The 56,154-nt window shown below is 63.5% G+C and carries 51 protein-coding genes and 4 riboswitches; of the genes, 22 read left to right on the top strand and 29 right to left on the bottom strand.

Going from position 1 to position 56,154, the window contains the following annotated elements; all coding sequences use genetic code 11:
- Positions 1-21 precede the first annotated feature (21 nt).
- From BA190_RS26210 to metE, 6 genes are all read right to left on the bottom strand, one after another.
- Positions 22-324 carry a hypothetical protein gene (locus tag BA190_RS26210; protein WP_068294817.1) on the bottom strand — a complete coding sequence of 101 codons (303 nt, stop codon included), beginning with the start codon at positions 322-324 and terminating at the stop codon, positions 22-24.
- A 1-nt stretch (position 325) separates the two neighbouring features.
- Entirely contained in the window at positions 326-1,414 is a 1,089-nt protein-coding gene (locus tag BA190_RS26215; protein ID WP_068294820.1) for a hybrid-cluster NAD(P)-dependent oxidoreductase, read from the bottom strand.
- Between the two features lie 229 nt (positions 1,415-1,643).
- Entirely contained in the window at positions 1,644-2,888 is a 1,245-nt protein-coding gene (locus BA190_RS26220) for an aromatic ring-hydroxylating dioxygenase subunit alpha (RefSeq protein ID WP_068294823.1), read from the bottom strand.
- 116 nt (positions 2,889-3,004) lie between these two features.
- A riboswitch (cobalamin riboswitch) is annotated at positions 3,005-3,210 on the bottom strand.
- Between the two features lie 381 nt (positions 3,211-3,591).
- Positions 3,592-4,707, bottom strand: coding sequence for a ribonucleotide-diphosphate reductase subunit beta (locus BA190_RS26225; RefSeq protein WP_068295015.1), 1,116 nt, complete (start codon positions 4,705-4,707; stop codon positions 3,592-3,594).
- A 25-nt stretch (positions 4,708-4,732) separates the two neighbouring features.
- The gene (locus BA190_RS26230) at positions 4,733-7,645 is read right to left on the bottom strand and encodes a ribonucleoside-diphosphate reductase subunit alpha (protein ID WP_068294826.1); all 2,913 of its coding nucleotides are present in this window, start codon (positions 7,643-7,645) and stop codon (positions 4,733-4,735) included.
- Positions 7,646-7,752: 107 nt separating this feature from the next.
- Positions 7,753-7,972: riboswitch (cobalamin riboswitch) on the bottom strand.
- 102 nt (positions 7,973-8,074) lie between these two features.
- The gene (gene metE, locus BA190_RS26235; protein WP_068294829.1) at positions 8,075-10,444 is read right to left on the bottom strand and encodes a 5-methyltetrahydropteroyltriglutamate--homocysteine S-methyltransferase; all 2,370 of its coding nucleotides are present in this window, start codon (positions 10,442-10,444) and stop codon (positions 8,075-8,077) included.
- A gap of 262 nt (positions 10,445-10,706) precedes the next feature.
- Positions 10,707-10,904: riboswitch (cobalamin riboswitch) on the bottom strand.
- A gap of 90 nt (positions 10,905-10,994) precedes the next feature.
- A riboswitch (cobalamin riboswitch) is annotated at positions 10,995-11,188 on the top strand.
- 112 nt (positions 11,189-11,300) lie between these two features.
- Here metE and BA190_RS26240 point away from each other — a divergent pair.
- From BA190_RS26240 to BA190_RS26250, 3 genes are all read left to right on the top strand, one after another.
- Complete coding sequence (locus tag BA190_RS26240) at positions 11,301-13,223, top strand: TonB-dependent siderophore receptor (protein WP_068294832.1); 1,923 nt, start codon at positions 11,301-11,303, stop codon at positions 13,221-13,223.
- Between the two features lie 269 nt (positions 13,224-13,492).
- Complete coding sequence (locus BA190_RS26245) at positions 13,493-15,130, top strand: fumarate hydratase (RefSeq protein WP_068294835.1); 1,638 nt, start codon at positions 13,493-13,495, stop codon at positions 15,128-15,130.
- A 363-nt stretch (positions 15,131-15,493) separates the two neighbouring features.
- Complete coding sequence (locus tag BA190_RS26250) at positions 15,494-16,669, top strand: porin (RefSeq protein WP_068294838.1); 1,176 nt, start codon at positions 15,494-15,496, stop codon at positions 16,667-16,669.
- Positions 16,670-16,739: 70 nt separating this feature from the next.
- Here the strand turns inward: BA190_RS26250 and BA190_RS26255 are convergent, their stop codons facing one another.
- A complete protein-coding gene (locus tag BA190_RS26255; protein ID WP_068294841.1) occupies positions 16,740-17,657 on the bottom strand; it encodes an NAD(P)-dependent oxidoreductase in 918 nt (305 codons plus the stop codon).
- Between the two features lie 316 nt (positions 17,658-17,973).
- Here BA190_RS26255 and recA point away from each other — a divergent pair, with 316 nt between their 5' ends.
- The 4 genes from recA (at position 17,974) to BA190_RS26275 (ending at position 23,038) form a co-directional block, all read left to right on the top strand.
- A complete protein-coding gene (recA, locus tag BA190_RS26260; protein ID WP_068294844.1) occupies positions 17,974-19,047 on the top strand; it encodes a recombinase RecA in 1,074 nt (357 codons plus the stop codon).
- A gap of 317 nt (positions 19,048-19,364) precedes the next feature.
- On the top strand, positions 19,365-22,016 hold the full coding sequence (alaS, locus tag BA190_RS26265) for an alanine--tRNA ligase (protein ID WP_068294847.1): 2,652 nt from the start codon (positions 19,365-19,367) through the stop codon (positions 22,014-22,016).
- Between the two features lie 4 nt (positions 22,017-22,020).
- On the top strand, positions 22,021-22,209 hold the full coding sequence (locus BA190_RS26270) for a hypothetical protein (RefSeq protein ID WP_068294850.1): 189 nt from the start codon (positions 22,021-22,023) through the stop codon (positions 22,207-22,209).
- 37 nt (positions 22,210-22,246) lie between these two features.
- Positions 22,247-23,038, top strand: a complete 792-nt coding sequence (locus tag BA190_RS26275; protein WP_068294853.1) for an arginine deiminase family protein — start codon at positions 22,247-22,249, stop codon at positions 23,036-23,038.
- A 140-nt stretch (positions 23,039-23,178) separates the two neighbouring features.
- On the opposite strand, the gene BA190_RS26280 is transcribed toward BA190_RS26275, so the two are convergent.
- The 4 genes from BA190_RS26280 to BA190_RS26295 all read right to left on the bottom strand — a co-directional run bounded on the left by BA190_RS26280 (position 23,179) and on the right by BA190_RS26295 (position 26,418).
- Positions 23,179-23,907 (bottom strand): ABC transporter permease subunit, encoded by a 729-nt coding sequence (locus tag BA190_RS26280; protein WP_068294857.1) that lies wholly within the window; start codon positions 23,905-23,907, stop codon positions 23,179-23,181.
- A 2-nt stretch (positions 23,908-23,909) separates the two neighbouring features.
- The gene (locus BA190_RS26285) at positions 23,910-24,590 is read right to left on the bottom strand and encodes an ABC transporter permease (RefSeq protein WP_181161172.1); all 681 of its coding nucleotides are present in this window, start codon (positions 24,588-24,590) and stop codon (positions 23,910-23,912) included.
- A 121-nt stretch (positions 24,591-24,711) separates the two neighbouring features.
- Entirely contained in the window at positions 24,712-25,488 is a 777-nt protein-coding gene (locus BA190_RS26290; protein ID WP_082980050.1) for a transporter substrate-binding domain-containing protein, read from the bottom strand.
- A gap of 129 nt (positions 25,489-25,617) precedes the next feature.
- Positions 25,618-26,418 (bottom strand): ABC transporter ATP-binding protein, encoded by an 801-nt coding sequence (locus BA190_RS26295; protein WP_068294866.1) that lies wholly within the window; start codon positions 26,416-26,418, stop codon positions 25,618-25,620.
- A gap of 151 nt (positions 26,419-26,569) precedes the next feature.
- On the opposite strand from BA190_RS26295, the gene BA190_RS26300 reads away from it, so the two are divergent.
- The gene (locus tag BA190_RS26300; RefSeq protein WP_068294868.1) at positions 26,570-27,268 is read left to right on the top strand and encodes a phosphatidylserine decarboxylase; all 699 of its coding nucleotides are present in this window, start codon (positions 26,570-26,572) and stop codon (positions 27,266-27,268) included.
- A gap of 2 nt (positions 27,269-27,270) precedes the next feature.
- Positions 27,271-28,095: a CDP-diacylglycerol--serine O-phosphatidyltransferase gene (gene pssA, locus BA190_RS26305; protein ID WP_068294871.1), complete on the top strand. Its 825-nt coding sequence runs from the start codon at positions 27,271-27,273 to the stop codon at positions 28,093-28,095.
- 117 nt (positions 28,096-28,212) lie between these two features.
- On the opposite strand, the gene tyrS is transcribed toward pssA, so the two are convergent.
- Complete coding sequence (gene tyrS, locus BA190_RS26310; RefSeq protein ID WP_068294883.1) at positions 28,213-29,454, bottom strand: tyrosine--tRNA ligase; 1,242 nt, start codon at positions 29,452-29,454, stop codon at positions 28,213-28,215.
- A gap of 199 nt (positions 29,455-29,653) precedes the next feature.
- On the opposite strand from tyrS, the gene BA190_RS26315 reads away from it, so the two are divergent.
- Both BA190_RS26315 and mce read left to right on the top strand, forming a co-directional pair.
- Positions 29,654-30,781 carry an anhydro-N-acetylmuramic acid kinase gene (locus tag BA190_RS26315; RefSeq protein WP_245314962.1) on the top strand — a complete coding sequence of 376 codons (1,128 nt, stop codon included), beginning with the start codon at positions 29,654-29,656 and terminating at the stop codon, positions 30,779-30,781.
- Positions 30,778-31,182 carry a methylmalonyl-CoA epimerase gene (gene mce, locus BA190_RS26320; protein WP_068294885.1) on the top strand — a complete coding sequence of 135 codons (405 nt, stop codon included), beginning with the start codon at positions 30,778-30,780 and terminating at the stop codon, positions 31,180-31,182. The genes BA190_RS26315 and mce overlap by 4 nt, the downstream gene beginning before the upstream one ends.
- Before the next feature lie 272 nt (positions 31,183-31,454).
- Here the strand turns inward: mce and BA190_RS26325 are convergent, their stop codons facing one another.
- The 9 genes from BA190_RS26325 to BA190_RS26365 form a co-directional block, all read right to left on the bottom strand.
- The gene (locus BA190_RS26325; RefSeq protein ID WP_068294886.1) at positions 31,455-32,882 is read right to left on the bottom strand and encodes a DEAD/DEAH box helicase; all 1,428 of its coding nucleotides are present in this window, start codon (positions 32,880-32,882) and stop codon (positions 31,455-31,457) included.
- Positions 32,883-33,348: 466 nt separating this feature from the next.
- Positions 33,349-33,918, bottom strand: a complete 570-nt coding sequence (locus BA190_RS26330) for a hypothetical protein (protein ID WP_068294888.1) — start codon at positions 33,916-33,918, stop codon at positions 33,349-33,351.
- 226 nt (positions 33,919-34,144) lie between these two features.
- Positions 34,145-34,558, bottom strand: a complete 414-nt coding sequence (locus BA190_RS26335; protein WP_068294889.1) for an HIT family protein — start codon at positions 34,556-34,558, stop codon at positions 34,145-34,147.
- A 4-nt stretch (positions 34,559-34,562) separates the two neighbouring features.
- Positions 34,563-35,801 carry a GNAT family N-acetyltransferase gene (locus tag BA190_RS26340; protein ID WP_068294891.1) on the bottom strand — a complete coding sequence of 413 codons (1,239 nt, stop codon included), beginning with the start codon at positions 35,799-35,801 and terminating at the stop codon, positions 34,563-34,565.
- Between the two features lie 105 nt (positions 35,802-35,906).
- The gene (locus BA190_RS26345) at positions 35,907-36,374 is read right to left on the bottom strand and encodes a RidA family protein (RefSeq protein ID WP_068294893.1); all 468 of its coding nucleotides are present in this window, start codon (positions 36,372-36,374) and stop codon (positions 35,907-35,909) included.
- A gap of 115 nt (positions 36,375-36,489) precedes the next feature.
- Positions 36,490-37,701 (bottom strand): NADP-dependent isocitrate dehydrogenase, encoded by a 1,212-nt coding sequence (locus BA190_RS26350; protein WP_068294895.1) that lies wholly within the window; start codon positions 37,699-37,701, stop codon positions 36,490-36,492.
- A gap of 113 nt (positions 37,702-37,814) precedes the next feature.
- Complete coding sequence (locus tag BA190_RS26355) at positions 37,815-38,459, bottom strand: glutathione S-transferase family protein (RefSeq protein WP_068294898.1); 645 nt, start codon at positions 38,457-38,459, stop codon at positions 37,815-37,817.
- Between the two features lie 183 nt (positions 38,460-38,642).
- Positions 38,643-40,883, bottom strand: a complete 2,241-nt coding sequence (locus BA190_RS26360; RefSeq protein ID WP_068294901.1) for an NADP-dependent isocitrate dehydrogenase — start codon at positions 40,881-40,883, stop codon at positions 38,643-38,645.
- Positions 40,884-41,208: 325 nt separating this feature from the next.
- Entirely contained in the window at positions 41,209-41,457 is a 249-nt protein-coding gene (locus BA190_RS26365) for a hypothetical protein (protein ID WP_068294903.1), read from the bottom strand.
- 254 nt (positions 41,458-41,711) lie between these two features.
- Between BA190_RS26365 and BA190_RS26370 the strand changes: the two genes are divergently transcribed.
- From BA190_RS26370 to BA190_RS26405, 8 genes are all read left to right on the top strand, one after another.
- Positions 41,712-42,458 carry an RNA methyltransferase gene (locus BA190_RS26370; RefSeq protein WP_068294905.1) on the top strand — a complete coding sequence of 249 codons (747 nt, stop codon included), beginning with the start codon at positions 41,712-41,714 and terminating at the stop codon, positions 42,456-42,458.
- Between the two features lie 73 nt (positions 42,459-42,531).
- A complete protein-coding gene (locus BA190_RS26375; protein ID WP_068294907.1) occupies positions 42,532-43,029 on the top strand; it encodes a CYTH domain-containing protein in 498 nt (165 codons plus the stop codon).
- A gap of 248 nt (positions 43,030-43,277) precedes the next feature.
- On the top strand, positions 43,278-44,099 hold the full coding sequence (murI, locus tag BA190_RS26380) for a glutamate racemase (RefSeq protein ID WP_245314963.1): 822 nt from the start codon (positions 43,278-43,280) through the stop codon (positions 44,097-44,099).
- 154 nt (positions 44,100-44,253) lie between these two features.
- Complete coding sequence (locus BA190_RS26385; RefSeq protein WP_068294909.1) at positions 44,254-44,508, top strand: PsiF family protein; 255 nt, start codon at positions 44,254-44,256, stop codon at positions 44,506-44,508.
- A gap of 28 nt (positions 44,509-44,536) precedes the next feature.
- Positions 44,537-44,782 (top strand): GlsB/YeaQ/YmgE family stress response membrane protein, encoded by a 246-nt coding sequence (locus BA190_RS26390; protein WP_068294911.1) that lies wholly within the window; start codon positions 44,537-44,539, stop codon positions 44,780-44,782.
- Positions 44,783-45,048: 266 nt separating this feature from the next.
- Positions 45,049-45,612: a DUF4337 family protein gene (locus tag BA190_RS26395; RefSeq protein WP_068294912.1), complete on the top strand. Its 564-nt coding sequence runs from the start codon at positions 45,049-45,051 to the stop codon at positions 45,610-45,612.
- Between the two features lie 40 nt (positions 45,613-45,652).
- On the top strand, positions 45,653-46,357 hold the full coding sequence (locus BA190_RS26400; protein WP_068294916.1) for a hypothetical protein: 705 nt from the start codon (positions 45,653-45,655) through the stop codon (positions 46,355-46,357).
- 106 nt (positions 46,358-46,463) lie between these two features.
- Positions 46,464-46,745, top strand: a complete 282-nt coding sequence (locus tag BA190_RS26405) for a hypothetical protein (RefSeq protein WP_156771707.1) — start codon at positions 46,464-46,466, stop codon at positions 46,743-46,745.
- A gap of 42 nt (positions 46,746-46,787) precedes the next feature.
- Here the strand turns inward: BA190_RS26405 and BA190_RS26410 are convergent, their stop codons facing one another.
- Genes BA190_RS26410 through BA190_RS26420 form a run of 3 tightly spaced genes read right to left on the bottom strand, consistent with a single transcriptional unit; the run spans position 46,788 to position 48,886 of the window.
- Positions 46,788-47,492, bottom strand: coding sequence for a DUF930 domain-containing protein (locus BA190_RS26410; protein WP_068294921.1), 705 nt, complete (start codon positions 47,490-47,492; stop codon positions 46,788-46,790).
- A gap of 3 nt (positions 47,493-47,495) precedes the next feature.
- On the bottom strand, positions 47,496-48,512 hold the full coding sequence (locus BA190_RS26415; protein WP_068294922.1) for a serine hydrolase: 1,017 nt from the start codon (positions 48,510-48,512) through the stop codon (positions 47,496-47,498).
- A gap of 11 nt (positions 48,513-48,523) precedes the next feature.
- Positions 48,524-48,886 (bottom strand): hypothetical protein, encoded by a 363-nt coding sequence (locus BA190_RS26420; RefSeq protein ID WP_082980052.1) that lies wholly within the window; start codon positions 48,884-48,886, stop codon positions 48,524-48,526.
- Positions 48,887-49,151: 265 nt separating this feature from the next.
- Between BA190_RS26420 and rpsD the strand changes: the two genes are divergently transcribed.
- Both rpsD and BA190_RS26430 read left to right on the top strand, forming a co-directional pair.
- Positions 49,152-49,769 (top strand): 30S ribosomal protein S4, encoded by a 618-nt coding sequence (gene rpsD, locus BA190_RS26425; RefSeq protein ID WP_068294931.1) that lies wholly within the window; start codon positions 49,152-49,154, stop codon positions 49,767-49,769.
- Positions 49,770-50,065: 296 nt separating this feature from the next.
- A complete protein-coding gene (locus tag BA190_RS26430; RefSeq protein ID WP_068294933.1) occupies positions 50,066-50,704 on the top strand; it encodes a glutathione S-transferase family protein in 639 nt (212 codons plus the stop codon).
- Between the two features lie 12 nt (positions 50,705-50,716).
- Here the strand turns inward: BA190_RS26430 and BA190_RS26435 are convergent, their stop codons facing one another.
- Positions 50,717-51,643 carry a LysR family transcriptional regulator gene (locus BA190_RS26435; protein WP_068294936.1) on the bottom strand — a complete coding sequence of 309 codons (927 nt, stop codon included), beginning with the start codon at positions 51,641-51,643 and terminating at the stop codon, positions 50,717-50,719.
- A 74-nt stretch (positions 51,644-51,717) separates the two neighbouring features.
- Between BA190_RS26435 and BA190_RS26440 the strand changes: the two genes are divergently transcribed.
- Entirely contained in the window at positions 51,718-52,638 is a 921-nt protein-coding gene (locus tag BA190_RS26440; RefSeq protein WP_371260395.1) for a DMT family transporter, read from the top strand.
- 36 nt (positions 52,639-52,674) lie between these two features.
- Here the strand turns inward: BA190_RS26440 and BA190_RS26445 are convergent, their stop codons facing one another.
- The 4 genes from BA190_RS26445 to purL all read right to left on the bottom strand — a co-directional run bounded on the left by BA190_RS26445 (position 52,675) and on the right by purL (position 55,998).
- The gene (locus BA190_RS26445) at positions 52,675-52,980 is read right to left on the bottom strand and encodes a putative quinol monooxygenase (protein WP_068294941.1); all 306 of its coding nucleotides are present in this window, start codon (positions 52,978-52,980) and stop codon (positions 52,675-52,677) included.
- 90 nt (positions 52,981-53,070) lie between these two features.
- Positions 53,071-53,412 (bottom strand): Grx4 family monothiol glutaredoxin, encoded by a 342-nt coding sequence (gene grxD, locus BA190_RS26450; protein WP_068294943.1) that lies wholly within the window; start codon positions 53,410-53,412, stop codon positions 53,071-53,073.
- Positions 53,413-53,516: 104 nt separating this feature from the next.
- Entirely contained in the window at positions 53,517-53,747 is a 231-nt protein-coding gene (locus tag BA190_RS26455) for a BolA family protein (RefSeq protein ID WP_068294946.1), read from the bottom strand.
- Between the two features lie 28 nt (positions 53,748-53,775).
- Positions 53,776-55,998, bottom strand: a complete 2,223-nt coding sequence (gene purL / locus BA190_RS26460; protein ID WP_068294949.1) for a phosphoribosylformylglycinamidine synthase subunit PurL — start codon at positions 55,996-55,998, stop codon at positions 53,776-53,778.
- Between the last annotated feature and the right edge of the window lie 156 nt (positions 55,999-56,154).

Raw genomic sequence — 56,154 nt, forward strand, 5'->3', positions numbered from 1 at the left:
GCGGACGTCTCGTCCGCCTCTTCAGGCATCAATACGCCGCCGCCGACCACGTTGTCGGCCGGCATGGTCCCTGATCTCGTCGAGCAGGGTGCTTAAATGCGGCAGCAGCGGATTGTCCGTGGTCGCGGCCTCGAGCAACAGGACTTTCAGATCGGCCGCTTCCCTGGCGAGGTCAACGCCGTCTTCGCGGCTGAGGATCCAGGCCAGCAGGAGGGTTCTGGCCCGTTCCTCCGGCAAGGCCGGACCGTCGTCCCGTGTAGCTTTCAGGATGGAATGCACGATGGCGGCATCGACATCGACGGTGTTGTGCGTGGCGATCGTCATCTCAAGCCTCGATCTCGATGCGGCCGAGCGGCCTCGTGCAGCAGGCCAGCACGAGGCCGGCCGCGATTTCCTCCTCGCGAATGCCGCCCTGGTGGGTCATCGCGGTCTGCCCCGACAGGCATTGCACCTTGCAGGTGCCGCACAGGCCCATGGTGCAGCCAGTCGGAATGTTGAGGCCGGCGCTGCGGGCGAGCTGAAGAATGGTGTCGCGGCTGGAGGCCGGCACCTCGATGCCGGATTTGGTGAAGGCCACGCTGGCTTCGCCGGCGAGAGCCTCGTCCGTCCCGATTTCCTCTGCCGGCGCTTCGGTCGGCTGGAAGCTTTCCTCATGATAGCGGCGCATGTCGTAGCCATTGGCTTCAAGCATGTCCTTGACCGCAGCCATGAAGGGCGCTGGACCGCAGCAGAACACCTCGCGTTCCCTGAAGTCCGGTGCGATCAGGCGTAGCGCCGGGGCGTTGAGCCGACCCTGGAAACCGGTCCAGGCCTCTTGAGCTTCTGTTTCCTCCACGATCCAGGCGAGGCGCAGGCGCGGCATGCGCCCGGCCATGCGCTCCAGTTCCTGCCGGAAGATGATCTCGCTCGGCCGGCGCGCGCAATTGACGAAGGCGATATCATCAGCACTGCCATGGTCCTCGGCAAAGCGGGTCATCGACATCATCGGGGTGATGCCCGACCCGGCCGAGATGAACAGGTACTTCTCCGCCGGATGGCGGTGAAAAGTGAAGTGTCCGAGCGGGCCATAGGCCTTCAGCCTTGCGCCGGGCTTGAGATTGTCCAGCATCCAGCGCGTGCCGATGCTGGAAGCCTGCGCCTTGGCGGTGACGCTGATCGAGAGCGGGCGCGAGGGGCTCGAGGACAAGGTATAGGTACGCAGCACCGGCCCTGTCTCGGCCGGGATCTCCAGCGTGATGAACTGGCCCGGTTCGTAGCGAAACCAGCCCTGTTCGGCAGCTCGGAAGGTGAAGGTCGCGACATCGCGGCCCTCATGGATGATGGAAACACATTCGAGCGCCTGGCTCTGATCGTTCCAGGGCGGCGTTTCGTCGATATGCCTGAACTTCGCCAGGGTTGCGGAGGACGACGGCATGGTGTCTACCTTTGTATATATCGGTTTCGCAGGCACCCTCTCCGGCTGGGGGAGGCGGGTGTTCCGGATAGAATTCGGATGTGTCTTGGGGAGCGCGACCTTTGTCATTGCCGGGCTTGATCCGGCAATCCAGCTGCGAACCCGATTGCGCCGGTGGCTTCTGGATAGCCGGGTCAAGCCCGGCTATGACAAACTGGAACGCTCCCCACCTGAATGGACTGTAGGGACACTAGGCCACGCTGCGCAGACGGACGCTGTCGCCACCGAGCGCTGCTTCCATGGCGTTGCGATACCACTCGACGAACTGCATCACGCCGCCTTCGTGCTCGGGGGCGTAGGGGCCGGGCGTGTAGACGGGCGAGGAGACGCCGAGTTGGTTCTCCTCGACGATCTGGCGGTCCTGGTCGTTGGTCATCTGCCAGACATGGGTAAGTTCATCGAGGTCGTAGTCGACCCCCTCGACGGCATCCTTGTGCACCAGCCATTTGGTGGTGACCTGTGTTTCCCTCGGCCCGATCGGAAGCACGCGGAAGCTCACGGCGTGGTCGCCCAGCACATGGTTCCAGGTGGTGGGGTAGTGGAAGAGCAGGAGGGCGCCGATATTGCCTTCCTCGATCGTAGGGCTGAGTGGTCGCTGCACGGCCGGCTTGCCGGACATCGTGTAGCTGATGGCATTGCGCAACAGCGGCATGCGCGCCATGCGGAACTGGCCGTCACCGGAAATGCTGAAAGTGCTGGGCAGGCCGGCTTCCTCGCAGCGCCGCCAATGCTGGCCGATGAGCGGATCCTTGTCGGCGCCCTGCACGCCCGTCACCGTCGGGGCCTCGGGGAAGGTACGGCAAAGCTCGGGATGGTTGCCCGCGCAATGATAGCATTCGCGGTTGTTCTCCCAGACCAGCTTCCAATTGCCCTTCTCGACGATGGTGCTCTCGAAGGCCACCTTGGCGTTCTTCAGGCCATGCGGTGCCAGATAGGGCATGGCGCCGGCACGGAAGGTCTCGAAATCCGGCGCCTCCTTGGAGAGGCAGATCCAGATATAGCCGGCCACGCTCTCGCAATGGACCGGCTTGAGCCCATATTGCGTCGCGTCGAAGCCCGGCCCCATGTCGCGGGCGAACAGCAGGCGGCCGTCGAGTTCGTAGGTCCATTGATGATAGGGGCAGACCAGCTTGGCGACGCTGCCGCTTGTCGCTGCGCACAGCCGCGATCCCCGGTGCCGGCAGGAATTGTGAAAGGCGCGGATGGCGCCGTCGCCGGAGCGCAGCACGATCACCGGATAGTCGCCGACCTGGAGGGTGAAATAGCTGCCTGGCTTGCCAAGTTCGCAGTCATGGCCGGCGAACAGCCATTCGCGATACCAGATGTTCTCCATATCGAGCTTGAAGAATTCCGGATCGGTGTAGAATTTGCCCTCGAGCGTGGTGCCCGATTGATGGGTCCGGAGGCGGCCCAGCATGTCCTGATGCGCTGTCATGTCAAAATCCCGCGTGACAACCAATGCATTGACTTGGCAGCGGGATGGGAAAGCGGATCGGGGCTCTGCGCCGATACAAGGGCACAGCCGAACCTCCTTCCGGAACGCCCACCGCGTCCGTCGGTTTTCATCGGGGCTGGTTTCCGGGCTCAGGAGCAGCCTTCCGGCCCGATCGCGACGCCTTCCCAGGTCTTCCCGACCCAGTGGCACGTGCCGCGATCTTCTCCTCTACCGTTGCGGGGGCAGCGCCGGATTTGGACCGGCTTCCCAATTCTCCGGGCCGCCTTGGGAGCGGACCGGCACCTCGAATGAGAATTAGAATACATCGAGTCGGCGCGCCGACTAGAGGCGATGCGACGGATGATGGTGTGTTCAGGACATTGTTATCGAGGGCTTTGGGAGGGCAGGTCGGGAAGGGGATAGCGAATGTCCGTCATTCCCCGCCTGGCGGGGGATGATGGAGCAAGCAGTCCCACTTCATTGGAGGCGTTGGGATCTGAAATCTGGATGGGGCAGTGCAACCCCTCATCCGCCTGCCGGCACCTTCTCCCGCAAGGGGAGAAGGTGATCATTTCGGCAGGCGTAGCGCTACCCGCTCGCCTTCTCCCCTTGCGGGAGAAGGTGCCCCGAAGGGGCGGATGAGGGGTCACGATGCCCCATCCAGCTTTCCCCAGCTCGTTGCTAATACCTTAAACGCCTGCCTTTAATCCCAGCTCAGTGCACCGCCGTTCTGGTATTCGATGACGCGCGTCTCGAAGAAGTTCTTCTCCTTCTTCAAGTCCATCGCCTCGCTCATCCAGGGGAAGGGGTTCTCGATATCAGGGAACACCGGCATGAGGCCGAGCTGGGCGCAGCGCCTGTTGGCGATGAAATGCATATATTGTTCGCAGGACACCGCGTTGAGGCCGAGAAATCCGCGCGGCATGGTGTCCCGGCCATAGGCGGCCTCCAGTTCTGCAGCTTCACGGATCATCTGCTGGAGATCGGCCTGGAAGGTGAGGGTCCATAGGTGCGGGTTCTCGATCTTGATCTGGTTGATCACGTCGATGCCGAAGTTCAGATGGATGCTCTCGTCGCGCAGGATGTACTGATACTGCTCGGCGATCCCCACCATCTTGTTGCGGCGGCCGAGCGAGAGGATCTGGGCAAAGCCGGTGTAGAACCACATGCCCTCGAAGATGACGTAGAAGGCGACGAGATCGCGCAGGAAGGCCTGGTCGGCATCCGGCGTACCGGTCTTGAAATCGGGATCGTCGAGATGCCGGGTGTGCTTGAGGGCCCAAGCCGCCTTGTCGGTGATCGAGGGCACCTCGCGATACATGTTGAAGAGTTCGCCTTCGTCGAGCCCGAGGCTCTCGACGATATATTGGAAGGTATGGGTGTGCACCGCCTCCTCGAAAGCCTGGCGCAGCAGATATTGCCGGCATTCGGGGTTGGTGAGGTGGCGGTAGATCGCCAGCACGATGTTGTTGGCGACCAGGCTCTCGGAGGCGGCGAAGAAACCGAGATTGCGCTTGAGCATGCGCCGCTCGTCCTCGGTCAGGCCGTCACGCGACTTCCACAGCGCGATGTCGGCCTGCATCGACACCTCGGTCGGCATCCAGTGGTTGTTGCAGCCGGCGAGATATTTCTCCCACGCCCATTTGTATTTGAGCGGCAGGAGCTGGTTCACATCGGCGCGGGCATTGATCATCCGCTTCTCGTCGACCGTGACGCGGCCGCCCTTGCGGTCGATCGCGCCAAGGCCGGTCGCATCTGCTGCGCCCTGCGGCAGGGGAAGCTGGGTTGCGGGCGAGGTGGTTTCGGACCAGTCGAGCATCGTCATTGTTCTCTACTCCTTCGGCTCACTGGCAGGCCTCGCAGTCGGGATCGTGGATGGAGCAGGCCTTGCCCCAAGCTTCCGACGCAGGCAGGTCCGGCTGCGTTTCGACCAGGATCGGTGCGGCCGCTTGCGGCACCGTGGCGGAGACGGCATTGAGCTTGCCGTCGGTGCCCTTCAGCGTCGATTTCTCGACATGGGTGGCCGACCGCGAGCGCAGGTAATAGGTCGTCTTCAGGCCGCGCTTCCAGGCCAGGCGGTAGAGCGTATCGAGCTTCTTGCCGGAGGGATTGGCGATATAAAGGTTGAGCGATTGGGCCTGGTCGATCCACTTCTGCCGGCGGGCCGCCGCCTCGATCAGCCAGGCGGTGTCGATCTCGAAGGCAGTGGCGTAGAGAGCCTTGAGATCCTCCGGGATGCGATCGATCTGGCCGAGGGAACCGTCGAAATATTTGAGATCGGAGATCATCACCTCGTCCCACAGGCCGCGCGCCTTGAGGTCGTGGACCAGGGCCGAGGTGACCACCGTGAAATCCCCCGACATGTTCGATTTCACGAACAGGTTCTGATAGGCCGGCTCGATCGACTGCGAAACGCCGCAGATGTTGGAGATTGTCGCCGTCGGCGCGATCGCCATGGTGTTGGAATTGCGCATGCCGACCGCCTTCACGCGCTCGCGCAGAACGTCCCAGGGCAGGGTCGTGCCGGTATCGAATGCCGCGTTGTCGCGCGTCTCGGCCAGCAGGCCGACCGAGTCGATCGGCAGGATGCCCTGCGACCACAGCGAGCCGTCGAAGCTGGGATAGCGCCCGCGTTCGGCTGCCAGATCGACGGAGGCGGAGATGGCGTGGAACGACACCGCTTCCATGCTCTCGTCGGCGAAGCGCACGGCGGCATCGGAGGCATAGGGCAGGCGCAGGCTCTGCAGGGCATCCTGGAAGCCCATGATCCCCAAGCCGACGGGCCGGTGCCTGAGGTTGGAGCGCCGCGCCTCGGGAATGGTGTAGAAATTGATGTCGATGACGTTGTCGAGCATGCGCATCGCCGTCGTCACCGTCGCCTTGAGCTTGTCGAACATCAGCCCGTCGGCATCGACATGGGCGGCGAGGTTGACCGAGCCGAGATTGCACACGGCCACCTCGTCATGGGAGGTATTCAGCGTGATCTCGGTGCACAGGTTCGAGGAATGCACCACGCCGATGTGCCGCTGGGGCGAGCGGATGTTGCAGGGATCCTTGAACGTGATCCAGGGATGCCCGGTCTCGAACAGCATGGTCAGCATCTTGCGCCACAGGTCCAGGGCGCGGACCTGCCTGAAGACCTTGAGCTCGCCGCGCGCCGCGCGCGCCTCGTGCGCCTCATAGGCGGCCTTGAAGGCGGGGCCGTAGAGATCGTGCAGATCCGGCGTTTCGTCGGGTGAGAACAGGGTCCAGGGACCGTCCTGTTCGACACGCTCCATGAACAGGTCAGGCACCCAGTTGGCGGTGTTCATGTCATGGGTGCGGCGGCGATCGTCCCCGGTGTTCTTGCGCAGATCGAGGAACTCCTCGATGTCGACATGCCAGGTCTCCAGATAGGCGCAGACCGCGCCCTTGCGCTTGCCGCCCTGGTTGACGGCGATGGCGGTGTCGTTGGCGACCTTAAGAAAGGGCACCACGCCCTGGCTCTCGCCATTGGTGCCTTTGATATGGGCGCCGAGGCCGCGCACATTGCTCCAGTCATTGCCGAGGCCGCCGGAATATTTGGCGAGCAACGCATTGTCCTTCACCGCCTTGAAAATGCCTTCGAGATCGTCGGACACCGTGGTCAGGAAGCAGGAAGAGAGCTGGGCGCGCAGCGTGCCCGAATTGAACAGGGTGGGCGTCGAGGCCATGAAGTCGAAGGAGGAGAGAAGATCGTAGAACTCGATGGCGCGGCCTTCCCGGTCGATTTCGCGCAGGGCCAGGCCCATGGCCACGCGCATGAAGAAGGCCTGCGGCAGCTCGAAGCGCGTGCCGCGCACATGCAGGAAATAGCGGTCATAGAGCGTCTGCAAGCCGAGATAATCGAACTTGAGGTCGCGCTCGGGCTTGAGGGCGGCGGCAAGGCGGGCGAGGTCGAAGCGTCCAAGCTCCGGGTCGAGCAATTCGTTGGCGATGCCGACGCTGATATAATCGTGGAAATATTCGGCGTAGCGGCTCGCCATCTCGGCCTGCGTCGCCTGTTCGGGATGGCCTCCGACGAAGCTCAGCGCTTCGCGGCGCAGCTTGTCGTTGAGGAGCCGGGCGCTGACCTTGGCGTAATCGGGTTCCGTCTCGATCAGGGTGCGGGCGGCGAGGATCGGCGCAAGCGCCAGTTCGTCCTGGCTGATGCCGTCATAGAGGTTGCGCTGGGTCTCGTTCAGCACGGTTTCGGCATGGGTGTCGGCAAGGCCTGCACAGGCCTCGCGCACCAGGGTGGCAAGGCGCGCCCGGTCGAGGGGCTGCAAAGTGCCATCCGCCGTCTTCATGCGCAGGGCAGGAGTGGCGGCAGCCTGTGCCTCGGCCTTGGCGGCACGCTCCTGGGCCCGCTCTTGGGCGTGCTGTTCGCGATAGAGCACATAGGCGCGCGCCACCTTGTGGTGCTCGCCGCGCATCAGGGCGAGTTCCACCTGATCCTGGATATCCTCGATATGGAAGGTGCGGCCGGCATCGGCACGGCGGGTCAGGCCGGCGACGATCTGGGCCGTGAGCTCGGCGACGATGTCATGCACCCGGCGCGAAGCGGCAGCGCTGTTCCCCTCGACGGCGAGAAAGGCCTTGGTCAGGGCCACTGCGATCTTCGAAGCATCGAAAGGCGTGACGCTGCCATTGCGGCGAATGACCTGGTAGCCGGGTTCGGATGCCGGGGACGCCTTGTCGGCGCCGGTACCTGGAAAAGGCTTCCTTGTGGTCGTGGCAGTTTCGAGATCAAGAGACATTCGGCAAACCCCAATATGTTGGAGGCTTGGGCCGAGGAGCGCATTCCGCGCCGACGCAGGATGACGCGCCGCGAGCAAGGCGATCCGTCGGGGCACCCCGCCCGAGGAAACGATACGCATCCACAGGCAGGTCTCCTGGCTCGCGGGTCGTCGCGGACTGCCTGCCTTCCCGGGGAGGGCGGGGTAAACCCACCTCTCGGCCAGTGGCCAATCGACAGCCGCTCTCAGCTTACAGTTGCGGGGGCAGCCCCGGCTTTGCCCTAAGGGCTACCGGATTCCCTCTTAGCGCCGGAGGCGAATCCGGCGACCTGTGAATACCGTATCTAGTATGCTTTGGTGTCTATGTGTCAATAGATGGTGTGTGTCGCCCTTTTATTCAATGGGGACAGAGTATGCCGGGGCACAAATTTCGTGCCCCGGCATCCTTTTTCAGGCGGATGTCGCCGCCCGCGCCGGGGTGGTCTCCTCACGAAGTTGACGGGCGGCAACAACCATGTTGGCGAGAGCCGGCCGGACTTCCGCCCAGCTGCGGGTCTTCAGGCCGCAATCGGGATTGACCCAGAGCTGGTCGCCGGCGATCCGTTCCTGCGCCTTGGTGAGGAGGTCGCGCATTTCAGCCACGCCGGGGCAGCGGGGAGAGTGGATGTCGTAGACGCCGGGGCCGATCTCGTTGGGATAGCGATAGGCCCGGAACGCATCGAGCAGCTCCATTCTGGACCGGGCAGTCTCGATCGAGATCACATCCGCATCCAGGCCGCCGACGGCATGGATGATGTCGTTGAACTCCGAGTAGCACATATGGGTGTGGATCTGGGTGGCATCGTCGACGCCCGAGGAGGTAAGACGAAAACACGCGACCGCCCAGGCAAGATAGGCCTCCTTTTCGGCGTGCCTGAGGGGCAGCCCTTCGCGAATGGCCGGCTCGTCGATCTGGATGATGCGAATGCCGGCCTGTTCGAGATCCCCGACCTCGTCGCGCAAGGCGAGAGCGATCTGCCGGCAGACCTGTTCGCGCTCAATGTCGTCCCGCACGAAGGACCATTGCAGCATGGTGACCGGCCCGGTGAGCATGCCCTTGACGGGACGCCTGGTGAGGGACTGGGCAAAGCGCGCCCAATCCACCGTCATGGGTCGGGGACGCGAGACGTCGCCATAGATGATCGGCGGGCGCACGCAGCGCGAGCCGTAGCTCTGCACCCAGCCGTGCCCGGTGAAGGCGTAGCCGGCCAGTTGCTCGCCGAAATACTGCACCATGTCGTTGCGTTCGAATTCGCCGTGCACGAGGACGTCGAGGCCGATCTCTTCCTGCCAGGCGATGGCCTGCGCCGTCTCCTGGCGCAGGAAGCCGTGATAATCGGCATCACCGATCCGGCCCTTTGCATGGTCCGCGCGTGCTTTGCGCACGGCGTCGGTCTGGGGGAAGGAACCGATCGTGGTGGTGGGAAATGACGGCAGGCCAAGCCATTCCTGGGCGCGACGGCGTAGCGGGTAGGGATGCTGGCGTTCGTGCATGGCCGGTGTGATCGCGGCCATGCGATCGGCGACGGCCGGATTGTGTATACGATCGGATACACGGCGGGCGCCAGCGGCCGCGTCCGAGCTGCCAAGCGCTTCGCCGACGGCTTTGCGACCATCGACCAGCGCAGTCGCCAGGGTTTTGAGTTCGCCGATCTTCTGCACCGCAAAGGCGAGCCACTTGCCCAGCTCGGGGTCGAGTTCCGTTTCCAGCGCAAGGTCATAGGGCACGTGCAGCAGGGAGCAGCTGGGAGCCAGCACCACGCGATGCGCGCCGAGAGCCGCGACATCGGGCTCGATCCTGTCGAGAAGGGTGGTCAGGTCGCTGCGCCAGACATTGCGGCCGTCGATCACGCCCAGCGACAACACCTTGTCGGCGGGTGCTTGCTCGACCGCTCGCCCGAGCTGTTCCGGTGCCCTTGCCAGGTCGAGATGCAGGCCGGCTGCCGGAAGGGCGAGTGCCAGATCGAGATTGTCGCCCAGGCCGCCGAAATAGCTCGCCACCATGATCTTGAGATCGGAGACTGTACCGGCCAGGACATCGTAGGTCTGACGCAGCGCCGTGCGTGTCCGCTCGTCGAGATCGAGCACCAGGCAGGGCTCGTCGAGCTGCACCCAGTCGGCACCGGCCGCGGCCAGCCTGCGCAGGATCTCGGCATAGACGGGCAGAAGCCCGGGCAGGAGGGCGAGCGGATCGAAGCCGGTATCCTTGCCCTTGCCGAGCAGCAGATAGGTCACCGGCCCGATGAGGACGGGGTGGGTGTGGAAGCCGAGCGTAGCGGCTTCCGTGAATTCGTCGATGGGCTTGGTCGAGGCGAGCTCGAAGGCCTGGCCGCGGCGAAATTCGGGAACCATGTAATGGTAGTTGGTGTCGAACCATTTGGTCATTTCGAGCGCGGGAATCCCGCCGCCGTGGCCGTCATGGCTGCAGCCCGTATTGCCTCGATCATCGTGGTCGCGACCATCATGGCCGTGGCTGCCGCGCGCCATGGCGAAGTAGGTGGCAAGCGAGACCGGGCCGCCTTCCCAGCCATAGTGGCGGGGAATGGCGCCGACCGTCGCACTCATGTCGAGGACCTGGTCGTAGAGCGAGAAATCATTGGACGGGATATGGGTGACACCGAGCAGGCTCTGCCGGGCCCAGTTGCTGGCGCGCAGCTGGGCGGCCGTCGAGAGCAGGGCGGCTTCGTCCTGCTTTCCGGCCCAGAAAGCCTCCAGGGCCGTCTTGAGTTCGCGGCGCGGACCGATGCGCGGCGTGCCGAGTGTCGAGATTGGAATGGACATGCGTGTCTCCTGCCGGTGACCGATGGGTCCCGGTTTGCGGTGAATGGAAGAGGGGAGCGGAGCATCGGCGTGCCGTTAGGGCACGCCGCAACGCATTCGTCGTCGGGCAGCCGGATTGGCCGCGCCTTCACGCATGACGGCAGTTTGAAGCTTGAACATCGGCAGACCCCATGAAGAACTGGGGGCAAAGGCCGTACGGGAGCGCATGACCTGCCAGGAAGTCTGGCTCTGGTCACGCAACCACCGGGACACCCCGCCCGAGGACGTTTACGTTCGTCGGGGCAGGTCTCCTGGCTCACGGGTCACCGGGCCTGCCCGCCTTCCCACCCGCGAAAAGCAGGCAGTGGCATGATGAGCAAGCTCTCGCCGTCTACAGTTGCGGGGGCAGCGCCGGCATCGCACCGGCTTCCCTCTTAGCTTCCATCACGAGGATGGAAGAACCTCGACCACGCGAGCAGACGCCAAGGCACGCTGAAAGTCAAGGCCGATATAAAGACATGTTTATATAGGTATTACATCTCTGGCGAGTTGACGGCGCGGGCCGATCCGATTACGGCGTCGATGTGACGGTTCCTTTCGAGGATCAAATGGGAACGCGACGAGGGCCGATGCCCGAAGCGCGGCTGCCCCCGCAACTGTGAGCGGTGAGTTCCTGCCAGAACGGCCACTGGATCGCGATCCGGGAAGGCGGCAGGGGACGGCGATCCGCCAGCCAGGAGACCTGCCGTCAGCCGTGGTCACGCGCGACGACATCGGGCGGGGTGTTCCGATGGAAGCCGAACCGTTTGCGCCTCCGAGCATGACGGTGCGGGCCTCCTCGCGGTGATGGCCACTGGACGTCGCGACGAGGTCTGACGTGATCAATCGTTTCCCTGCAGCCGCATTGCCCGGTCTCGGGCTTGTGCTTTTGGCTTCCCTTGCCGCCTTGCCGACCCTTCCAGCCCGGGCACAGCCGGCGGCGGGCGACGAGCCGATCGAACTCGATCCCGTCGTCGTGACGGGCGCCCCGACGCCGGCCAGCCAGCTCGGCAGCACGGTCACGGTCATCACGGCCGAGGAGATCGAGAAGGGGCAGCGCCGCACGGTAAGCGATGTGCTGGCCACCGTGCCCGGCCTCAATCTCGTGCAGGCAGGCGGTCCGGGCAGCCAGACCGCGGTGTTCATGCGCGGTTCCAACGCCAATCACGTCAAGGTGCTGATCGACGGCATCGATGTCGGCGATCCCGGCAATCCCAACGGTGCCTTCGATTTCGGCAAGTTGCTGGCAGGCGATGTGGAGCGGATCGAGGTGCTGCGCGGCCCGCAAAGCGGCCTCTATGGCGCCGATGCCATTGGCGGCGTGATCGCCGTCACCTCCAGGAAGGGATCCGGCACGCCGAAACTGACGGCCATGCTGGAAGGCGGTTCCTTCGGGACCTTCAACCAGCGCATCGGGCTGAGCGGCTCGCACTCGATGTTCAATTATGCCTTCGGCATCGACCATCTCCGTGCCACGGACACGCCGGTGACGCCGATCGACCTGCTGCCGCCCGGCCAGAGAGCCATCGGCAACCTCTATGACAACAAGGTCTATTCGGCCCGGCTCGGCGCTGATTTTACCGACAATCTCAGCGCCAGCCTGATCGCGCGCTATTCCGATTCGAAGCTCCTGTTCACCGGCGATTCCTTCACCGGGCCGAATGCCCTGCACAGTTCGCAGACCGAAGGGCTTTTCCTCACGCGTGGCGAGGTCGTCTGGCACTCGCTCGATGATCGCTATCGGACCGTCCTGGGCATCGACTATCTCAGGGATCGTCGGCGCAGCGTACCTTCTCCGGAAAACATGACGCCGCCATCGACCAGCATCGGCGAGCGCCTGAAGTTCGACCCGCGCCAGGAGGTCGCAATTACCGATGACCACAAGCTCACTCTCGGGCTGGAGCGCGAGAATTATCGCCTGCAGGCCGAAGACCTGACCGCCTCCAGCGGCAATTCGGCGGCGTTCGCCCAGCTCCAGTCCAACTGGTTCGAGAATTTCTACCTGACCTCGAACCTGCGCTACGACCGCAACGACGATTTCGGCGGCCGTCTGACCTGGCGCGTCGCGCCCGCCTATACGATCGCGGCGACCGGGACCTTGCTGCGTGCGAGCTATGGCACCGGCTTCAAGGCGCCGACCCTCAGCCAACTCTATCGCGATTATCCGCCCTTCTTCTATGCCAACCGCAATCTGAAGCCCGAAGAAAGCAGCGGTTACGACGTCGGCTTCGAGCAGCCCCTGTTCGCAGACCGCCTGCGCATCGGTTCTACCTTCTATTACAACCGCATCCGCAATCTGATCGACTACAACGACACCTTCACCACCAATGTGAATGTCGGCCGGGCCACGACCTATGGCAATGAATCCTTCGTCTCGGTCCGGGTGAACGAGCAGATGTCCTTGAGAGGGGACTATACCTTCACCATCGCCCGCAACGACGTCACCGAAACAAGCCTGTTGCGCCGCCCCAGGCACAAGGCAAGCTTGCAGGTCGACTGGTCGCCGACGGAGGCGCTCAACCTGTCGGCCACGGTGCTCTATGTCGGCTCCTGGATCGACGGCAATCGCAGCTTCTCGATCCCGCGCCTGAAGGCTTCCGGCTATGCGACGGTGAATCTGGCTGCCGACTACAAGGTCGACGAGCGTGCGAGCGTGTTCGCCCGCGTCGACAACCTGTTCGACCGTCGCTACGAGACCCCGGTCGGTTTCCAGCAGCCGGGGCTTGGCGTCTATGGCGGCGTCCGCCTGAGCGCATTCTAGGGCCAATGCGGTCGACTTCAGCGTATTCAAGCTCGCTCGACCTTTGTCATTGCCGGGCTCGACCCGGCAATCCAGCTCCTTGCCTGTTTGCGCGTGACTCCTGGATAGCCGGGACAAGCCCGGCTATGACAAATCGGAGCATGCCCCTTTCTGTGGACTGGAACAATTCCAATTGATCATAGGCAGCGGCGAGAAAAGCGACTACATCAGGGCCAAACTGGCGGTGCCCCGGCCCCGCCTCGGTTCGTCCTGATCCGGAGACCCTCTCCATGCCCGATTCCGCCTCCAATGCCCGCTATCCCCATGTTCCCCTGTTTCCCCTGGGAGCGGACGAGACGCCTTATCGCAAGCTGACCAGCGAAGGCGTGCGGGTCGAGAAGCTCGGCGGCAGCGAGATCCTGCAGGTGGATGGCGAGGCATTGCGGCTTCTGGCCGAGCAGGCCTTCATGGACATCAACCATCTCTTGCGCCCCGGCCATCTCCAGCAATTGCGCAACATCCTCGAGGATCCCGAGGCGACGGACAATGACCGCTTCGTCGCCTATGACCTGCTCAAGAACGCGAATATCGCCGCCGGCGGCGTGCTGCCCATGTGCCAGGATACCGGCACCGCCATCGTGATGGCCAAGAAGGGCCGCAAGGTCTGGACGGATGGCGAGGACGAAGGCGCCATCGCCCAGGGCATCCGCGACGCCTATGAGAAGAAGAACCTGCGCTATTCGCAGCTGGCGCCGCTGTCGATGTTCGAGGAGAAGAACACCAAGACCAACCTGCCGGCGCAGATCGACATTTCGGCGGAAGGGGAGGAGGCCTACAAGTTCCTCTTCGTCGCGAAGGGCGGCGGTTCGGCCAACAAGACCTTCCTCTATCAGGCCACGCCCTCCATCCTCTCCAAGGACCGCCTGGTCGCCTTCCTGAAGGAGAAGATCCTCACGCTCGGCACGGCAGCCTGCCCGCCTTACCATCTTGCGGTGGTGATCGGCGGCACCTCCGCCGAACTCACGCTGAAGGCGGTGAAACTCGCCTCGGCTCGCTATCTCGATACCCTTCCGACCGAAGGTTCCGAGCTCGGCCACGCTTTCCGTGACCTCGAACTCGAGAAGGAAGTCCACAAACTCACCCAGTCGCTCGGCGTCGGCGCCCAGTTCGGCGGCAAGTATTTCTGTCATGACGTGCGCGTCATTCGCCTGCCGCGGCATGGCGCCAGCCTGCCGATCGGCCTCGGCGTGTCCTGCTCGGCCGACCGCCAGGCCATGGGCAAGATCACCCGGGACGGCGTCTTCCTGGAGGAACTCGAGCACAATCCGGCGCGCTTCCTGCCCGAGATCGACGAGAGCAAGCTCGGCGGAGCGGTGGTGAAGATCGATCTCAACCAGCCGATGTCTAATATCCTGGAGACCCTGTCGCGCCATCCGGTGAAGACGCGTGTGTCGCTGACGGGGCCCATCATCGTGGCGCGTGACCTCGCCCATTCCAAGCTGCGCGAACGTCTGGAAGCGGGGGGAGGGCTGCCCGACTACCTCAAGAACCACCCGGTCTATTACGCCGGCCCGGCCAAGACGCCGGCCGGCTATGCCTCCGGCTCGTTCGGCCCAACCACGGCGGGCCGGATGGACAGCTATGTCGACCAGTTCCAGGCGGCGGGCGGCTCGATGGTGATGCTGGCCAAGGGCAACCGTTCCGCCCAGGTCCGCGAGGCCTGCGCCAAGCATGGCGGCTTCTATCTCGGCTCGATCGGCGGCCCCGCCGCACGCCTCGCCCAGGACTGCATCAAGAAGGTCGAGGTATTGGAATATCCAGAACTCGGCATGGAGGCGGTGTGGCGCATCGAGGTCGAGGACTTCCCGGCCTTCATCGTCATCGACGACAAGGGCAATGACTTCTTCAAGGAACTCAACCTGGGCTGAGTTCACGCGCCTGCTTTTTCGGCGAGGCCTCTTCCTGAAAAGGGAGAGGCCTTTTTCATGCACGTTTCGCGTGCTGTTGCGAATTCGCAACTGTCATGGACAAAGCCCTTTTGTGTCAGAACGGTGACTCACCTTAACATTGTGTAATGTCTCGCCTGGGAGGAAAGCTTCGATATCGCGGTGCACAACGACTGCGCCTCTTCGGTATGCCCAATATTGCTTTGCCGGCTTGCCGAAGAGAGAGGCCCTCTTGAAGGGGTCGACTTATGAGATCGGGGTATTTCTATGTCTATTCGTGCAATTTTACTCGGCGCTGGCGCCGGATTTCTTGGCATTTCGGCCGCATCTGCTACAGACTTGCCGATGAGCAAGGGCGAGGCCGTCGAATATGTGAAGGTATGTACGGCGTTCGGTCCGGGCTTTTTCTATATTCCGGGCACCGACACCTGCCTGAAGATCAGCGGCCAGATCCGGGCCGACTATTGGTTTGCGCAGGCGCCCAGCAATGCAACGGGCAAGCGCAACATCAGCCAGACGCAGTTTCGGACCAACGCCCGCATCCGCTTCGATGCGCGCACTCAGACCGACTGGGGCATGCTGCGCTCCTTCTTCGAACTCCAGGCCGAGTCGAATGCGGGGGCGGCCACGCATGACACCTTCCAGGTGCGCCAGGCCTATCTGCAGTTCGGCGGCCTGACGGCCGGTTATGCCTGGTCGCCCTATGCCTTCTACGACCCCAATTATCAGGCCGAGTTCTTCGCGCCCTATTTCGGCGAGCAGGGCCGGCGCAACCTGATCAGCTATACGGCGCAGTTCGACAAGGCTTACGCCACCCTATCGATCGAAGACGGCCGTGATCATCGCGCCAATGCCTCGGTCTACGGAAACAATGTCGTGGTCAATGGCGTCACGGTTGCTGGTGGCGTCGGCGGTGCCCAGATGCCTGATATCGTCGGCGTCGTCGGCTATGACGACAACAAGAACGGCTGGGGCCGTTTCCAGGTGATGGGCGCCCTTCATCAGAACCGCAGCGCAACGGCCGGCTATAGTACGAAGTACGGTTATTCGATCGGTGTTGGCGGCAACGTCAACCTGCCGGTTCTCGAGGGGGCCTACATCGCGGCCGAGGCCAGCTACGCGGACGGCGCCGTAAAATATCTCGGCGTCGGTGGTTCCCAGCCGAATGGCTCGTCCACCCTGGGCTTCGGCGGCGTGGACGCCTACATAACCAACGGCACGATCCATGATCTCGACAGCGCCAAGGGCTTCGCCGTGCAGGGCGAGGCCGGTCTCAACGTGACCAAGAACCTGCAGGCCATTCTGTTCGGCGGCTATCTGCACTTCGACGCACCGCGCATCGCCTCCAACATCACCGACAATTTCAACTACTATGTCGTTGGCGGCCAGGTGAACTACACCGTCGTCAAGGGCTTCATTGCGGGCGCCGAAGTCTGGTACCAGAACAAGGATCCGGAAGGGCTGAACAGCAAGACGGTCGACGCCGTCGGTGCCGGCGTGCGTCTGCGCCGCACCTTCTGATCCGGCCTATACAGGTGGAAACAAGAACGCCGCGCCCGCAAGGGCGCGGCGTTCTGCCTGTGATATCCGGTCAGTTCTGGTTGGCCGGGACGAGATCGGTGCCGTTCAGGCGGCCGATATAGTCGGTGAGCATCGGCACATAGCGCTCGGCGCCGCCGGCGGCCATCGCCACCCCGAACGAGTTCTTCACCGCATTGCCGATCGGATTGACCAGCCCGGCGGCGTCCGCCATCGCCTCCAGATAGGTCAGGTCCTTGAAGGCATTGGCGATGGTGAATTTGTGCGCATTCTCGTCGCCCTCCAGGACCCAGCGTGAGAAGGTCTGGTAGAAGCCGCAATCCATGCGCCCGCCGCGAATGACGCTGTCGAAGCGCTTGGGCGTGATGCCGACCTTCTGCGACAAGGCGAGGGCCTCCGCATAGAGGGCGGCATAGCCCAGCGACACGAAGTTGTTGAGCAGCTTCATGCGATGACCATCGCCCGTGCCGCCGATATGCACGATGCGTCCGGCCCAGGTTGAAATCACCGGCTTGAGGCGCTCGAACAGGGCGTCGCTGGCGCCGATCATGGTGTCGAGCGTGCCTTCCCAGGCCTCCTTTGGCGTGCGGCCGAGCGGAGCATCGGCGTAGTCGATGCCGGCCTCGGCGAGTTCGGCGGCAAGCGCCAGGGTGGAGTTGGGGTCGGAAGTCGAGCAGTCGACGACGACGGAACCAGGCTTCAGGCCGGCCTTCAGCCCGTCAGGGCCCCGTATCAGCGCTTCGACCTGCCGCGAACCGGTGACGCACAGGAAGACGATGCTGGAAGCCGCGCCGACCTCGCGCGGTGTCTTGGCCTCCTTGGCCCCGCGCGCCACCAGATCCTCGACGGGCGCGCGGTTGCGATGCCCCATCACCGTCAGTGCGTAGCCCTTCTCCACGATGTTCTTGGCCATGCCATGGCCCATATAGCCGACTCCGATGAAGCCGACGCTCTCCTGCCTATTCGTCATTGCAATCGTCCCGTTTCCTGTCCCGCATGTCCGGAGCGGGTTGCCGGCGCATCCTGCCGGCAGGGAGTGTGGACGGGGAGGGCCGTGGGGCGCAAGCCTGAACGGCGCAATGGTATGATGATTTATCGCAAGCTCGCCCGGTGATCAGCCTTTGTTAAATAAGAGATTTGAGAACAAAAATAGAACTTGCGTTAACGAGAACAAAATGGGTACATAGCGCCACGGGGCTTCGAATTGCGACAAGATTGCAGCCCGGTGTTGGAAAATGATTGGTCCGGATGACGAATCCGTTCGTGCTTGATAGGGAAACGGGCATATGAGTCAGACGCAGCTGCGCTTGGTCGAAGGAAGCTCCATGGACAAGACGAAGGCGCTCGACGCCGCCCTATCACAGATCGAACGCTCCTTCGGCAAGGGCTCGATCATGCGGCTCGGCAAGGGCACCAAGACGATGGAGGTCGAGGCGATCTCCACCGGTTCTCTCGGTCTCGACATCGCCCTCGGTGTCGGCGGCCTGCCCAAGGGGCGGGTCATCGAGATCTACGGGCCGGAATCCTCCGGCAAGACCACGCTGGCGCTGCACTCCGTCGCCGAAGCCCAGAAGCGGGGCGGTGTCTGCGCCTTCATCGATGCCGAGCATGCGCTCGATCCGGTCTATGCCCGCAAGCTTGGCGTCAATCTCGACGAGTTGCTGATCTCGCAGCCCGACACCGGCGAGCAGGCGCTGGAAATCTGCGACACGCTGGTGCGCTCGGGTGCGATCGACGTGATCGTGATCGACTCCGTGGCGGCGCTGACGCCCAAGGCCGAAATCGAAGGCGAGATGGGCGATGTGCAGCCCGGTCTGCAGGCCCGCCTGATGAGCCAGGCTTTGCGCAAGCTGACGGCCTCGATCGGGCGTTCCAACTCGATGGTGATCTTCATCAACCAGATCCGCATGAAGATCGGCGTGATGTATGGCAGCCCGGAAACCACCACGGGCGGTAACGCCCTGAAATTCTACGCCTCCGTCCGCCTCGATATCCGCCGTATCGGCGCGATCAAGGACAGGGAAGAGGTGGTCGGCAACCAGACCCGCGTGAAGGTGGTCAAGAACAAGGTGGCGCCCCCCTTCAAGCAGATCGAATTCGACATCATGTATGGCGAGGGCGTCTCGAAGGTGGGCGAACTGATCGACCTCGGCGTCAAGGCCGGCGTGGTCGAGAAGTCCGGTGCCTGGTTCAGCTATGAGAGCCAGCGCCTCGGCCAGGGGCGCGAGAACGCCAAGCAGTTCCTCAAGGACAATCCGGACGTTGCCGACAAGATCGAGGGTCAGATTCGCCAGAATGCCGGCCTGATCGCCGAGCGCATCCTCGACAATATCGATCCGGCGGACGCTGGGGACGATTGAGGCTCGTAGCCGCCAGGAGCGGCGAGTGGCGTGCTTGACGAAATAACCCGCCTGTTGGCCCCAACAGGCGGGTTTTTCATGGATGAGCGCCTCGACAGGCCGGAACAGCCTCGCTACAACGCCCCACCACCATGCAAGTTCCTCTTGATCGAGCCATAGGCTCGATCAAGAGGAACTTGCAAGATTTCAAGCACTTGCAGAATATCTCGATATTGCCCATTCGTGGGCAATATCGAGATATTCTGCTTAGGATGCTGGCCAAGCCGACAGGAAGGGACCAGCGAAACAGGCGATTGGGCCAAATAGGCAAATTGGGCATGAGCGGCGTCAACGAGATCCGATCCACCTTCCTCGACTATTTCGTGCGGAACGGCCACGAAGCCGTGGCGTCTTCGCCGTTGGTGCCGCGCAACGATCCGACCCTGATGTTCACCAATGCCGGCATGGTGCAGTTCAAGAACGTCTTCACCGGCATCGAGAAGCGTCCCTATTCGCGGGCCGCGACTTCGCAGAAATGCGTGCGTGCCGGCGGCAAGCACAATGATCTCGACAATGTCGGCTATACGGCCCGGCATCACACCTTCTTCGAGATGCTCGGCAACTTCTCCTTCGGCGACTATTTCAAGGATCGCGCCATCGAGCTCGCCTGGAACCTGATCACCAAGGATTTCGGCCTGCCGGCCTCCAAGCTCCTGGTGACGGTGTTCTCCGAGGATGACGAGGCCCATCGGCTGTGGAAGAAGATCGCCGGCCTGCCGGATGACCGCATCATCCGCATCCCGACCTCGGACAATTTCTGGCGCATGGGCGATACCGGTCCCTGCGGTCCGTGCTCCGAGATCTTCTACGATCATGGCGATCACATCTGGGGGGGCCCGCCTGGTTCGCCGGACGAGGATGGCGACCGCTTCATCGAGATCTGGAACCTCGTCTTCATGCAGTTCGAGGAACTGGTGGGCGGCGAGCGCGTCAACCTGCCTCGGCCCTCGATCGATACCGGCATGGGTCTCGAGCGCATCGCCACCGTGCTGCAGAACAAGCACAACAATTACGACATCGATCTCTTCCAGGCCCTGATCCGTGCCTCGGTCGAGGCGATCGGCGTGCCGGCCGAAGGGCCGGCGCTGGCCAGCCACCGCGTCATCGCCGACCATCTGCGCGCTTCCTCCTTCCTGGTCGCCGACGGTGTGCTGCCCTCGAACGAGGGCAGGGGCTATGTCTTGCGCCGGATCATGCGCCGCGCCATGCGCCATATCTCCCTGCTCGGCGCCAAGGATCCCATCATGTGGAAGCTGGTGCCGGCGCTGGTGCGCGAGATGGGGGCCGCCTATCCCGAACTCGTGCGGGCCGAAGCCCTGATCAGCGAGACGCTGCGCCTCGAGGAGACCAGCTTCCGCCGCACGCTGGAGCGCGGCCTGGCCCTGCTCGATGCGGAGACCGTGAAACTCGGTGACGGCCAGGTCTTCTCGGGCGATGTCGCCTTCACCCTCTACGACACCTATGGCTTCCCGCTCGACCTGACCCAGGACGCATTGCGGGCACGCAACATTTCGGTCGATCTCGAAGGCTACCAGGCCGCCATGCAGCAGCAGAAGGCCAAGGCGCGCGCTGCCTGGGCCGGATCGGGCGATGCCGCCACCGAGACGGTCTGGTTCGGCCTGCGTGAGCAGGTCGGCGCCACCGAATTCCTCGGCTATGAGACGGAGACCGCCGAAGGGGTCGCTTTGGCGCTGGTCAAGGACGGCAAGCCGGTCGACCAGCTGGCACAGGGCGACAAGGGCTTCCTTATCCTCAACCAGACGCCATTCTACGGCGAATCCGGCGGCCAGCAGGGCGATACGGGCATCGTGCAGGCCGGTGGCCTGAAGGTGGCGGTGACCGACACCCAGAAGAAGCTCGGCGATCTCTTCGTGCATGCCGTCACCGTCGAGGAGGGCACGCTCAAGGTTCAGGAGCCGCTCGAACTCGTCGTCGATCACACCCGCCGTTCCGCGATCCGGGCCAATCACTCCGCCACGCATCTCCTGCATGAGGCGCTGCGCCTGACGCTGGGCGATCACGTCGCGCAGAAGGGCTCGCTGGTGGCACAGGATCGCCTGCGCTTCGACTTCTCGCATCCCAAACCGATTTCGGACGAGGAGATCAAGGAGATCGAGGACCTTGCCAATGCCGTCGTGCTCGACAACAGCGAGGTGACCACGCATCTGATGAGCGTGGACGACGCCATCGCGTCCGGTGCGCGTGCGCTGTTCGGCGAGAAATATGGCGACGAGGTTCGCGTCGTCTCGATGGGGCAGCGCCAGCCCGGCTCGAACAAGGCCTGGTCGGTGGAATTATGCGGCGGCACCCATGTGCGGCGCACCGGCGACATCGGCCTGATCCGTATCGTCTCCAACGGGGCCGTGGCCGCCGGCGTACGCCGTATCGAGGCGATGACGGCGGATGCGGCCCGCAGACACCTGGTCAACGAGAGCCGCCTCTTGCAGGGATTGGCCGACGTATTGCGCACGCCCGTGCCGGAGGCAGGCGATCGCCTGGCTACGTTGGTCGAGGAGAACCGCAAGCTCGAACGCGAGCTGACCGAGGCGCGCAAGAAGCTCGCCATGGGTAGCGGCGGAGGCGACAGCGAAATCCGCACGGTCGGCAAGACCCGGCTGCTGGCCAAGGCCGTCACCGGCATCGAGCTGAAGGACCTCAAGGCGCTGGCGGACGAGGGCAAGAAGCAGGTGGGTTCCGGTGTCGTCGCCATCGTGGCGACCTCCGAGGACGGCCGTGCCGGCCTCGTCGTGGGCGTGACGGCGGACCTGACCGGCAGCTTCAATGCCGTCGATCTCGTGCGCAAGGGCTCCGAGGCGCTCGGGGGCAAGGGCGGCGGCGGACGGCCCGACATGGCGCAGGCCGGAGGCCCCGACGGATCCAAGGCCCAAGCTGCCCTCGATGCCATCGCCGCGGCGCTGGCCGAGGCTTAAGGCGATGGCCGAGCCCAACACGCCGAACTGGATGAGGCCGCTCTGGGTCCGCCTGCTGCTCTGTGTGCTGCCCGCGGCTTGGGCCGGGGTGGAGCTCTATAACGGCAACCAGTTCTGGGGCCTGATGTTTGCGGCCGTCGCCGCCTATGGGCTGTGGACCCAGGTCATCCAATATCGTCCGCCGGAAGAGTGAAACCGGCGGACTTCAAACCCTTCCGATCGGAGCGAGCATGAGCGCCTTTCCCGTCTATGCTTTCGACAATGCCATCGTGCGCCTGCCGCCGGCGAGCGTGACCCAGGGCCTGCGGGCCGAGGACCGTGGCGCGCCCACCCATGAGGGTGTCTCGACCGAGCATCGTCTCTATATCGAGGCCTTGCAGGCTGCGGGGGTTGCCGTCGAGGTTCTGCCCGCCCTCGAGACTTTCCCGGATTCGCTGTTCGTCGAGGATCCGGCCTTGGTGTTCCCGGAAGGAGCGATCCTGCTGCGGGTCGGCGCCAAGAGCCGTTTCGGCGAGACGGCCGAGATCGCGCCGGTGCTGCGCGCGCGCTTCGGGAAGGTCCTGACGTTGCAGGGCCCCGGTTTCGTCGACGGCGGCGACGTTCTGGTCACGCCCCAGGCGGTGATGATCGGCCTCTCCGACCGCACTACGAGGGAAGGGGCGGAGGAGTTGATCGCTCTGCTGGCCGAACTCGGCCGCAAGGGTGTCGTCGTCACCACGCCTCCGGGCGTCCTGCATTTCAAGTCCGACTGTTCGCTGCTCGACGACACCACCATGCTGTCGACGGCGCGTCTCGCTGCCTCCGGCGTGTTCGAGGGCATGCGGGTGCTACTGACGCCCGAAGGCGAGGAGGCTGCGGCCAACGCGCTCAGGGTGAATGACCGAGTTTTCGTCGGCATCGACTATCCGCGCACGGCCACCCTGCTCGAAGCCGAGGGCTATAGCGTCGTCCGGCTGCCGACGTCGCAGATCGCCAAGATCGATGCAGGCCTGTCCTGCATGTCGCTGCGCTGGCATACCTGAAATCCGACGTTCGCAAGCAGGGACTTGGAGTGTCGATCTCGGGTCGACATCCTCGGATATGCTGCATCTGTCGGCAGGAAGTTGCCGACCTCGCTCCATCAAGTGCCGGAGCCGTGGTCGGCACTGCGTGATGTGCTGTCTCAGTGCGGTTTCACTGTCTTGGCGAAACCGGCTTCCAGGCGCCGGTAGATGGCTTCGATCACCAGCGTGGTGATGAGATAGCCGATCGCGACCACCAGAAGCGGCGTATAGGTGATCGCCTCGCGCGAGCGAATGATGTTGATCTGGCCCAGCAGATCCTGGACGCTGACCAGATAGGCGAGGGCGGTCGACTTCAGGCAGAGCACGGTCTCGCCGGCAAAGGTCGGCATCATCGCCTGCATGGCGCGGGGCAGCCAGATACGGCGCACCAGCGCAAAGCCGCGAAAGCCATAGGCCCGCGCCGCTTCCAGTTCGCCGCGCGGGACCGACAGCAGCGCGCCGCGCACGACTTCGCCGACATAGCCGCCCACGCTCAGCACCAGCGCGAAGATGACGTAATAATAGCCGTCCTTCAGGACCGGCCAGATGAAGGATTGCCGGATGCCGGGGATGGCGGGAAACAGCGAGCCCAGGCCCTGGTAGTAGACGAACATCTGCACCAGCAGGGGCGTGCCGCGGATGACCGACACGAAGCTGGAGGTGATGGCGTAGATCAGCTTGTTCTTGGAAACCCGGCCGAAGCCGACCAGCACCGCCAGGGGAAAACCGAAGAGCAGCGAGAAGAACAATAGCTTCAGCGTGGTGTAAAAGCCGCTGAGGATGGCCGGCCAATATTTGCCGATCCAGCCGAAATTCTCGAAAAACCAGCTTGCCAGATCCGCGGACATGGTCACCCCAGCTTGGGAGTCCAGCGCCGGATGTGACGCTCGAACATTTTGATGAAGATGTTGGAGAATTGCGTCAGCGCGTAATAGATCGCGCCGCAGAGCAGCAGGAAGGGGAAATACATGCGCGTCGAGGCCGCCGCCTGCACGGCCGTGAAGGTGAGCTCGTTATAGCCGACCACGAAAATCAGGGCCGAATCCTTCAGCATGGTCATCCAGAGATTGGTCAGGCCGGCAAAAGCGAAGGGAATCATCAAAGGCAGGATGACGCGCCGGAACAGGCCGAAGCCATGCATGCCATAGGCGCGGGCCGCCTCGATCTGCCCCTTCGGCAAGGCAAGTACGGCCCCGCGCAGGATCTCCGAGGTATAGGCGCCATTGACCACGCCGAGCACGGTGATGGCGGCGAAGAAGCCGCCGATTCCCAGCGTGCCGTAGCCGAGCCAGGCCATCAGGGCATTGAGCCCCTGCTGACCGGCATAATAGAGGATCAGGATGAGCAGCACCTCGGGCACGGCACGGCAGATGGTGGAATAGCCATTGGCGAGCGCAACCAGCCAGCGCGGCCCGCGCAATTTGGCCCAGGCGACCAGGCCGCCGATGACAAGGCCGGTCAGATAACCGCCGACCGAGATTTCGATGGTGATGACCAGGCCCTGGAGCAACGATACGCCCCATCCGGACATCAGGAGATTCCAGAAAGCTTCCACGCCCGACCCCGCAGGAAGAAAAGGCGCCGGCCCGAATTCTCAGGCCGGCTGGAGAAAGCCCGGTTCAGTTCAGCAGGAGCGAACCGGACTGCCTATCTCACTTCGGCGGCGTGCCGACGTCGTACTTGAAGTATTTCTTCTGGATCGTGTCGAATTCGCCATCGGCATAGACCGCCTTGATGCCGGCATCGAGCTTGGCCTTCAGATCGGTATCCTCCTTGCGGAGGCCACCACCGACACCGGCTTCGAACACAGGATCCTTGGGGAACTGCTTCATCTCGCAGCATTGGCCGTCCTTGCCGGCCAGGAAGTCGTCGAGTGCGGCGGCGTCGGCCATCACCAGGTCAAGACGGCCGGCCGCGAGGTCGGCATTGGCGGCGTCTTGCGTGCCATAGCTCTTGATGTCGGCGTCGGGGTAGGTCTTCTGGACATATTGGGCGTGGATGGTGCTGGTCTGCACGCCGATCGACTTGCCCTTCATGCCCTCCGGCGTGAAGTCGAACTTGTCGGCCTTGTTGCCGATGAATTCGGGGGGCGTGTTGTAGTAGCGGATGGTGAAGCCGATTTGGGCGGAGCGCTCCGGCGTGATCGTCATGGAAGCCCAGATCACGTCGATCTTCTTGGCGATCAGGGCGGGGATGATGCCGTCCCAGGCCGTGGCGACGATCTCGCAATCGAGCTTGGCGGCCTTGCAGACGGCCTTGGCCAGATCGACCTCGAAGCCGACCCACTGGCCGGAGGCATCCTTTGAAGCGAAGGGCGGGTAGGGCTCGGCCGCGACGCTGACCTTGATGGTATCGGCCTGGGCCGAGGCGAAGGCCGCGCCGCAAAAGAAAGCGGTCGCCATAAGGAGTTTGGCGCTGAAGTTTTTCATTTTGGTCCCCTGATAGATAGCTGTTTTTTCTGGATTTTCTTGGATTTTCGTACCTGATGCGCGAGTTCTGGTGCCCTCCTGCCCCCCGAACTTTTCCGTCAAGCGGAAACGCTTGCCTCGCAGGCCGCCCTAGTGCTGGCGCGGCGTGACGAATTGACGGCAACGCTCGCTGTTGGGATTGCCGAACACCTTCTGGGGTGGGCCCTCCTCCTCGACATTGCCGTTGTAGAGATACATCACGTGGTTGGCGACATCGCGGGCGAAGGCCATTTCATGGGTCACCAGCAGCATGGTGCGGCCCTCCGCGGCGAGATCGCGGATGACCTTGAGCACCTCGCCGACCAATTCCGGGTCGAGCGCCGAGGTCGGTTCGTCGAACAGCATCACCTTGGGGCGAATGGCAAGGGCGCGAGCGATCGCTGCGCGCTGCTGCTGGCCGCCGGAGAGAAAGGCGGGATAGACGTCCTTCTTGGCGTAGAGGCCGACCTTGTGCAGCAATTGCTCGGCATGGGCGATCGCCTCGGCCTTGCTTTCGCCGAGAACATGCACCGGTGCTTCGATGACGTTTTCGAGCACCGTGCGGTGCGCCCACAGGTTGAAGCTCTGGAACACCATGCCCAGGCGGCTGCGAATGCGCTGGAGCTGCTTCTGATCGGCGACCGACATGGCGCCATGGCCGTCCGGCTTCAGGCGAATCTCCTCGTTCCCGATCAGGATGCGGCCGGAATTGGGAACCTCAAGCAGATTCGTGCAGCGCAGCATAGTGCTCTTGCCCGAGCCCGATGCTCCGATCAGGGCGATCACGTCGCCTTCATGGGCCGTAAGGGAAACGCCTTTGAGGACTTCCAGGAGGCCGAAACTCTTGTGAATATTGTCGAGTTGAACAACGGGTGTCCGGCTCGCTCCCGCTTGTGGGGCGTCCTCTGGCATAAAGCGACCTCATCTGACGTTCGGTTGCCCAGAACTGTATCAGCCATTTCAGTTTGCACAAGGTGCGGGCAGCCACTCTTGTCGATAACGACATGCTCTGGTCTTTATCCGCTGCATGCGATAGGCAGGTCGCGAAACGGGAACCCTGCCTATGTCGCTCGCTGCCTCCATTCGCAAAGTCCTGGTGCCGATCAACCGCGAGGGCTATCCCTTTCTGGGGATCGCGGGCGTAACCACGCTGATTGCGCTGGGATGGATCAAGGTTCTGTTCTGGCCGCTTTTGATCCTCACGGCCTGGGTCGCCTATTTCTTCCGCGATCCCCAGCGGGTGACGCCGGTGCGCGAGGGCCTGGTGGTCTCGCCGGCCGACGGCGTGGTCAGCCAGATCGCCAACGTGCTGCCGCCGCCCGAACTGGGGCTGGCCAGCCAGTCGCTGCTGCGCGTTTCGATCTTCATGAACGTCTTCGATTGCCACGTGAACCGCAGCCCGGTGACGGGGACGATCACCAAGATCGCCTATAAGCCCGGCAAGTTCCTCAATGCCGATCTCGACAAGGCCAGCGAGGACAACGAGCGCAACGGTTTCATCATCGATACCGGAACCAGCCGCTACGGCGTGGTGCAGATCGCCGGACTGGTGGCACGACGTATCGTCTGCTGGACCAATGAGAACGAGCATGTGGCCGTCGGCCAGCGCCTGGGCATGATCCGCTTCGGTTCGCGCGTCGACGTCTATTTGCCGGAAGGGGTACGCCCCCTGGTCGGCATCGGCCAGAAGATGGTGGCCGGCGAGACGATCCTGGCGGACGCCAATGCCGCAATGCCGAATCTGACTCATCGCGTCGGTTGACCATGGACCCGCTCTTCCCGCCTTTTCAGCCTGGAAGTCCGGATCCCGAGGGAACGAGGCGGCGTGCCATTCCGCTGCGCGTGCTGATCCCCAACATGATTACGCTGCTCGCGCTTTGTGCGGGCATGACGGCCATTCGCCTGGCCATCGAGAACAAGCTCGACCTCGCCATCGGCTGCATCGTGGTCGCGGCGCTGCTGGACGGCGTCGACGGACGCGTGGCACGCTATCTCAAGGGCACCTCGAAATTCGGAGCGGAGCTCGATTCGCTTGCCGATTTCGTAAATTTCGGCGTGGTTCCCGGCATCGTTCTCTATTTCTGGGGATTGCATGATCTGCGATCGATTGGGTGGATCGGCTCGCTGGTCTTCGCCATCTGCATGGTGCTGCGCCTCGCCCGCTTCAACGTGACCAGCAGCGATCCCAACCGGCCGGCCTTCCAGGCAAACTTCTTCACCGGCATGCCGGCGCCGGCGGGCGCCTGCACGGTGCTGCTGCCGATCTACCTGGATTTCCTCGGCCTCACCCATGAGCCGAGCCATGCCAAATATGAGCTGGCCTATGTGCTGCTCATCGCCTTCCTGATGATCTCCACCATCCCGACCTTCTCGGGCAAGAAGCTGGGCAATCGCATTCCACGCGAATGGGTGCTGCCGATCTTCGTCGTCGCCGTGGTGGTGGTGATGCTGCTGGCCCTCTATCCCTGGGAGTCGCTGACCTCGCTCACCGTCGGTTATCTGGCGACCATTCCGTTCGGCGTCCTCTACTACCGCAAGCAGGCAAGGGCCTATCAGGCCTCGCTGCAGGTGGAGCGCAAGGGCGAGTAGTTCTTTGGAGCGCGGACAACCTGTCCGCTCTTGCATTCGGCAGATACCATACTGGCCGAAAAGGAAGAGCGGACATCACAGCGGCATGAAGGCATGTCACTGTGAAGTCCGCGCTTCTTACACCGGCCTCGCCAGCACGTGCTTCTTCTTGCCGAGCGACAGCTTGATCACGCCATCGGCGGTGACGTCGGCCGAGGTCAACACCGCCTTGGGATCGCTGACTGAAGCGTCATTCACCCGCAGGCCGCCGCTGGCGATCTGGCGGCGCGCCTCGCTGGTCGACGGCACCAGGCCGGCTTGCACGAAGGCATTGAGCAGGCCCACGCCTTCGGCGAGGCCCGCTAGCTCGAAGCTCGGCAGGTCGCCGGCCAGCGTGCCTTCCTCGAAGGTCTTGCGCGCGGTCTCCTCGGCCGCCTCGGCCTTGTCGCGGCCATGGACGAGGGCGGTCGCCTCGGTGGCCAGGCGCTTCTTGGCCTCGTTGATCTCCGAGCCACCGAGGGCGGCGAGGCGGGCGATCTCGTCGAGCGGCAGCGTGGTAAACAGCTTGAGGAAGCGCTCGACGTCGGCGTCCTCCGTGTTGCGCCAATACTGCCAGTAGTCATAGGCCGAGAGCATGTCTTCGTTGAGCCAGACGGCGCCGGCGGCGGTCTTGCCCATCTTGGCGCCCGAGGCGGTGGTCAGTAGCGGGCAGGTGAGGGCGTAGAGCTGCGGCGTGCCCATGCGGCGGCCGAGATCGATGCCGTTGATGATGTTGCCCCACTGGTCGGAGCCGCCCATCTGCAGCACGCAGTCGTAGCGCCTGGAAAGCTCCACGAAATCATAGGCTTGCAGGATCATGTAGTTGAATTCGATGAAGGAGAGTTCCTGCTCGCGGTCGAGACGTAGCTTCACCGAATCGAAGGACATCATGCGATTGACCGAGAAGTGGCGGCCGATGTCGCGCAGCATTTCGATATAGTTGAGCTTGGTCAGCCAATCGGCATTGTCGACCAGGATGGCGCGCTCGTCGGCATAGTCGATGAACTTGTCATAGACCTTGAGGATGCTGTTCTTGTTCGCCTCGATCTGCTCGAGCGGCAGGATGCGGCGGGTTTCATCACGGCCGGAGGGATCGCCGACGCGCGTGGTGCCGCCGCCCATCAGGGTGATGGGGCGGTGGCCCGTCTTCTGCAGCCAGTGCAGCATCATGATCGGCACGAGATGGCCGATATGCAGCGAACTTGCCGTGAGATCGACGCCGACATAGGCGGTCAGGCGTCCGCCGGCGGCCTTCTCGTCGAGGCCTTCCAGATCCGATACCTGGTGAATGAAGCCGCGCTCGGTGAGGGTGCGCAGGAAATCGGATTTTAACGCGGTCATGGCAAACGCTTTCAAACGGCTTATAGATGTCTAGAGCAAAGCGTGTTTGGACGGAAACGTCCGTTTGCTCTAGCTCTTTGGTTCGACGCGTCTTTGCGATTGCTGGCGTGTCCGCCAGATCACAAGACGCTTTAAGCGCCCTCTAACAGGTTTGGCGGCGCTTTGGTACAGGGACGCCGCGAAATCGGGTGATTTGCGCATGAAGACGATGATGACGGCACTCGGGCTGATGTCCGGGACCTCGATGGACGGTATCGATGCCGCCCTGATCGAGACGGACGGCGAGGGCACCGTCGAGATGGGACCGACAGTCGAGCTCGCCTATAATGAGGAAGAGCGCAGCCTGCTGCGGCAGGCCCTGGCCGATGCGGTGGCGATGAAGCGTCGCAATGAGCGTCCCGGTGCCCTGGTGGCGGCAGAGCGGCTGATCACCCGCAAGCATGCCGACATCGTTTCCGATTTCCTCAAGGCCCATGATCTCAGCCCCGATGATATCGATGTCATCGGCTTCCACGGCCAGACGGTACTGCATCGCCCGCAGGAGAAGCTGACCGTACAACTCGGCGACGGCCAGGCGCTCGCCGACAGCCTCGGCATCCAGACCGTCTACGACATGCGGGCCGCCGACGTTGCCGAGGGCGGGCAGGGCGCGCCGCTGGTGCCGGTCTATCATCAGGCCCTGGTGCAGGCCGCCAAACTTGCCGGTCCCGTCGCCGTGCTCAATCTCGGCGGTGTCGGCAATGTCAGCTACGTTGCAACGGGGCGCGACCCGATCGCTTTCGACACTGGTCCCGCCAATGCGCTGATCGACGATTTGATGATGGAGCGCACCGGCATCGCCCTGGACCAGGATGGCAGGCAGGCCCTGGCCGGCAAGGTCGACGAGACGGTGCTCGGCCAGTTGATGGCGCATCCCTATTTCGGCGAGGCGCCGCCCAAATCGCTCGATCGCAACGCCTTTTCCCGCGAAGCGGTGGCGGGATTGTCCACGCCCGATGCGGTGGCGACCCTGGCCGCCTTCACCGCCCGCAGCGTGGCGGCGGCGCGGCAATGGTTGCCTGCCGAGCCGAAATTGTGGATCGTCTGCGGCGGCGGCGCCCGTAATCCGGCAATCCTCAACTTCCTGCGCACCGAGACCGGTGTGCCCGTTCGTACGGCCGACGAGTTCGGCTGGTCGGCGTCGATGATGGAAGCGCAGGCTTTTGCCTATCTCGCCGTTCGATCCCTGAAGGGGCTGCCCCTGACCTTTCCCTCCAGCACCGGCGTCCGCACGGCGCTCACCGGCGGCATCCTCGCCGTGCCGGGCCAGAAGCGGGCAAGCGCATGATCGGTCGTCTCAATCACGTCGCCATCGCTGTGCGCGATCTCGGTGTAGCCACCGCCGTCTATCGCGATACGCTCGGTGCGCATGTCTCGCAGCCCCAGGCCCTGCCGGAGCACGGTGTCACCGTCGTCTTCATCGAATTGCCCAACACCAAGATCGAGCTCCTGGAACCCCTGGGTGAGGCCTCGCCGATCGCGCGCTTCCTCGAGAAGAACCCGGATGGGGGCATGCACCACATCTGCTACGAGGTCGATGACATCCTCGCCACGCGTGACCAGCTGAAACAAGCGGGCGCGCGCGTCCTGGGGGACGGTGAGCCGAAGATCGGTGCCCACGGCAAGCCGGTGCTGTTCCTGCATCCCAAGGATTTCTCGGGTACGCTGGTCGAACTGGAACAGGTTTGAAGCAATGATGGACCAGGCTTCAGGCCGGCCGTCGTGCTCGAACAGGGGCGCTCTTCCAGGCCGGTCTTCAGCGCCTGACCGAAAAAGTCGATGAAGCTCGCTTTTTGTCATTGCCGGGCTTCGTCCCGGCAATCCAGGGCGGCAATCTCGACAGGTGGCGGTATCTGGGTGCCCGGGACGAAGCCCGGGCATGACAAAGGCAGAGCCTTTCTCTGCTCAGTTTACGATCATTGAACCGGCCTCTTCAGACCGGCACACCATCCAGTCGGAATTCAGCCGTTGCTCTTGCGCCGGATCGGCGTGAGCAGGAAGGACGGCACGTGATCGCCCATGCCGATCACCACTGGACCGTCATCCTCGTCGCGTCGACGCGGCCTGTCCGATTGCGGCCGACGCTGCTCGGAGGTTGGCTGCGGCTCGTGGCGCGGGGCCTTGGGCGATTCGTCGCGTTCGCGCGAAGGCTTGGCCTCGCGGGCCTTGCCATGCTGGCGCGGTTCCTCGGCCTTGCCACCGCGTTCGCGGCGGCCACGCCGCGGCTTGGCGTGGATTTCTTCCTCTTCATCGCCCTCGATCGGCGGCGGATCGCCGGTGAAGGGGATCTTGTTGCCCGTCAGCGTCTCGATGGCTGAGACATGCTTGCCGTCGGCGGAACTGACCAGGGTGAAGGCCCAGCCCGAACGGCCGGCGCGGCCGGTACGGCCGATACGGTGGACATAGTCGTCGGCGTGAACGGGCACGTCGAAATTGAAGACATGGCTGACGTCGGGAATGTCGAGACCGCGGGCGGCGACGTCGGACGCCACCAGGATCGGCATCTCGCCATTGCGGAAGCTGTCGAGCGCGGCCATGCGGGCGCGCTGGTCCATGTCGCCATGCAGCGCGACGGCGCCGAAGCCGTGGCGCACCAGCGAGCGGTGCAGGATGGCCACTTCCGACTTGCGGTTGCAGAAGACGATGGCGTTCTTGAGGTTTTCCGCCGAACGGATCAGGCGGCGCAGGGTCACGCGCTTTTCGGCGGGAGGCGACTTGGTGTGCACCAGGGCCTGGGTAATCGTGGCAGCAGCGGTGGCGGGCCGGGCAACCTCCACCTGGACCGGGTTGTGCAGGAACTGGTCGGTGATGCGCTTGATCTCCGCCGGCATCGTCGCGGTGAAGAACAGGGTCTGCCGGGTGAAGGGCACCAGCTTGCAGATGCGCTCGATGTCGGGAATGAAGCCCATGTCGAGCATGCGGTCGGCCTCGTCGATGACGAGAAGCTCCACGCCGGTGAGCAGCAGCTTGCCGCGCTCGACGTGATCGAGCAGGCGGCCGGGCGTGGCGATCAGCACGTCAACGCCGCGCGTGATCTTGGCGTCCTGGTCGCCGAAGGAGACACCGCCGATCAGAAGCGCGACCGACAGGCCGCTCTTGCTGCCATAGCGGTCGAAATTCTCCTGGACCTGCGCGGCCAATTCGCGGGTCGGTTCCAGGATCAGCGTACGTGGCATGCGGGCGCGGGCGCGCCCCTTTTCCAGCAGCGTCAGCATGGGCAGCGTGAAGGCCGCCGTCTTGCCGGTGCCCGTCTGGGCGATGCCGAGCACGTCGCGGCGCTGCAGCACATGCGGAATGGCCTGGGCCTGGATGGGCGTGGGATTGGCGTAGCCAGCCGCTTCCACGGCGGCGAGGACCTTTGAAGAGAGACCGAGTTCAGCGAAGCTCATTGCGGAAATGTCGAACCAACAGAGGCCGCCCCGATCGGACGGCAGAGGGCGGCTCGCATCGCCGCACGGACGAACAGGGCCCTATCGGGTGGGGCCCGGACGGCGCGACCATAGGGTTAGGCGAGGAAATGTCAATGGTTTTGCCGGACAAAGCCACGGTTTTCGCTCGATTTTCGGAGCTTTTCCGCTGGTTTGCTGCTTGATAGGCGCTTTTGGCGATGATGAGGCGGCAGGATTGCATCCCCGAGCAACCGGGACGACGATCATTCCCTTACGTCATTGCGGCGACGGTGAAGCAAAGGTGCCTTGCGATTTGATGAAGGCATCCGAAATGACAAAATTACGTGAAAACAATGAGTTAGAAAAATAGGCGCTCCGCTGTGAATGCACTTGGCTCGGGCAGAATACGCAAAAACAAAAAGGCGGGCATTGGCCCGCCTTACTTCTGCATGACGATGGGCCAGCCTTATTCGGCCACGGTCTCGGCTTTCTTCTTGGCGGGCTTTACGGGGGGCTTGGCCGGCTTGGCTTCGGCGGTCTTCACCGGGCGCGGCTTGGGCTTCTTGACCACAGGCGCTTCCGTGGCGTCGCCGAAACGCTCGTTGATCTTGCGTGCGATCGGATCGTCGCGCTGGGCTTCCGGATCCATTGGCAGGATGGTCTCGATCGGATCGGCCTGGTCGATCGAACCGGTCTGATCCTGGATGATCGGGAATTGCGGGGCGAGGGTGGGATTGGCCGCCGCCTGCATCGAATTGGCATCGGCGGTGGGCACAGGGGCAGGTGCGGCCGGTGCCGGAGCAAGATTGGCAATGACCGGCGTCGTCACGGGGGCAGGGGCTGCCACCGCTGCGACCTCGGCAGGTGCAGCCGGTGCCGCGTGGATCGAGCGAGCCGTGTCTATGGCGCCGACGAAAGCCACGAAACCGGCGGCAACCAGGGCGCCTTCGCGCTTCAGTTTCCAGTGGTGGCGGGCCCGGTAGGCAGTGTGCCAAAGCCAGCCGACAGTGATATCGACAGCACTTGCGACCAACATGACGAACTCCAACTCAACGCGACCTCAGTGAGAATCACTATTGCGCGTGATGGTGAAGAAAAACTTGCCAAGGCGAATCAAGCGCCAAGAAATTTTGCCGAGGCAAGTTTCGTCTGGTGGTCGAAGCGGGCATTTCCTGAGCTTGCAGGCGTCTTGTCTGCCTCTTCGTCTGCTGTGAACTCGGCAGTTCCAGGATGCGGGCGAGACGCCTGCGATCCCAGTGCGCCTACAGCAGGGCGCGGATCTTGGCTGCGTGCTGGGCAAGGATGGCGTGATCGGCCATGGCGCGCGGGCGGACGGGAACGCCCGTCTTCATGGGCAGGATGTGGAAATGTATATGCGGCACTTCCTGCCCACCAGAGACTTCGGAATGCAGGCGCAGCGTGTGGCCGTCCGCGCCGAACGCCTTGCAGGCGGCGAGCGAAACCTTCTGGGCGATTTGGGCGAGGTAGGCCAGTTCCTCCGGCTCCACGTCGAAGATGTTGCGCGCCGGCTTCTTGGGGATCACCAGACTATGCCCGTCGACGATCGGCATGATGTCGAGGAAGGCGAGGGTGCGATCGTCCTCGTAGAGCGTGTGGTTGGGAATTTCCCCACGCAGCAGCTTGGCGAAGATATTGTCGGGATCATAAGCGGTCATGCCGCTATCCTTTCCTGAAGGGCGTTGCCTCGTCGAGAGCTTCGTGGTGGGCGGCAATTTCGGCGCGCTCATGCGCGAGATAGTCGTCGACCGCCCGGCGAAAACCGGGATCCGCAATATAATGGGCGGAATAGGTTGTCACGGGCCGATAGCCGCGGGCCAGCTTGTGTTCGCCTTGGGCTCCGGCTTCCACGCGCCGGAGGCGGCGCTCGATGGCGAACTCGATGGCCTGATGATAGCACACCTCGAAATGCAGGAAGGGGTGGTCCTCGATGCAGCCCCAGTTCCGGCCGTAGAGTGTGTCGGAGCCGATGAAGTTGATGGCCCCAGCGATGTAGCGGCCCTCGCGCCGCGCCATCACCAGCAGGACATGCTCGGCCATGGTCTCGCCGATGAGGGCATAGAATTTGCGATTGAGGTAGGGACGGCCCCATTTGCGTGAGCCGGTGTCCATGTAGAAGGCGTAGAAGGCGTCCCAGGCCTCCTTCGTGATGGCAGCCCCGGTCAGCCTCTCGATAGTGATGCCGTTCGCGAGCGCATCACGGCGCTCGCGCTTGATGGTCTTGCGCTTGCGGGAGGCAAGGGAAGCCAGAAAGGCCTCGAAATCGTCATAGCCCTCGTTGAGCCAATGAAACTGCTGGTCGGTGCGCTGCAGGAAGCCCTGGCTGCCGAGCCATTGCCAGTCGTCATGGCCGATGAAGGTGGCGTGGATCGAAGAGCCGCGGATGGATGAGAGGGCGGCCTTGGCACCCTTCACCAGGGCCGACGAGACGAGGGCGGCGTCCTCGCCCGGCGCGACCAGGAAGCGTCGGCCCGTCGCCGGCGTGAAGGGGATGCTCACCTGGAGCTTGGGATAGTATTGCCCGCCGGCCCGTTCATAGGCATCGGCCCAGCCCCAGTCGAAGACATATTCGCCCTGGCTGTGGCTCTTGCCATAGGCGGGCATGACGCCGGCGACCCGATCGTCTTCATGGGTGACGAACAGATGGAGGGGCGTCCAACCCGAGCGCCCCCCGACACAGCCGCTCGCTTCGAGAGCGTGCAGGAAATCGTAGGAAATGAAGGGGTTGAAATGCTCGGCCGAGGGATCTGGCGCTGCGGCTTCGTCTTCGGCACCTGGATGACGCCCGGATGGGCAATCCTGGGGCGCGGCGGCGAGGGGATTGGCGCAGCGATCCCAGGCCCGGCGGCCGATGGCCTCGATCGAGGAAGCTGCCTTGATCGTAAAGCCCTGGTCGCTCAAGCCTGCATTCCCTCAACGGATACCTGTCCGGGGAATTTGGGCCTATTCGCGTCGAATGCAAGAGGCGCGGCTCGAGTTGCGTTGCCGCGCCCCGTATGCGCGACCTCAGGCGACTTCGATCAGCGCTTCGACCTCGACGGTGGCGTCGAGGGGAAGAGAGGGCACGCCCACGGTGGAGCGGGCATGGCGCCCCTTGTCGCCGAAGACCTCGACCATCAGGTCGGAGGCGCCGTTCATCACCATCGGATGGGTGGTGAACTCCGGCGCTGCGGCAATGAAGCCGCCGAGGCGGACCACGCGCACCACATTGTCGAGCGAGCCCACGGCAGCCTTGATCTGCGCCAGGATATTGATGGCGCAGTAACGGGCGGCGACACGGGCGTCCTCGACGGTGACCGTGCCGGTGCCGAGCTTGCCGGTGGCGGCCAGCTTGCCTTCATTGTTGAAGCAGAGCTGGCCTGAGATCACGAGGGTGTTACCGGTGCGCACCGTGCCGACATAGTTGGCGACCGGAGCGGCAGGGGTGGGCAGGGTGATGCCGAGTTCGGCAAGGCGGGCGTCGATGGCTGACATGGGAACCTCATTGGGAGCGCGGACTTCCAGTCCGCTCTTGGAAGCGTCGGAGGAGCAAGGAAGAGCGGACATCGCGACATGCAAGCATGTCGTTGAGATGTCCGCGCTCCGGAAATCAGGCCATGGCCTTCTTGAGGTTCTCGTCGATCTTGTCGAGGAAGCCGGTGGTCGACAGCCAGCTCTGGTCGGGACCGACCAGCAAGGCCAGATCCTTGGTCATGAAGCCGGTCTCGACGGTGGAGACACAGACCTTCTCCAGGGTCGCGGCGAACTTGGCCAACTCGGCATTGTCGTCGAGCTTGGCGCGATGGGCGAGGCCGCGCGTCCAGGCGAAGATCGAGGCGATGGAGTTGGTCGAGGTCTCCTTGCCCTTCTGGTGTTCGCGGTAGTGGCGCGTCACCGTGCCGTGGGCAGCTTCGGCTTCCACCGTCTTGCCGTCGGGGCTGAGCAGCACCGAGGTCATCAGGCCGAGCGAGCCGAAGCCCTGGGCCACGATGTCGGACTGCACGTCGCCGTCATAGTTCTTGCAGGCCCAGACATAGCCGCCCGACCATTTCAGTGCCGAAGCGACCATGTCGTCGATCAGGCGGTGCTCATAGGTCAGCTTGCGCTTGTCGAACTCGGCCTTGAACTCATTGGCGAAGACTTCGGCGAAGATGTCCTTGAAGCGCCCATCATAGACCTTGAGAATGGTGTTCTTGGTCGACAGGTAGACCGGGAAGTTACGGGCCAGGCCGTAATTGAACGAGGCGCGCGCAAACTCCCGGATCGATTCGTCGAGATTGTACATGGCCAGCGCCACGCCATCGCCGGGGCTCTTGAAGACTTCCTTCTCGATCACCGAGCCATCCTCGCCGACGAACTTGATCGTCAGCGTGCCCTTGCCGGGGAAGCGGAAATCGGTGGCGCGATACTGGTCGCCGAAGGCATGGCGGCCGACGACGATCGGCTGGGTCCAGCCCGGCACCAGACGGGGCACGTTGCGGCAGATGATGGGCTCGCGGAAGATCACGCCGCCCAGGATGTTGCGGATGGTGCCGTTGGGTGACTTCCACATTTCCTGGAGATTGAATTCCTTCACGCGGGCTTCGTCCGGCGTGATGGTCGCGCATTTTACCGCCACGCCGTGGCGCTTGGTGGCCTCCGCCGCCTCGACGGTGACGCGGTCGCGGGTCTTGTCCCGGTTCTCGATACTGAGGTCGTAATAGTCGAGCTGGAGGTCGAGATAAGGGAAAATCAGCTTGTCCTTGATCTGCTGCCAGATGATCCGGGTCATCTCGTCGCCATCCATATCGACGACCGGATTGGCCACCTTGATCTTCGCCATCGTACAAGCCTCATTTATTGGGAAATATCGGCGGGGCTATAGCACCGTGATCCGGCTGGGGGAAGTTCGGCCGACGATGGCGCCTGCTGTTTTTGCCGGGTGAAACCGGGCAGTTACTGCGGGGCTTGGGCCTGCTTGGCCTCGGCAACCAGCCTGTCATCGATCTCGCGGGCCCGGATGGCGGCGGGACGGCCGGCGATTCGCTGCCAATAGGCGGTGAGAGCCGGGCGCGGCTCGATCGTCTTGAACATCAGGCCCCAGCCGATCTGCGAGCCGAAATAGACGTCGGCAGCCGAGAAGCTGTCTCCCGCGATGAACTCGTTCTGGGAGACGGCATAGTCGAGCGCGTCGATCACGTCGGCATAGCAGCCATAGCCGACCATACGTTTGCGCTCGTCAGGGATCTCGATATTGAGGGCCTTGTTGGTCACCGCGGCCTCGATCGGACCGGCTGCGAAGAACATCCAGCGATAGTAAAGGCCCCGCTGCGGTGAGCCTGGCGGGGGCGCCAGCCCGGCCTGCGGAAAGGCATCGGCGAGATAGGCGCAGACGGCACCGCCCTCGGTGACGACAACACCGCGATGGGCAATGGCCGGAACCTTGCCCATCGGGTTGAGGGCGAGATAGTCGGCCGATTTCATGCTGGTGCCGAAGTCGAGGATCTCGGTGCGATAGGGCTGGCCGGTTTCCTCGAGCATCCAGCGGGCAATACGGCCGCGCGACATCGGATTGGTGTAGAAGACGAGTTCATCGCTCATGGGATTGTCCTGCTGGAAGTGCTGGCAGGAGCATAGCCATGCAACCGGATTTGGCCAGGGCAATACCCCGCCGAACCGGGACCACGACCGTGGAACGCGTGGGGTCGAAGTTGCCGAAGACAGCACAATGCCGGCGCGGCGGGGGCCGTGCCGGCAATGGCTTTCTCCCAGGTTTTCCTCGCCTTATGCCGTGCCTACTTGCGCCAGCACCGCATTGAGCGTGGCGCTCGGCCGCATCACCGCCTCGCATTTCTGCCTGTCGGGCAGATAATAGCCGCCAATATCCGCGGGCTTGCCCTGCACGGTTGCGAGCTCGGCCAGGATCTTGGCCTCGTCGCGCGCCAGCGCCTCGGCCAGCGGCTTGAACTGCCCCTGCAGGGCTGGGTCTTCCGTCTGGGCGGCGAGTTCCTGTGCCCAATACAGGGCCAGGTAGAATTGGCTGCCGCGATTGTCCAATTCGCCGGTGCGGGGCGAGGGGGACTTCTTGTTGTCCAGGAGCTTGCCGGTCGCCGCATCCAGCGTCTTGGCGAGCAGCTTGGCCTTGGCGTTGCCCGTCTTGATGCCGAGATCCTCCAGCGAGACGGCCAGCGCCAGGAACTCGCCCAGCGAATCCCAGCGCAGATGGTTTTCCTCCACCAATTGCTGCACATGCTTGGGCGCCGAACCGCCCGCACCCGTTTCATACATGCCGCCGCCGGCCATGAGGGGCACGATGGACAGCATCTTGGCCGAGGTGCCGAGCTCCATGATGGGGAAGAGGTCGGTGAGATAGTCGCGCAGGATGTTGCCGGTGACGGAAATCGTGTCCAGGCCACGGATCACTCGCTCCAGCGTATAGCGCATGGCGCGTACCTGACTCATGATCTGGATGTCGAGACCGGTGGTGTCGTGCTCGGCGAGGTAGGCCTTCACCTTGGCGATCAACTGTGCCTCGTGCGGGCGATAGGGGTCCAGCCAGAACAGTGCGGGCATGCCGGAATTGCGGGCGCGCGTGACCGCGAGCTTGACCCAGTCGCGCACGGCCATGTCCTTGACCTGGCACATGCGCCAGATGTCGCCCTGCTCGACGGTTTCGCTCAGCAGCACCTCGCCGGTCGCGAGATCTGTGATGTTGGCCACGCCGTCCTCGGGGACCTCGAAGGTCTTGTCGTGCGAGCCATATTCCTCGGCCTGCTGCGCCATCAGGCCGACATTCGGCACGGTGCCCATGGTGCGGGGATCGAAGGCGCCGTGCCATTTGCAGAAATTGATCATCTCCTGGTAGATGCGGGCGAAGGTGCTTTCCGGCATCACGGCCTTGACGTCTTTCAGGCGGCCGTCGGCACCCCACATCTTGCCGCCATTGCGGATCATTGCCGGCATCGAGGCATCCACGATGATGTCGTTGGGCGAGTGGAAATTGGTGATGCCCTTGGCCGAGTCGACCATCGCCAGCTCGGGCCGGTGCTCGTGGCAGGCATGCAGATCGCGCTTGATCTCGTCCTGCATGCTTTGCGGCAAGGTCGCGATCTTGTTGTAGAGGTCGACCATGCCGTTGTTGACGTTGACGCCGAGCTCGTCGAACAGCTTGCCGTGCTTGGCGAAGGCATCGCGGTAGAAGATCTTCACGCAATGGCCGAACACGATGGGGTGCGACACCTTCATCATCGTGGCCTTCACATGGAGCGAGAACATCACCCCGGTCTTGTGCGCGTCCTCGATCTGCTTTTCGTAGAAATCCAGCAGCGCCTTCCTGCTCATGAACATGGAATCGATGATCTCGCCGTCCTGCAGCGAGACCTTGGGCTTGAGCACGATGGTCTTGCCGCTGGTGGTGATCAGCTCCATCTTCACGTCGCGCGCCTTGTCGAGCGTCATCGACTTCTCGCCATGGTAGAAGTCGCCGTCATGCATGTGGGAGACATGCGTGCGTGACGCCTGGCTCCATTCGGCCATGCTGTGCGGGTTCTTGCGTGCATAGTTCTTCACCGCCAGCGGTGCGCGGCGATCCGAATTGCCTTCGCGCAGCACCGGGTTCACGGCGCTCCCGATACATTTGGCATAGCGGGCGCGGATCGACTTCTCCTCGTCCGATTTCGGGTTCTCGGGATAGTCCGGGATCTTGTAGCCCTTGGCCTGCAATTCCCGGATCGCCGCCGTCAACTGCGCCACCGAGGCGCTGATATTGGGCAGCTTGATGATGTTGGTGTCGGGCAGCAGCGTCAACCGGCCGAGCTCCGCCAGATTGTCGGGAACACGTTGCGCGTCGGTCAGGAATTCCGGAAACTCGCCCAGGATGCGGCCGGCAACCGAGATGTCGCTGGTGGCGACCTCAATGCCGGCCGGTGCGGCGAAGGTGCGGACGATAGGCAGGAAGGCGGCCGTTGCCAATGCCGGGGCTTCATCGGTCAGCGTGTAGATGATGGTGGGAGGTGTGGCGCTCATACGCTGGCTTCCTTGGTAGGTCGGAGTCAGGGCAACAAAAGGCGCTCACGCCGACATACGTATCGGCGCTGAGTGCTCCGTGAATTGCAGGACGGGGTGGTCAGGGGGCGTGTCTTTCCGGCAACGGGTGACCTCGATGACTTGGCGCTCGATGACCTCCTGAAACTGCCACCTGCTTCAGGCTTCGGCAACTGAATTATGCCCGCAACGTGGGGCTATGCCACGGCAGCTAAGGCTTGTGATCAGCACAGCAAAACACTCCCGGAGCTGGGCTCACGGGAGTGTCGGTCAATCGTATAAGGAGGATGGGGCAGATCAGCTGCGGTCAGTTGCACACTTCACGGGTGCGATAGATGTAGCTCTGCGCATAATCGTCCCAGACGCGATAGCTCACCGTCCGGCAATCGTAATAGGTCGTGCGGCTATAGGTCTGGGTTACGCGATAGGAATTGGAGTAGGTGGGATAATTGTAGCCGCTCGCATAGCCATTGTCGCAATCATCGGCGAAGGACGAAGCGGTGGCGGCGGTGAAGGCCGTGGCAGCGAAAGCGAGGGTCAGAAAGATCTTGCGCATAATCGTGGTCCTTTAAGCCGGGCTTCGTGCCCTTGTTGATGAAGGCATCCTAGCGACGCAGATCCGGCCCGGCGGTGCGTTCGGGCACATTGGCTCGGCCACCGATCGGCGGCGTGTATCCGCGGGAACATGGACCGTCCTGGTTCGGGGCCTTGCAAAGAAGCTGTTTTTATCCGCCGAATGGTCTATGCAGCCCGGACTTTTCCTGTTTTCGGGCCTTTTTCGTGATGTCTCAGTCGAATGCGAGCACTGCCGTGACGCCCCCCGCCGTGATCCTGGTCCGCCCCCAGCTCGCCGAAAACATCGGCATGTGCGCCCGCGCGATGATGAATTTCGGCCTTAGCGAGATGCGCCTGGTCTCCCCGCGCGACGGCTGGCCGAAGAAAGGCGCACGCCAGGCTTCCTCCGGTGCGTCGGCCGTGCTCGACAATGCCAAGCTGTTCGAGACGACCGAAGAGGCTATTGCCGATCTCAATTACGTCTTCGCCACCACGGCGCGCGAGCGCGGCCAGATGAAGGATATCTTCGCCGCCGACGAAGGTGCCGGCAAGATGCAGGCCCTGGCCGGGGAGGGCGCCCGCAGCGGCATCCTATTCGGGCCCGAGCGCATGGGACTTTCCAACGACGACGTCGCCTTGGCCGATGCCATCATCTCCTTCCCGGTCAGCCCGGCCTTCACCTCGATCAATCTCGCCCAGGCGGTGCTGCTGGTCGGCTATGAATGGTGGAAACTGGTCTCGGGCGGCAAGGCGCCGATCGCGCCCACCCGCATCTCCCCACCGGCGACACGCGAGCACATGCTGGCCTTCTTCGACTATCTGGAAGGGGAACTCGACGCCGTCTCCTTCTTCTATCCGCCGGAAAAGCGTGAGGTGATGGTGCGCAATTTCCGCAACATCTGGCACCGGCTGGCAATGACCGAGCAGGACGTCCAGACCCTGCGCGGTGCGGTAGCCTCGCTCGTCGGCAGCCGGAACGGCACGCGAATCAAGCGCGATTGAACCGGGGCGAGCGCGGAACACCTGTCACAGGCCCTCGCTAGGCTGCGCCCATTTCCATCGGAATGGGTGTTGCATGGCTGTCGAGATCGAACGCAAATTCCTTGTCCGCAACGACGATTGGCGCCCGCAGGTTCGAGGCTCCGCCGTCATCCGGCAGGGCTATTTCTGCCGCACGCCTCTGTTGCGGGCACGCATTCGGATCTACGGCGATAAGGGCTTCATCACGCTCAAGAGCGAACCGGGCACGCGCAGCCGCCATGAGTTCGAGTATGAGATCCCACAGGCCGACGCCGCCGAGATCATCCGGCGCTTCTCGATCGAGCCTCTGGTCACCAAGACGCGCCACGACGTCGACCATGCTGGATTGCGCTGGGCCGTCGACGTCTTTACCGGTCCCAATCACGGGCTGGTGCTGGCCGAAGTCGAGCTCGAGCACGAGGACCAGCCCGTTCCATTGCCTGACTGGGTCGGCGAGGAAGTGACGCGCGACCGGCGCTACGGCAATTCGAACCTGGCACGTTTTCCCTTTGCAAGCTGGGGTGAGGAACTGCTGCCGGCTGATGTCCTGTGAGGAAATTATCGGGCGTACCGCTTTGGGATCAAAAAAAGATCACGATCGCAACGCTTCATTCACTCATCTGGGTTTGAATAGGCGTGCGCCCGGTTGGGTAGTGCGTACGGGCAACCAATATGCAGCGATTGATTCCGGATGGCGTCGATCATTCCGAAGAGCGTCCCATGAAGGCTAGCCTTCTCGGGCAAACTAGTTTGCCCCACAGGGTCGACCTTCTGGCTGGCACGGTTTATGGAGCTGCGGTCATGTCTGACCGCGCTCCAACTGTCCTTGTCTTTGATTCCGGCCTCGGCGGCCTCACCGTATTTTCCGAATTGCGAACGACGCTTTCCGGCGCGCGCTTCGTCTATGCCGCCGACGATGCGGTCTTTCCCTATGGCCGCCTTGCCGAAGACGTCGTGGTCGAACGCGTCGTCGAGGTGATGGAGCGGCTGATCCCGCGTTACCAGCCGTCCCTGGTCGTCATTGCCTGCAACACGATCTCGACCGTCGTTCTGCCCGTGCTGCGCCAGCGCTTCTCGGTGCCCTTCGTCGGTACCGTGCCCGCGATCAAGCCGGCTGCCGTACTGACGAAGACCGGACGTGTGGCGATCCTGGCGACGCCGGGGACCGTCAAGCGCGACTATACGCGCGAGCTGATCCGTTCCTTCGCCGCCACGATCGAGGTAGAGCTCGTCGGCGCGGTAGGACTGGCCAGCCTGGCCGAAGCCGTCTTGCGCGGCCAGCCCGTCGAGGATGCGGCGATTGCCCGCGAGATCGCACCCTGTTTCGTCGATCGCGACGGCAAGCGGACCGATGTGGTCGTGCTGGCCTGTACGCATTATCCCCTGGTGCTGGAAGCGATGAAGCGGGTGGCGCCCTGGCCGGTCACCTGGCTCGATCCCGCCCCGGCCATCGCCCGTCGCGCCGCCGATCTCGCTGGCCCAATTCCGGCGCGCACGGTGGTGGAAGACGGTCTGGCTGTGTTCACCGGCGGCGCCGGGCTGACCGATGAACTGAAAGCCGCGCTTGCCGCCCGCGGCCTGCCGGCCGTCGCCGTCGAGGCCATGCCGCCGCGCTGGCATTGAGCATCGTGCCGAAGGCGGATGCCGGTTTTCGCTAAAAACGATCCGGCCTGACGCTGACCCCTATACTTTGGGATGTATCGCAGCGTCATTGTGTTGCTGCGGGAACGGTGGCAACCTGCGGTTGGGTTGGGGGCTCAACCTGGAAACGCTCATCATGAAGATCAGCACGCTGTTGGCCTCCGTCGTCGTCGCGGGATTTGTCGCGACCGGTGCTCTTGCGCAGACCGCAACGCCTGCGCCTTCCACGCCCCCCGCCGCGACGACCGCTCCTGCAAAAGCCAAGACGAAGGCCCCGCAATCGGCGGCATCGCAGGCCTGTTCCGCCCAGGCCGATGCCAAGGGCCTCCATGGCAAGGACCGCAAGAAGTTCCGTCAATCCTGCATGAAGAGCGGTGGCAAGGCAGGTTGAGGCTTAACCTCATCGTCGGAGGTGCGCCATGCATCTGCTCACGTTCCTGATCGTAGGGGTCATCGCCGGCTGGCTTGCCGGCCTGCTCGTCAGTGGGGGCGGTTTCGGCCTCATCGGCGATCTCATCGTCGGCGTGGTCGGCTCGTTCATCGGTGGCTTCTTGCAGCCCCACATTCCCATTCATATCGGGAGTGCGATCGTGAATGAAATCGTCTTCGCGGTCGTCGGGGCCGTCATCCTGCTTCTTGCACTGCGATTGCTGAAACGAGCCTAGCCTCGATCCGAGAGCAATGCGCCGGAGCCGGCGCCGTAGAAAGGGCATGCGACCTTGAAGCGTTGCATGCCCTTTTTCGTTGGCGAGGCCGATCCCGGCCCGACGGCCTCTTACGCTTTTTGTCGTTTCCTCCATGGCGTGTAGACGCTCCTGCCGCGGCGGAGAGCCGGCTGTGACCAAAGACGGGGCTCTTTGGCCGATCGCCTCATGGCATGCTCCTTGCGACGAGGCACTCCAGCGACTGTTGAATGTCGATGGATGGAGCGATGGAAGACACGACGCAGGAACATCTCGAAAACGCCGAACATGCCGAACATGCGGCCCATGACGGCAATCCCTTCCTGATCACGGTATCGGTCACGATTGCCGTCCTCGCCGTACTGGCCGCCACCATCGGCAGTTTCGAGTCGCTGGAGACCGCCGAGGCCATCAACGACAAGAGCGAGGCAGCCTATCTGCAGAACAGGGCCAGCGATCAATGGGCCTTCTATCAGGCCAAGAGCATCAAGAAGAACGCCTATGAGATCGCCGCTGCGGGCGGGGGGCCGAACAAGGACGACTTTCTTGCCAAGGCCAAGCACAACGACGATGACGCCAAGGCGATCCAGACCCAGGCCGTCGAGATCGAAGGCCATGTCGACGCCAAGTTGCGCGACAGCGAGGTACGGGCTCATCGCCACCATGTCCTCACCCTGGCGGTGACGCTGCTGCATGTCGCCATCGCAGTGGCGACGCTCTCGATCATCACCCGCGGCAGGCGCTGGCCCTGGCTGTGTTCCCTGGCGCTCGGGGCGCTCGGCCTGGTGGCCGCCGCTTTCGCCTATGTCTGATTTTCTCTCCTCAATCGGGCCCGTTCCCTCCGAGGTTCCCATGCGTGAACGCCATATTGTCTTTCGACATAGGGCGCTCGATTTCTGGCTGGCGCGCGGCGCCGTTCTGGTCATCGTGTGCCTGCAATTGCTGGTGATCAATCAGCTTTCCTTCGGCCCTCGCTGGCTTGCCCCTGCCGTCGAGCTGATATTGCTGATCCCGCTGTCGATCGCCACGGCGTGGACGCAGGCCGGCATTCGCAATGCGGTGGCCGATCACCACTGGCAGGCGGTCAACCGCTTTCGCATCCTGATCCGCCGGACAGCCCTCATCCTGACGGCCGTCATCAGCTTCATGAATTGCGGGGCCTTGTTCCTGCTGGTCCGGGCCCTGATCGAAGGCCACGCCGGCAACGGCACGACGCTGCTGATCGACGCACTCAACATCTGGGTTACCAACATCATCGTCTTTACCCTGTGGTTCTGGAGCACGGATCGCGGCGGCCCCCCGACCTGCGGCCTGGTCGAGCGCGCCCGCTCCGATTTCCTCTTCCCGCAGATGACCTTGAACGATCCGCATCTGCGTGACTGGCTGCCGGGTTTCGTGGACTATCTGTTCCTGGCCTTCACCAATGCCACGGCATTCTCGCCAACGGATACGATGCCGATGACCCCGAGGGCCAAGCTGTTGATGCTCGCCGAGGCGATGATCTCCCTCCTGACGGTCGCCCTCGTTGCAGCCAGAGCGGTCAACATACTGGCCTGAGGCCGCGGGCGACCCTTGAAGCTCTTTGTCTCCAATCTCCTGCCAGGAGCCATCGCGGCGGAATGCCGATGGACGGCCGGGCATCGACGATGTCGGAATGATCGCCATGACCTTTCAGCCTCTGCCCCATGACGAGCACCCGGCCATCGTGGCGGCCGAATTCAAGCGCATCCGGAGCAGCCTGACAGACAACGAGGCCTTGCTTCTGGCCTGCCTCACCAATGTACTCAATGAGCTGCCCGCTTGGCTCGACGGAGACTATGCCGCCGGCAGTGCGCTCGATCATGCGCAGGCGGTCATCAACGCCATGCTGGACGGTTCGGGACTGGCGCCGATCTCGGCGCAGACCTATGAACGCGCCGACGAACTGCGGAAAGACGGGACATAGGCGCCGCGATGAGGCACTCGCTTCGTGCTGCCCGCATCGGCTTCAATCCTGCGGCTTGTCGCTCACGGGCAGGTTGAAACGGCCCCAGTCCTTTCTGGGTATGGTTGACCCAGCCTGGAATGCGAACGCCGAGACCTTGGCAAGATCTGCAGTGAGGTCGCAGCGATATTTCAGGGCGAACCACTGCTTCCGGCTTCGGAATGCCGCACCGTCGGCCGTTACGCCCGCATCCGCCGTCTTTGTTTCTGCCCGCGCATAGGCGATCGTGAGGTCGGGCTCGAGCTCATGGTTCCAGGCCCGCAACTGGGCCATCGCCTCGATATTGCACAATTGCTCCATGCGTTCGTCGCGGCCGAGGAGGGGCAGCATCTTCCTCGCCTGCCGGCTGCGTGGATCCGCCAAAGCGAGATCGGACAGGATCTTCCGGGCCTGGATCATCGCCGGTGGCGGTGGCGGTGGCAGGGCTTCGCTCGGCCTGGGAGGGCGCGCTCCTTCCTGCGGAACGCTCTCCGCCGAGGGTTCCTGCGCCTGCGGTCTGGCCGGCAGCGCAGGAGGCTGCGGCGCCGGCGCCGCCGGCTTTGGTATTTCCGCGACGAATTCGACCTCGATGCTGTTTTCTGGAGGCTGTTCCAGCGGAGCGGGCCGAGGAAGCAGGAACAGCAGGGCAAGGGCGATGGCATGCAGCAGCAACGCCGCCGGCAGACCGAAGGATATGGTGCGATTCTGCGGGAGCGTGGCGGCAGGCATCGCTCAGGGAGCGGCCGTGGCGATCTGCTGCATCAGCACCATGAAATCCCTCATATGGATGCCGGCCGGGTTCTGGGCCGGATCGACGGTCTGCACCATGACGAGGCGTTTTGTCGGAATATAGGCGAGGAACTGCCCGCTATAACCCGCCGCCATGGCTGCGCCTTCGCCCCAATTGTCCGATGGCAGCGACCACCACAAATAGCCATAGGCGCTCTTGCGCTGGGGCACCGGAGAATAGGCGGCCGTGGACTGCCGAACCCAGTCGGCAGGGACGATCTGACGGCCGTTCCAGCGGCCCTGATTGAGGAAGAGCAGTCCGAAACGGGCGAGGTCCCTCGCGCTCATGCGGAAGGGATAGGCCGGATGGCGCGACAGGGGAGACAGGACGTAGCGTCCGTCCCGAGCGGAGAAATCCTCCATGCCGATCGGACGGGCGATACGCTTCTCGAAGCTCCTGAAGATGTCCTCGCCGTCCGCCTGGCGATAGATCGTGCCGAGGACGTTGAAATCCCAATTGTTGTAGAACCAGAATGTGCCATGGGGGTGGCTTCCGCGAGCTGGGCGCTTGTTGCGGATGTCCGCGGTCTCGTAGGCGGCGGGATGATAGACGCCGGATCGGGCCATCAGGAGGTCGCGGACATCGGCCTGTTTTTCGGCGGCGGTCAGCGCCGGCGAGGTATCGTCGATACCGAGCCTTTCCAGGCTGTCGCCGAGCGAAATCCTGCCTTCGCCGACAGCAATGCCGTAGAGCGCGCTGAGGAGGCTCTTACGGACCGAGGCGACGTTGACGCGCCGGCTGAGGTCGCCGGTGCTGGCGATGATATGGCCATCCCGGATCACGGCCAGGGCGGTGGGGCGGTGGGTGCGAGCAAAGGCGGTGACAGCCTTGGCGGTTTCGTCGGCCCAGCCGCTTTCGGCCGGGGCGGTTTGCCAATGCCGGCCGGGCTCGGCCCGAGCCGGGGAGAGCGGGCCGATGAGGCAGGCGATGAGGCATATGAGGATGAAAAGATGCCTCATCCGCACTTTGCCTAGTCGACCGTCACGACGATGAAATCCTCGTATATCTCGACATTGATCAGCGGCGATCCGTTGATGACGGCATTGGCTGCGGAGGCGCTGATGCGGCCGCGATTGAGCATGCTTTCCAGGCGCGCGCGGTTCTCCTTGCTGGAGAAGAAGCGGTCGGGCTCGTCTTCCCTGTCGCGATGATAGCCCAGATAGAAATTGGCGCGATCCTGCCGGATGATCGCGGCGACTGAGGTCAATCTTTCGCCATTCGTGTTGAAATGATCGGCGCTGGAGAGACGGGCCGTATAGGTTTCGAGGGGTGCCGCACTGGCAAAGCTCAACGAGGCCGCCAGAAATGCGGCGGAGAGGGAAAGGGTTTTCATCAATGAAGACTCACATGGGCCGAGTTTGCCCAAGCTAGTCACCCGCCATGCACCTGTCGAGTTGCCCAGGATACAGGGAAGCGGTTCCTGTCTTGGAATTGACATGCAGCGATCTTTCGACTAAGCGAACGCCACACGCGGGGCCTTCGGGTCCCGCGTGATGTTTTACGCTCCCGTGACGGCCGGTCCCCCGGCTGTCTGTCGCCCGGGTTCCGGGAGAGGAGGGCGCGTTCCTCATAAACTTCGCAAACCATAGAGGACGCGAATGTCGAAGCGCCATAACGCTAAGTACAAGATCGATCGCCGCCTTGGCGAGAATATCTGGGGTCGCCCGAAGAGCCCCGTCAACCGCCGCGAGTACGGCCCGGGCCAGCACGGCCAGCGCCGCAAGGGCAAGATGTCCGACTTCGGCACCCAGCTGCGCGCCAAGCAGAAGCTGAAGGGCTATTATGGCTCGATCTCGGAAAAGCAGTTCCGCAAGATCTATGAAGAAGCCCGCCGCCTGAAGGGCGACAGCTCCGCCAACCTCATCGGCCTGCTCGAGCAGCGCCTGGATGCGGTGGTGTATCGCTCCAAGTTCGTGCCGACCGTGTTCGCTGCCCGCCAGTTCGTCAGCCATGGCCACGTCAAGGTCAATGGCCGCCGCGTCAACATCCCCTCCTACAAGGTCAGGCCGGGCGATGTCGTCGAGGTCAAGGAAGCCTCCAAGCAGCTCGTGCTGGTGCTCGAGGCCGTTGCTTCCGGCGAGCGTGACGTTCCCGACTACATCGAAGTCGATCATTCCAAGCTGACCGCCAAGTATGTCCGCGTTCCCACGCTGCAGGACGTGCCCTATCCGGTCCAGATGGAGCCGAACCTGGTCGTCGAATTCTATTCGCGCTAAAGCGGATACGACCTGATAAACTGCAAAAGGGCCGCCATTCTGGTGGCCCTTTTTCTTGGTCGGTCCGACTGCGCACTCTGGAAGGCCCGCAAATCGGGATGGCCGTATTGCAAAAAGATCATGCGACACGCCCGCTCAGTCGCTTATGGTCAGATCTGACGAGCCGGCGAAACAAGCAAGAACAGCGGCAGGGGTTGCGCAGAACCAATAAGTAAGAGATTGGGGCGGTCTTCCCTGATCGCCGCATAATGTCGGGAGGTGACCGGTCTGCAGCCGGTCGATGCTAAGAGGTCTGTATGGTTTACACGCTTTGGGGCGAACCGGATTCCGGCTCTTTCATGGTCGAGGCCGCCTTGGCCGAGGCGGGGCAGGACGTTCACCTGATCGATATCGATCTGACCAAGGACGAGCAGCACAACGCTCAATATCTTGCGATCAATCCGTTGGGTAAGATCCCGGCGCTGCGCTTCAACGACGGAACCACGATCGTACAGTCGGCTGCCATTCTGCTGGCTTTGAGCGAAGAACATCCCGAAGCGCGCTTGATGCCGGCGCTTGATGCCCCAGACCGCCGCCATGCCCTGCGCTGGCTGATCCATGTGGCGGCCGAAATCTATCCTCTCATCGAACTCTACGATTATCCGTTGCGTTTCGCTCCGCCGGAGACGCATGAGACCGCGATGCGTTCGCGCGTGCGCCAGCGCATCCGCGAGCGCTGGCAATTGGTGGAGCAGGCGGCCAGCGCCGAAGGCAGCTTCCTGTTGTCGGGCTTTTCGGCCATCGATCTCGCCGTCGCCGCCATCAGCAATTGGGCGATCGGCAATGAATGGCGTGCCAGGGAATGCCCGAAGCTGACCCGGATCGCCGAGACCGTGGCGCAACGGCCCGTCATCGCGCCGATCTGGCGCCGGCATTTCGGCGAGCAGGAGAACTGAGAGGCGGCCCGCTCAGCCCTTTCGGCCCGGAGCGGTAAAGGCGGCGACATCGGCCTCGCCGTGGCCCGCTTCGCGCAGGAGGCGCCCGGCAAGCTCTGCTGCCGGGCCTCGCAAAGCTTCGTCCGAACGGATCAGATGAAAGGCCACGTGGTAATCGATCGTTCGGTCTGAAACCGGCACCAGACGCCCGTCCGCCACGGCGGCGGTGGAAAGGGGTGGACGCGCCAGGGCGATGCCTAGTCCCTGGCAGCAGGCATCGATGACCAGATTGTAGTCCTCGAAGCGACGGTCCTGGCCGCGCGGCACATAGTCCACGCCTTCCGGGGCCAGCCAGCGCCGCCATCCCTCGATATTGGAATCGTGCAGGATAGGCAGTTCGAGCAGGGCCTGCGCGTCATTGCCGTGCCGCAGACGCTCGGCGAGGGCAGGCGAGGCGATCGGAAAGGCCTTCTCCTGCCAGAGCTGCACGCCGCGCACGCCGGCCCAAGGCCCCTTGCCGCAGCGTATCGCCAGATCACTGCCTTCGCCGAGATCTGCCAGGCGATGTTCGAGGACCAGCTCGAGATGGATGTCGCTGCCTTCCAGGCGGGCAAGGCGAGGAAACAGCCAGAGCGAGGCGACCGACGGCGTCACCGACAGGCGTACCACCGCCTTGGCGCGGCGTGGCGACCAGCGCTCGCCGCTATTGCCGAGCAGGGCCAGCGCCTCCTCCGTTCGGGCGAAGAAACGCATGCCTTCCGGCGTCAGGCTCACACCGCGGGCCTTGCGCTCGAACAGGCGTATGCCCATCCAGCGCTCCAGGCGCGACACCTGACGGGAGACGGCGCCATGCGTGACGCCGCTCTCCTCGGCCGCGGCCGAGAAGGAGCCGAGGCGTGCCGCGCGCGCGAAGGTCTCGAGCGTGTCGAGAGGCGGAAGACTGGGCGAGCTGTGAACCATGGGCACAGAAGATCATTGATTGAGGTGCTTTTCAAGCACGTCAAACAGGAATAGGTCACAGCTGTCACTGAGAGTTGGAGACGATGATGAGCAGCGTGGCCTGTGAAGCCGAGGCAACCAAAAAGAAGAGTGGATTCGACGCGGTCGCCTTTGGCGCCATTCTGGTGACCATTCTCTCCTGGGCCTCGTCCTTCGCGCTGATCCGTGTCTGCCTGACGGCTTTGACGCCGATGGAACTGGCTGCAGCGCGCTATGTCGCGGCGGGTGCCATCGGCCTGGCCTATCTGGCGGCTGTACGCCCGCCCATGCCGCTGCCACGGGACTTCCTGCGCCTCGCCATTGCCGCCGTGTTGTTCATTGCCGTCTATGCCGTGTTGCTCAACACCGGCGAGCAGACCGTGCCGGCCGGCCCCGCCAGCTTCATCATCAACACCATGCCGGTGCTCACCGCCTTGATTGCCATCTTCGCGCTGGGCGAACGCTTCGGGCGCTGGGGCTGGGTCGGTACGGCCACCTCCTTTGCCGGCGTCGCGCTGATCGCCGTGGCAACGGATACGGGCTTCAAGCTCGACCCCAATGCGTTGATGATCTTCGGTGCTGCGGTCTGCGCCGCCATTGCCAGCGTGTTGCAGAAGCCGCTCCTCGGCCGGTTTCCCGCCCTGGCGATCACGGCCTGGATCCTGTTCATCGGCGCCTTGCCATTGCTGCCGGCGGTGCCCGCCACGCTTCGGGCCATGGCCGTTGCTCCGGCCGAGGTGAACTGGGCCGTCGCCTATCTCGTGATCTTTCCCACCGCCATCGGCTATGTCACCTGGGCCATCGCCCTCAAGCGGCTTTCGGCGGCGCGGGCTTCCAACTTCCTTTATGGCGTGCCGCCCACGGCCACGCTGATCGGCTTCCTCTGGCTCGGCGAGGTGCCGACGCCCGTCGGCATGCTGGGCGGCGCGCTGGCGATCCTCGGCGTGGTGATCGTCAACGTAATGAAGGGCCGGTAACAAAGGGCTGGTCTGGAGACCAGCCCCTATCTCGCCTCATGTCGGGCGGGGCGTGCCGATCTCGTAGCAGTGCAGATTGCGTTCGCCGATGCCGAGAGCGGGCCAGCTCGCCCGCCACTCTGCGATGTGCCGCGAGGCGAAATGGCGGTCGAGGGCAGCTGCATCGCGCCAGATCTCCTTCACATGGATGAGACCGGCATCGAGAACGTCCTCGGCGTAGGAATATTCCTCGCAGCCCTCTTCGGCACGGCTGTTCTCCACCATGCGTTTCATGGCCGGGCGCGCCGCGGCCAGGTTGGCGGCCGGCAGGCGTACCGTTCCGACGATCAGCAATTTGCCCATGGGCCTCTCCCGATCTGGGCCTGCCGAACGAAAAAGCCAGGCTGTGACGCCTGGCTTGGTATCGCGGCAAGCTTGCTGCTGCAGCGGCGATCAGGCCTTGGCCGGCGCCTTCACCGGAATGCTCTTTTCCTGCAGGAAGGTTACCAGCTCGCCCGACTGGAACATTTCACGGGCGATGTCGCAGCCGCCGACGAACTCCCCCTTCACGTAGAGCTGCGGCACCGTCGGCCAGTTCGAGAAGTCCTTGATGCCGCTCCGCAGATCCGGGTTCTGCAATACGTCGTGGTCCTTGTAGTCGACCCCGAGATAATCGAGGATCTGTACGACCTGTCCGGAGAACCCGCACATCGGGAACGCCTTGTTGCCCTTCATGAAGAGCACGACGTCATTGGACTTGATCTCGTTTTCGATGAAGGCGGCGATATCGCTCATGGCTCAATCTCGATCTTGGTAATTCTGGATCTGACGCGGATGATGCCAAGTATGTAAGCACACTCGCGCCCAATGTCAGGGCTCAACCTAACATAATTTATCGATCAGGGGGCGCTCGTGGAGAGCGCAAGCGCGTGCAGCACGCCGCCCATCTTTCCCTTGAGCGCCGCATAGACCATCTGGTGCTGCTGCACGCGGGATTTGCCCCGGAACGCTTCGGAGATCACCGTCGCGGCGTAGTGATCGCCATCCCCGGCGAGATCGCGAATTTCGATCTGCGCATCGGGGAAGCTTTCCTTGATCATCGCTTCAATGTCGGCGGCCGGCATCGGCATTGGAATAGGGTCCTCTTCAGGCGACTTGTCAGGCAGCTCGGCGCGCCGAGCCCATCAAGGTCGGCAGGAACGATTCGTGGCGCTCGCTCAGCGCCGAAACCAGGATGGGCCGGCCTTCGGGCAGGATCAAGGCATCGCCGCCGGTTGTGCCCAGCGTGGTGACGGGCACGCCGGCCTCAGCAGCGGTCTTGGCGAAGGCATCGACCTTGTCGGCGGCAAGGGCGACGACGTAGCGGGCCTGGTCCTCGCCATACCAGAAGGCATGCGGTTCGCCGCCCTGCGGCGCCTGCGACAGGTCGGCACCGATACCGCGTCCCAGGGCCATTTCGGCGACGGCGACAGCGAGGCCGCCATCGGAGATATCGTGGCAGGTCTTGAGGTTTCCGGCGCGGATCTGGCCGCGGATGAAGTCGCCATGGCGCTTCTCGACGGCGAGGTCGACAGGCGGCGGGGCGCCTTCTTCGCGCTTGAGGATTTCGGCGAGCCAGATGGACTGTCCCAGCCAAGTGCCGGCACCGCCAACCAGCATCACGGTCTCGCCCTCGGCCTTGAAGGCGACGGAAGCGGTCACCGAGACGTCGTCGACGAGGCCGACGCCGCCGATGGTCGGGGTCGGCAGGATGCCGCGGCCGTTGGTCTCGTTGTAGAGCGAGACATTGCCGGAGACGATCGGGAAGTCCAGGGCACGGCAGGCCTGCCCGATGCCGTCGAGGCAGCCGACGAACTGGCCCATGATGTCGGGGCGCTCGGGATTGCCGAAATTGAGGTTGTCGGTCACGGCGAGCGGCAGGCCGCCCACGGCGGAGATGTTGCGCCAGGCCTCGGCCACAGCCTGCTTGCCGCCCTCGACCGGATCCGCCTCGCAATAGCGCGGCGTCACGTCGGAGGTCATCGCCAATCCCTTGGGACCGTCGAGCACCCGCACGACGGCGGCGTCGCCGCCGGGCGTCTGAATCGAATTGCCGAGGATCAGCGTGTCATATTGCTCGTAGACCCAGCGCTTGGACGCCAGTTCCGGTGAGCCGATCAGGTTGAGCAGCGCCTCGCCCGTCGAAAGGTTCGTCTTCAGCGAGCCGGCCTCGATCACGGGCAGCTTGGGCGAGGGGACATGAGGACGGTCATAGAGCGGTGCCTCGTCGCCGAGTTCCTTGATCGGCAGGTCCGCCTTCAGGTCGCCATTGTGGAAGATGCGGAAGCGAAGATCGTCCGTGGTCTTGCCGACCACGGCGAAGTCGAGGCCCCATTTGCGGAAGATCGCCTCGGCCTCGGCTTCCTTGCCGGGCTTGAGCACCATGAGCATGCGCTCCTGGCTTTCCGACAGCATCATCTCATAAGCGGTCATGCCGGCCTCGCGCACCGGCACCTTCTCGAGGTGGAGCTCGATGCCGAGATCGCCCTTGGCGCCCATCTCCACGGCGGAGCAGGTGAGGCCGGCCGCGCCCATGTCCTGGATGGCGATGATGGCATCGGTCGCCATCAGTTCCAGGCAGGCTTCGAGCAGCAGCTTCTCGGCGAAGGGATCGCCGACCTGCACGGTGGGGCGCTTTTCCTCGGATTTGTCGTCGAACTCGGCCGAAGCCATGGTGGCGCCATGGATGCCGTCGCGGCCGGTCTTGGAACCGAGATAGACGATCGGGTTTCCGACGCCCGTGGCCTTGGCATAGAAGATCTTGTCCTGCTCGGCGAGGCCGAGGGCAAAGGCGTTGACCAGGATGTTGCCGTCATAGCGGGTATGGAAACGCACCTGGCCGCCGACCGTGGGCACGCCGAAGGAATTGCCATAGCCGCCGACACCGGCGACCACGCCGGAGACGAGGTGCTGGGTCTTGGGATGATCGGGCGCACCGAAGGAGAGCGCATTCATGCAGGCGATCGGGCGAGCGCCCATGGTGAAGACGTCGCGCAGGATGCCGCCCACGCCCGTCGTCGCGCCCTGATAGGGCTCGATATAGGAGGGGTGGTTGTGGCTCTCCATCTTGAAGACGGCGGCGAGGCCGTCGCCGATGTCGATCACGCCGGCATTCTCGCCCGGGCCCTGGATCACGCATTTGCCGGTGACGGGCAGCTTCTTCAGGTGGAGGCGCGAGGACTTGTAGGAACAATGCTCGTTCCACATCGCCGAGAAGATGCCGAGCTCGGTGAAGGTCGGCTCGCGTCCGATCAGCTCCAGGATCCGCTGATACTCATCCGGCTTCAGCCCGTGCTGGGCGATGAGTTCGGCTGTGATGGCGGGTTCCGAGTGGGCGGACATGCCGGGTCGATCTCCTGTCAAGGCAGCGCTTCGGCAGGGGGGAACGGCGGACGGCCCATGGCTCCGGCCGGCAAGCCCCAGCACAGCGCTCCAGCGCTTCTGTTCACGGCAGGCGATAGGGGTATCCGAGCCGAATGTAAACCATTGATCGCATGT

The sequence above is a fragment of the Labrys sp. WJW genome (assembly GCF_001676615.1).
Taxonomy (GTDB): Bacteria; Pseudomonadota; Alphaproteobacteria; order Rhizobiales; family Labraceae; genus Labrys; species Labrys sedimenti.

Excerpts from the sequence above, each read along its gene's own strand:
- BA190_RS26430 (WP_068294933.1), top strand. The coding sequence starts at position 50,066 with ATGGTTTACACGCTTTGGGGCGAACCGGATTCCGGCTCTTTCATGGTC.
- BA190_RS26255 (WP_068294841.1), bottom strand. The coding sequence starts at position 17,657 with ATGACGAATAGGCAGGAGAGCGTCGGCTTCATCGGAGTCGGCTATATG.
- BA190_RS26405 (WP_156771707.1), top strand. The coding sequence starts at position 46,464 with ATGACCTTTCAGCCTCTGCCCCATGACGAGCACCCGGCCATCGTGGCG.
- BA190_RS26390 (WP_068294911.1), top strand. The coding sequence starts at position 44,537 with ATGCATCTGCTCACGTTCCTGATCGTAGGGGTCATCGCCGGCTGGCTT.
- BA190_RS26290 (WP_082980050.1), bottom strand. The coding sequence starts at position 25,488 with ATGAAAAACTTCAGCGCCAAACTCCTTATGGCGACCGCTTTCTTTTGC.
- BA190_RS26350 (WP_068294895.1), bottom strand. The coding sequence starts at position 37,701 with ATGGCGAAGATCAAGGTGGCCAATCCGGTCGTCGATATGGATGGCGAC.
- BA190_RS26300 (WP_068294868.1), top strand. The coding sequence starts at position 26,570 with ATGTCGCTCGCTGCCTCCATTCGCAAAGTCCTGGTGCCGATCAACCGC.
- recA (WP_068294844.1), top strand. The coding sequence starts at position 17,974 with ATGAGTCAGACGCAGCTGCGCTTGGTCGAAGGAAGCTCCATGGACAAG.
- BA190_RS26245 (WP_068294835.1), top strand. The coding sequence starts at position 13,493 with ATGCCCGATTCCGCCTCCAATGCCCGCTATCCCCATGTTCCCCTGTTT.
- BA190_RS26285 (WP_181161172.1), bottom strand. The coding sequence starts at position 24,590 with ATGTCCGGATGGGGCGTATCGTTGCTCCAGGGCCTGGTCATCACCATC.
- BA190_RS26335 (WP_068294889.1), bottom strand. The coding sequence starts at position 34,558 with ATGACCGCTTATGATCCCGACAATATCTTCGCCAAGCTGCTGCGTGGG.
- BA190_RS26435 (WP_068294936.1), bottom strand. The coding sequence starts at position 51,643 with ATGGTTCACAGCTCGCCCAGTCTTCCGCCTCTCGACACGCTCGAGACC.
- murI (WP_245314963.1), top strand. The coding sequence starts at position 43,278 with ATGTCTGACCGCGCTCCAACTGTCCTTGTCTTTGATTCCGGCCTCGGC.
- tyrS (WP_068294883.1), bottom strand. The coding sequence starts at position 29,454 with ATGACCGCGTTAAAATCCGATTTCCTGCGCACCCTCACCGAGCGCGGC.
- BA190_RS26295 (WP_068294866.1), bottom strand. The coding sequence starts at position 26,418 with ATGCCAGAGGACGCCCCACAAGCGGGAGCGAGCCGGACACCCGTTGTT.
- BA190_RS26395 (WP_068294912.1), top strand. The coding sequence starts at position 45,049 with ATGGAAGACACGACGCAGGAACATCTCGAAAACGCCGAACATGCCGAA.
- BA190_RS26270 (WP_068294850.1), top strand. The coding sequence starts at position 22,021 with ATGGCCGAGCCCAACACGCCGAACTGGATGAGGCCGCTCTGGGTCCGC.
- BA190_RS26210 (WP_068294817.1), bottom strand. The coding sequence starts at position 324 with ATGACGATCGCCACGCACAACACCGTCGATGTCGATGCCGCCATCGTG.
- BA190_RS26230 (WP_068294826.1), bottom strand. The coding sequence starts at position 7,645 with ATGTCTCTTGATCTCGAAACTGCCACGACCACAAGGAAGCCTTTTCCA.
- purL (WP_068294949.1), bottom strand. The coding sequence starts at position 55,998 with ATGTCCGCCCACTCGGAACCCGCCATCACAGCCGAACTCATCGCCCAG.
- pssA (WP_068294871.1), top strand. The coding sequence starts at position 27,271 with ATGGACCCGCTCTTCCCGCCTTTTCAGCCTGGAAGTCCGGATCCCGAG.
- BA190_RS26455 (WP_068294946.1), bottom strand. The coding sequence starts at position 53,747 with ATGCCGATGCCGGCCGCCGACATTGAAGCGATGATCAAGGAAAGCTTC.
- metE (WP_068294829.1), bottom strand. The coding sequence starts at position 10,444 with ATGTCCATTCCAATCTCGACACTCGGCACGCCGCGCATCGGTCCGCGC.
- BA190_RS26375 (WP_068294907.1), top strand. The coding sequence starts at position 42,532 with ATGGCTGTCGAGATCGAACGCAAATTCCTTGTCCGCAACGACGATTGG.
- BA190_RS26345 (WP_068294893.1), bottom strand. The coding sequence starts at position 36,374 with ATGTCAGCCATCGACGCCCGCCTTGCCGAACTCGGCATCACCCTGCCC.
- BA190_RS26215 (WP_068294820.1), bottom strand. The coding sequence starts at position 1,414 with ATGCCGTCGTCCTCCGCAACCCTGGCGAAGTTCAGGCATATCGACGAA.
- BA190_RS26325 (WP_068294886.1), bottom strand. The coding sequence starts at position 32,882 with ATGAGCTTCGCTGAACTCGGTCTCTCTTCAAAGGTCCTCGCCGCCGTG.
- BA190_RS26355 (WP_068294898.1), bottom strand. The coding sequence starts at position 38,459 with ATGAGCGATGAACTCGTCTTCTACACCAATCCGATGTCGCGCGGCCGT.
- BA190_RS26400 (WP_068294916.1), top strand. The coding sequence starts at position 45,653 with ATGCGTGAACGCCATATTGTCTTTCGACATAGGGCGCTCGATTTCTGG.
- grxD (WP_068294943.1), bottom strand. The coding sequence starts at position 53,412 with ATGAGCGATATCGCCGCCTTCATCGAAAACGAGATCAAGTCCAATGAC.
- BA190_RS26415 (WP_068294922.1), bottom strand. The coding sequence starts at position 48,512 with ATGAGGCATCTTTTCATCCTCATATGCCTCATCGCCTGCCTCATCGGC.
- BA190_RS26220 (WP_068294823.1), bottom strand. The coding sequence starts at position 2,888 with ATGACAGCGCATCAGGACATGCTGGGCCGCCTCCGGACCCATCAATCG.
- alaS (WP_068294847.1), top strand. The coding sequence starts at position 19,365 with ATGAGCGGCGTCAACGAGATCCGATCCACCTTCCTCGACTATTTCGTG.
- BA190_RS26280 (WP_068294857.1), bottom strand. The coding sequence starts at position 23,907 with ATGTCCGCGGATCTGGCAAGCTGGTTTTTCGAGAATTTCGGCTGGATC.
- BA190_RS26225 (WP_068295015.1), bottom strand. The coding sequence starts at position 4,707 with ATGCTCGACTGGTCCGAAACCACCTCGCCCGCAACCCAGCTTCCCCTG.
- BA190_RS26250 (WP_068294838.1), top strand. The coding sequence starts at position 15,494 with ATGAGCAAGGGCGAGGCCGTCGAATATGTGAAGGTATGTACGGCGTTC.
- BA190_RS26420 (WP_082980052.1), bottom strand. The coding sequence starts at position 48,886 with ATGAAAACCCTTTCCCTCTCCGCCGCATTTCTGGCGGCCTCGTTGAGC.
- BA190_RS26360 (WP_068294901.1), bottom strand. The coding sequence starts at position 40,883 with ATGAGCGCCACACCTCCCACCATCATCTACACGCTGACCGATGAAGCC.
- BA190_RS26330 (WP_068294888.1), bottom strand. The coding sequence starts at position 33,918 with ATGTTGGTCGCAAGTGCTGTCGATATCACTGTCGGCTGGCTTTGGCAC.
- BA190_RS26410 (WP_068294921.1), bottom strand. The coding sequence starts at position 47,492 with ATGCCTGCCGCCACGCTCCCGCAGAATCGCACCATATCCTTCGGTCTG.
- BA190_RS26275 (WP_068294853.1), top strand. The coding sequence starts at position 22,247 with ATGAGCGCCTTTCCCGTCTATGCTTTCGACAATGCCATCGTGCGCCTG.
- BA190_RS26445 (WP_068294941.1), bottom strand. The coding sequence starts at position 52,980 with ATGGGCAAATTGCTGATCGTCGGAACGGTACGCCTGCCGGCCGCCAAC.
- BA190_RS26365 (WP_068294903.1), bottom strand. The coding sequence starts at position 41,457 with ATGCGCAAGATCTTTCTGACCCTCGCTTTCGCTGCCACGGCCTTCACC.
- rpsD (WP_068294931.1), top strand. The coding sequence starts at position 49,152 with ATGTCGAAGCGCCATAACGCTAAGTACAAGATCGATCGCCGCCTTGGC.
- BA190_RS26315 (WP_245314962.1), top strand. The coding sequence starts at position 29,654 with ATGAAGACGATGATGACGGCACTCGGGCTGATGTCCGGGACCTCGATG.
- mce (WP_068294885.1), top strand. The coding sequence starts at position 30,778 with ATGATCGGTCGTCTCAATCACGTCGCCATCGCTGTGCGCGATCTCGGT.
- BA190_RS26385 (WP_068294909.1), top strand. The coding sequence starts at position 44,254 with ATGAAGATCAGCACGCTGTTGGCCTCCGTCGTCGTCGCGGGATTTGTC.